Source organism: Halolamina salifodinae (assembly GCF_017874235.1).
Taxonomy (GTDB): domain Archaea; phylum Halobacteriota; class Halobacteria; order Halobacteriales; family Haloferacaceae; genus Halolamina; species Halolamina salifodinae.
Window position 1 is genome coordinate 54,638 of record NZ_JAGGLC010000001.1, and the last position, 55,357, is coordinate 109,994.

Annotated in this window: 53 protein-coding genes, 1 tRNA gene and 1 pseudogene (2 of these 55 cut by a window edge); 26 read left to right on the forward strand and 29 right to left on the reverse strand. The window is 64.4% G+C overall.

Features of this window, described 5'->3' with window-relative positions; all coding sequences use genetic code 11:
* The 5 genes in view from J2753_RS00295 to J2753_RS00315 are tightly spaced (at most 34 nt apart) and all read left to right on the forward strand, a layout consistent with a single transcriptional unit that may run on beyond the window.
* A protein-coding gene (locus tag J2753_RS00295) for a DUF7285 family protein (protein ID WP_209489322.1) crosses the window boundary here: on the forward strand, positions 1–191 show its end. 220 nt of this gene lie to the left of the window's left edge; 191 of the gene's 411 nt are visible here — the last part of the coding sequence; the start codon falls outside the window, past its left edge; it ends in the stop codon at positions 189–191.
* Positions 188–1,039 (forward strand): DUF7284 family protein, encoded by an 852-nt coding sequence (locus J2753_RS00300; RefSeq protein WP_209489323.1) that lies wholly within the window; start codon positions 188–190, stop codon positions 1,037–1,039. Before J2753_RS00295 ends, J2753_RS00300 begins: the two co-directional genes overlap by 4 nt.
* Positions 1,036–4,086 carry a DUF7286 family protein gene (locus tag J2753_RS00305; protein WP_209489325.1) on the forward strand — a complete coding sequence of 1,017 codons (3,051 nt, stop codon included), beginning with the start codon at positions 1,036–1,038 and terminating at the stop codon, positions 4,084–4,086. Before J2753_RS00300 ends, J2753_RS00305 begins: the two co-directional genes overlap by 4 nt.
* A 34-nt stretch (positions 4,087–4,120) precedes the next feature.
* Positions 4,121–4,546, forward strand: coding sequence for a DUF5791 family protein (locus tag J2753_RS00310; protein ID WP_209489327.1), 426 nt, complete (start codon positions 4,121–4,123; stop codon positions 4,544–4,546).
* A complete protein-coding gene (locus tag J2753_RS00315) occupies positions 4,546–5,424 on the forward strand; it encodes an NAD(P)H-binding protein (RefSeq protein WP_209489329.1) in 879 nt (292 codons plus the stop codon). Before J2753_RS00310 ends, J2753_RS00315 begins: the two co-directional genes overlap by 1 nt.
* 3 nt (positions 5,425–5,427) lie before the next feature.
* Here the strand turns inward: J2753_RS00315 and J2753_RS00320 are convergent, their stop codons facing one another.
* The gene (locus tag J2753_RS00320) at positions 5,428–6,423 is read right to left on the reverse strand and encodes a DUF7115 domain-containing protein (protein WP_209489331.1); all 996 of its coding nucleotides are present in this window, start codon (positions 6,421–6,423) and stop codon (positions 5,428–5,430) included.
* Between the two features lie 96 nt (positions 6,424–6,519).
* Between J2753_RS00320 and J2753_RS00325 the strand changes: the two genes are divergently transcribed.
* Positions 6,520–6,669 (forward strand) — tRNA-Met (locus J2753_RS00325).
* Positions 6,670–6,931: 262 nt separating this feature from the next.
* On the forward strand, positions 6,932–7,720 hold the full coding sequence (locus J2753_RS00330; protein ID WP_209489333.1) for an HpcH/HpaI aldolase family protein: 789 nt from the start codon (positions 6,932–6,934) through the stop codon (positions 7,718–7,720).
* 55 nt (positions 7,721–7,775) lie between these two features.
* On the opposite strand, the gene J2753_RS00335 is transcribed toward J2753_RS00330, so the two are convergent.
* Both J2753_RS00335 and sod read right to left on the reverse strand, forming a co-directional pair.
* Positions 7,776–8,114 carry a DUF5827 family protein gene (locus J2753_RS00335; protein WP_209489335.1) on the reverse strand — a complete coding sequence of 113 codons (339 nt, stop codon included), beginning with the start codon at positions 8,112–8,114 and terminating at the stop codon, positions 7,776–7,778.
* Between the two features lie 102 nt (positions 8,115–8,216).
* Positions 8,217–8,819 (reverse strand): superoxide dismutase, encoded by a 603-nt coding sequence (sod, locus tag J2753_RS00340; RefSeq protein ID WP_209490741.1) that lies wholly within the window; start codon positions 8,817–8,819, stop codon positions 8,217–8,219.
* Between the two features lie 168 nt (positions 8,820–8,987).
* Here sod and J2753_RS00345 point away from each other — a divergent pair, with 168 nt between their 5' ends.
* Positions 8,988–10,175: an MFS transporter gene (locus J2753_RS00345; protein ID WP_209489337.1), complete on the forward strand. Its 1,188-nt coding sequence runs from the start codon at positions 8,988–8,990 to the stop codon at positions 10,173–10,175.
* Positions 10,176–10,200: 25 nt separating this feature from the next.
* Here J2753_RS00345 and J2753_RS00350 read toward each other — a convergent pair whose 3' ends face one another.
* A complete protein-coding gene (locus J2753_RS00350; RefSeq protein ID WP_209489339.1) occupies positions 10,201–10,896 on the reverse strand; it encodes a DJ-1/PfpI family protein in 696 nt (231 codons plus the stop codon).
* An 89-nt stretch (positions 10,897–10,985) separates the two neighbouring features.
* Between J2753_RS00350 and J2753_RS00355 the strand changes: the two genes are divergently transcribed.
* A complete protein-coding gene (locus J2753_RS00355) occupies positions 10,986–11,129 on the forward strand; it encodes a hypothetical protein (RefSeq protein ID WP_154018489.1) in 144 nt (47 codons plus the stop codon).
* Between the two features lie 16 nt (positions 11,130–11,145).
* Here the strand turns inward: J2753_RS00355 and J2753_RS00360 are convergent, their stop codons facing one another.
* Complete coding sequence (locus tag J2753_RS00360) at positions 11,146–12,711, reverse strand: cryptochrome/photolyase family protein (RefSeq protein ID WP_209489341.1); 1,566 nt, start codon at positions 12,709–12,711, stop codon at positions 11,146–11,148.
* 227 nt (positions 12,712–12,938) lie between these two features.
* Between J2753_RS00360 and J2753_RS00365 the strand changes: the two genes are divergently transcribed.
* Both J2753_RS00365 and J2753_RS00370 read left to right on the forward strand, forming a co-directional pair.
* Positions 12,939–13,907, forward strand: coding sequence for a PGF-CTERM sorting domain-containing protein (locus J2753_RS00365; protein WP_209489343.1), 969 nt, complete (start codon positions 12,939–12,941; stop codon positions 13,905–13,907).
* 65 nt (positions 13,908–13,972) lie between these two features.
* A complete protein-coding gene (locus tag J2753_RS00370) occupies positions 13,973–15,340 on the forward strand; it encodes an MFS transporter (RefSeq protein WP_209489345.1) in 1,368 nt (455 codons plus the stop codon).
* A gap of 34 nt (positions 15,341–15,374) precedes the next feature.
* Here the strand turns inward: J2753_RS00370 and thrS are convergent, their stop codons facing one another.
* From thrS to J2753_RS00385, 3 genes are all read right to left on the reverse strand, one after another.
* Positions 15,375–17,300: a threonine--tRNA ligase gene (gene thrS, locus J2753_RS00375; RefSeq protein WP_209489347.1), complete on the reverse strand. Its 1,926-nt coding sequence runs from the start codon at positions 17,298–17,300 to the stop codon at positions 15,375–15,377.
* 89 nt (positions 17,301–17,389) lie between these two features.
* Positions 17,390–18,331: a DUF368 domain-containing protein gene (locus tag J2753_RS00380; protein WP_209489349.1), complete on the reverse strand. Its 942-nt coding sequence runs from the start codon at positions 18,329–18,331 to the stop codon at positions 17,390–17,392.
* Entirely contained in the window at positions 18,331–21,720 is a 3,390-nt protein-coding gene (locus J2753_RS00385) for an oligosaccharyl transferase, archaeosortase A system-associated (RefSeq protein ID WP_209489351.1), read from the reverse strand. Before J2753_RS00385 ends, J2753_RS00380 begins: the two co-directional genes overlap by 1 nt.
* 181 nt (positions 21,721–21,901) lie before the next feature.
* Here J2753_RS00385 and aglG point away from each other — a divergent pair, with 181 nt between their 5' ends.
* The gene (aglG, locus tag J2753_RS00390) at positions 21,902–22,840 is read left to right on the forward strand and encodes a glucosyl-dolichyl phosphate glucuronosyltransferase (protein WP_209489353.1); all 939 of its coding nucleotides are present in this window, start codon (positions 21,902–21,904) and stop codon (positions 22,838–22,840) included.
* Here aglG and J2753_RS00395 read toward each other — a convergent pair.
* The 5 genes from J2753_RS00395 to J2753_RS00415 form a co-directional block, all read right to left on the reverse strand.
* Positions 22,830–23,732, reverse strand: a complete 903-nt coding sequence (locus J2753_RS00395; RefSeq protein ID WP_209489354.1) for a glycosyltransferase — start codon at positions 23,730–23,732, stop codon at positions 22,830–22,832. The genes aglG and J2753_RS00395 overlap by 11 nt on opposite strands.
* On the reverse strand, positions 23,733–24,830 hold the full coding sequence (locus J2753_RS00400; RefSeq protein WP_209489356.1) for a glycosyltransferase family 4 protein: 1,098 nt from the start codon (positions 24,828–24,830) through the stop codon (positions 23,733–23,735).
* Positions 24,831–24,882: 52 nt separating this feature from the next.
* Positions 24,883–25,533, reverse strand: a complete 651-nt coding sequence (locus J2753_RS00405) for a hypothetical protein (RefSeq protein WP_209489359.1) — start codon at positions 25,531–25,533, stop codon at positions 24,883–24,885.
* Positions 25,534–25,664: 131 nt separating this feature from the next.
* Positions 25,665–26,663 carry a hypothetical protein gene (locus tag J2753_RS00410; protein WP_209489361.1) on the reverse strand — a complete coding sequence of 333 codons (999 nt, stop codon included), beginning with the start codon at positions 26,661–26,663 and terminating at the stop codon, positions 25,665–25,667.
* Positions 26,664–26,678: 15 nt separating this feature from the next.
* On the reverse strand, positions 26,679–27,833 hold the full coding sequence (locus tag J2753_RS00415) for a glycosyltransferase family 61 protein (protein ID WP_209489363.1): 1,155 nt from the start codon (positions 27,831–27,833) through the stop codon (positions 26,679–26,681).
* A gap of 182 nt (positions 27,834–28,015) precedes the next feature.
* On the opposite strand from J2753_RS00415, the gene J2753_RS00420 reads away from it, so the two are divergent.
* Complete coding sequence (locus J2753_RS00420) at positions 28,016–29,392, forward strand: DolP-mannose mannosyltransferase (RefSeq protein WP_209489365.1); 1,377 nt, start codon at positions 28,016–28,018, stop codon at positions 29,390–29,392.
* Positions 29,393–29,420: 28 nt separating this feature from the next.
* Here J2753_RS00420 and J2753_RS00425 read toward each other — a convergent pair whose 3' ends face one another.
* Positions 29,421–30,374: a hypothetical protein gene (locus J2753_RS00425; protein WP_245334402.1), complete on the reverse strand. Its 954-nt coding sequence runs from the start codon at positions 30,372–30,374 to the stop codon at positions 29,421–29,423.
* A gap of 116 nt (positions 30,375–30,490) precedes the next feature.
* Between J2753_RS00425 and J2753_RS00430 the strand changes: the two genes are divergently transcribed.
* Entirely contained in the window at positions 30,491–31,939 is a 1,449-nt protein-coding gene (locus tag J2753_RS00430) for a flippase (RefSeq protein ID WP_209489367.1), read from the forward strand.
* A gap of 32 nt (positions 31,940–31,971) precedes the next feature.
* On the opposite strand, the gene aglF is transcribed toward J2753_RS00430, so the two are convergent.
* Entirely contained in the window at positions 31,972–32,694 is a 723-nt protein-coding gene (gene aglF, locus J2753_RS00435; protein WP_209489369.1) for a UTP--glucose-1-phosphate uridylyltransferase AglF, read from the reverse strand.
* Positions 32,695–32,788: 94 nt separating this feature from the next.
* Between aglF and aglM the strand changes: the two genes are divergently transcribed.
* Positions 32,789–34,099: a UDP-glucose 6-dehydrogenase AglM gene (aglM, locus tag J2753_RS00440; protein WP_209489371.1), complete on the forward strand. Its 1,311-nt coding sequence runs from the start codon at positions 32,789–32,791 to the stop codon at positions 34,097–34,099.
* An 87-nt stretch (positions 34,100–34,186) separates the two neighbouring features.
* Here the strand turns inward: aglM and J2753_RS00445 are convergent, their stop codons facing one another.
* From J2753_RS00445 to J2753_RS00460, 4 genes are all read right to left on the reverse strand, one after another.
* Positions 34,187–34,612, reverse strand: coding sequence for an HVO_A0114 family putative DNA-binding protein (locus tag J2753_RS00445; RefSeq protein ID WP_209489373.1), 426 nt, complete (start codon positions 34,610–34,612; stop codon positions 34,187–34,189).
* Positions 34,609–34,890, reverse strand: a complete 282-nt coding sequence (locus tag J2753_RS00450; RefSeq protein ID WP_209489375.1) for a toxin-antitoxin system TumE family protein — start codon at positions 34,888–34,890, stop codon at positions 34,609–34,611. Before J2753_RS00450 ends, J2753_RS00445 begins: the two co-directional genes overlap by 4 nt.
* Positions 34,891–35,007: 117 nt before the next feature.
* Positions 35,008–35,421: an HVO_A0114 family putative DNA-binding protein gene (locus J2753_RS00455; protein WP_209489377.1), complete on the reverse strand. Its 414-nt coding sequence runs from the start codon at positions 35,419–35,421 to the stop codon at positions 35,008–35,010.
* A 44-nt stretch (positions 35,422–35,465) separates the two neighbouring features.
* Positions 35,466–35,759: a toxin-antitoxin system TumE family protein gene (locus J2753_RS00460; RefSeq protein WP_209489378.1), complete on the reverse strand. Its 294-nt coding sequence runs from the start codon at positions 35,757–35,759 to the stop codon at positions 35,466–35,468.
* 262 nt (positions 35,760–36,021) lie between these two features.
* Between J2753_RS00460 and aglJ the strand changes: the two genes are divergently transcribed.
* Complete coding sequence (gene aglJ / locus J2753_RS00465; protein ID WP_209489380.1) at positions 36,022–36,939, forward strand: S-layer glycoprotein N-glycosyltransferase AglJ; 918 nt, start codon at positions 36,022–36,024, stop codon at positions 36,937–36,939.
* 59 nt (positions 36,940–36,998) lie between these two features.
* Entirely contained in the window at positions 36,999–37,208 is a 210-nt protein-coding gene (locus J2753_RS00470; protein WP_209489382.1) for a ribbon-helix-helix domain-containing protein, read from the forward strand.
* Positions 37,209–37,348: 140 nt separating this feature from the next.
* Here J2753_RS00470 and J2753_RS14700 read toward each other — a convergent pair.
* Positions 37,349–37,429: pseudogene (locus J2753_RS14700) on the reverse strand (transposase); the annotation flags it as partial.
* A 318-nt stretch (positions 37,430–37,747) separates the two neighbouring features.
* Between J2753_RS14700 and J2753_RS14500 the strand changes: the two are divergent.
* Positions 37,748–37,873: a DUF7503 family protein gene (locus J2753_RS14500; RefSeq protein ID WP_281064166.1), complete on the forward strand. Its 126-nt coding sequence runs from the start codon at positions 37,748–37,750 to the stop codon at positions 37,871–37,873.
* An 18-nt stretch (positions 37,874–37,891) separates the two neighbouring features.
* Here J2753_RS14500 and J2753_RS00475 read toward each other — a convergent pair whose 3' ends face one another.
* The gene (locus tag J2753_RS00475; RefSeq protein WP_209489384.1) at positions 37,892–40,009 is read right to left on the reverse strand and encodes a hypothetical protein; all 2,118 of its coding nucleotides are present in this window, start codon (positions 40,007–40,009) and stop codon (positions 37,892–37,894) included.
* Between the two features lie 113 nt (positions 40,010–40,122).
* Positions 40,123–40,893 carry a DUF7409 domain-containing protein gene (locus J2753_RS00480; protein WP_209489386.1) on the reverse strand — a complete coding sequence of 257 codons (771 nt, stop codon included), beginning with the start codon at positions 40,891–40,893 and terminating at the stop codon, positions 40,123–40,125.
* Between the two features lie 171 nt (positions 40,894–41,064).
* On the opposite strand from J2753_RS00480, the gene J2753_RS00485 reads away from it, so the two are divergent.
* Together J2753_RS00485 and J2753_RS00490 are read left to right on the forward strand one after the other, a co-directional pair.
* Complete coding sequence (locus J2753_RS00485; protein ID WP_209489388.1) at positions 41,065–41,925, forward strand: 3-hydroxyacyl-CoA dehydrogenase family protein; 861 nt, start codon at positions 41,065–41,067, stop codon at positions 41,923–41,925.
* Positions 41,926–41,994: 69 nt separating this feature from the next.
* Positions 41,995–43,788: an acyl-CoA carboxylase subunit beta gene (locus tag J2753_RS00490; protein WP_209489390.1), complete on the forward strand. Its 1,794-nt coding sequence runs from the start codon at positions 41,995–41,997 to the stop codon at positions 43,786–43,788.
* A gap of 10 nt (positions 43,789–43,798) precedes the next feature.
* On the opposite strand, the gene J2753_RS00495 is transcribed toward J2753_RS00490, so the two are convergent.
* Positions 43,799–44,266, reverse strand: a complete 468-nt coding sequence (locus tag J2753_RS00495) for a MaoC family dehydratase (RefSeq protein ID WP_209489392.1) — start codon at positions 44,264–44,266, stop codon at positions 43,799–43,801.
* Between the two features lie 177 nt (positions 44,267–44,443).
* Here J2753_RS00495 and J2753_RS00500 point away from each other — a divergent pair, with 177 nt between their 5' ends.
* The 4 genes from J2753_RS00500 (at position 44,444) to J2753_RS00515 (ending at position 48,317) form a co-directional block, all read left to right on the forward strand.
* Entirely contained in the window at positions 44,444–45,292 is an 849-nt protein-coding gene (locus tag J2753_RS00500) for an HpcH/HpaI aldolase/citrate lyase family protein (RefSeq protein ID WP_209489393.1), read from the forward strand.
* A 68-nt stretch (positions 45,293–45,360) separates the two neighbouring features.
* Entirely contained in the window at positions 45,361–46,614 is a 1,254-nt protein-coding gene (locus J2753_RS00505; RefSeq protein WP_209489395.1) for a Glu/Leu/Phe/Val family dehydrogenase, read from the forward strand.
* Between the two features lie 138 nt (positions 46,615–46,752).
* The gene (ribH, locus tag J2753_RS00510; protein ID WP_209489397.1) at positions 46,753–47,157 is read left to right on the forward strand and encodes a 6,7-dimethyl-8-ribityllumazine synthase; all 405 of its coding nucleotides are present in this window, start codon (positions 46,753–46,755) and stop codon (positions 47,155–47,157) included.
* Positions 47,154–48,317: a pyridoxal phosphate-dependent aminotransferase gene (locus J2753_RS00515; protein ID WP_209489399.1), complete on the forward strand. Its 1,164-nt coding sequence runs from the start codon at positions 47,154–47,156 to the stop codon at positions 48,315–48,317. Before ribH ends, J2753_RS00515 begins: the two co-directional genes overlap by 4 nt.
* A gap of 41 nt (positions 48,318–48,358) precedes the next feature.
* Here J2753_RS00515 and J2753_RS00520 read toward each other — a convergent pair whose 3' ends face one another.
* The 3 genes from J2753_RS00520 to J2753_RS00530 all read right to left on the reverse strand — a co-directional run bounded on the left by J2753_RS00520 (position 48,359) and on the right by J2753_RS00530 (position 50,676).
* Positions 48,359–49,369, reverse strand: a complete 1,011-nt coding sequence (locus J2753_RS00520; RefSeq protein ID WP_245334403.1) for a cytochrome c oxidase subunit 3 — start codon at positions 49,367–49,369, stop codon at positions 48,359–48,361.
* A 69-nt stretch (positions 49,370–49,438) separates the two neighbouring features.
* Positions 49,439–50,416, reverse strand: coding sequence for an aldo/keto reductase (locus J2753_RS00525; RefSeq protein WP_209489401.1), 978 nt, complete (start codon positions 50,414–50,416; stop codon positions 49,439–49,441).
* 53 nt (positions 50,417–50,469) lie between these two features.
* A complete protein-coding gene (locus tag J2753_RS00530; protein WP_209489403.1) occupies positions 50,470–50,676 on the reverse strand; it encodes a hypothetical protein in 207 nt (68 codons plus the stop codon).
* Positions 50,677–50,804: 128 nt separating this feature from the next.
* Between J2753_RS00530 and J2753_RS00535 the strand changes: the two genes are divergently transcribed.
* Positions 50,805–52,322: a cryptochrome/photolyase family protein gene (locus J2753_RS00535; RefSeq protein WP_209489405.1), complete on the forward strand. Its 1,518-nt coding sequence runs from the start codon at positions 50,805–50,807 to the stop codon at positions 52,320–52,322.
* Positions 52,323–52,517: 195 nt separating this feature from the next.
* On the opposite strand, the gene J2753_RS00540 is transcribed toward J2753_RS00535, so the two are convergent.
* A complete protein-coding gene (locus tag J2753_RS00540) occupies positions 52,518–52,802 on the reverse strand; it encodes a DUF7545 family protein (protein ID WP_209489407.1) in 285 nt (94 codons plus the stop codon).
* A gap of 88 nt (positions 52,803–52,890) precedes the next feature.
* Entirely contained in the window at positions 52,891–53,988 is a 1,098-nt protein-coding gene (locus J2753_RS00545) for an NAD(P)/FAD-dependent oxidoreductase (RefSeq protein ID WP_209489409.1), read from the reverse strand.
* A gap of 188 nt (positions 53,989–54,176) precedes the next feature.
* On the opposite strand from J2753_RS00545, the gene J2753_RS00550 reads away from it, so the two are divergent.
* Entirely contained in the window at positions 54,177–54,476 is a 300-nt protein-coding gene (locus J2753_RS00550) for a DUF357 domain-containing protein (RefSeq protein ID WP_209489411.1), read from the forward strand.
* Here the strand turns inward: J2753_RS00550 and cysS are convergent, their stop codons facing one another.
* Positions 54,477–55,357, reverse strand: partial view of a cysteine--tRNA ligase gene (gene cysS, locus J2753_RS00555; RefSeq protein WP_209489412.1) — the 3' portion only. Its footprint extends 598 nt past the window's final position; only the last 881 of its 1,479 coding nucleotides appear in the window; its start codon lies off the right edge, out of view; it ends in the stop codon at positions 54,477–54,479.

The window sequence follows — 55,357 nt, forward strand, 5'->3', positions numbered from 1 at the left end:
AGGCCGCTGCTGAGGCAGGGCCTACGGGCTGGTCGGTCCGGGTCGAACTGCGTACCGGTCCCCGGCAGTGGACCGCAGGCACGGCACCGGCGCCCGGGGTGGACAGGCAATCCGCCGGTCGTCGCGTGCCGGTTCGAGTCAGCCCCGGGCAGGTCCAGTCAGGGTGGCTCCGAGTGGTGGTTCACCGATGACCAGCGCCGCACTGGACGCCTGTCTCTGCCTCCTGCTGGTCAGCGCGGCCGCGGTGACCGTCACCAGCGCGCCCGCACCAGACTCGGGGGTCGCTGAAACAGACAGGGCTGACGCCGTCGCCGAGACGCTGGCCGCGACGACCGCGGACGTTCCCCATCGGCTCCAGCCGGCTCCGGGCTCGAACGACGACGGGAGCCCGGAGTTCGAACGCGTGGCCCACGGGACACTCGCCTCGCTACTGGCCGATGCTGCGGTCCGAACCGTCCGCGTCGACGGGACAGCGCTAACCGGGACCAGCGACGGGTTTGCCGACGCGGTCCGCGAGACTGTCCGCGAGCGGCTCCCGCCGCGGACCCGCGTCGTCGTGTATTGGGAGCCGTACCCGAACGCGCATCTCGGCCGGCAGTTCGCTGTCGGACCGTCGCCGCCGGGCGACGCCGATGTGCACGCCGAGACGGTCCGGGCGCCGAGCGGCGTCGACTCGCCTTCGTCCGGAGCCGTCTCCTCGGCGACGAACGAGGGATTCGACGCGCTTGGTCGGGTCGTCGCCGAGTCGCTGGTACGTGGGCTCTTCCCGCCGGCGAAAGGTCGGCTGGCACTGGGCGGCGACGCACCGGTTGACGACCTCGTTCGCCACCGCTACCGACGGGCAAGCGAAGCGTACGGTGTCGATACAGCAGCGGCCATCGAACAGGTGGACACGCGTGCTGCGAACCGCCGAATCGCCACAGCGATGCAAGATCGGGTCGTCGCGGACCTTCGAACCAGTACCGAGAGCCCCAGCGAGGCGGCAGCCTCGCTCGAACTTGGAACCGTCGAGATCTCCGTCCGAACGTGGTCGCCGTGAGCCTGCACGAGGACCGGCGGGGGCGGGTGCCGTTCGCGCTCGTCGGCGTCCTGCTGCTGGTCGGCGCGTCGGTGTACGCGACCGGTCTGGCCGACAGGGCGGAGCCGTCGATCGAGCAGCCGGCCACAGCGGCGATGGACGACGTGGAGCGCGATACGCGACCCGCCCTCCGTGCAGCGGTCCGCGACGCCGCCCGCGAGTCAGCGCGCGAACCGGTCACCGAACCAGCAGACACCCCAGCGGGACAGGCACTGAACACGACATCACCGTTCGTCGACGCACTCAGACTCCGGATCGCGGCTGGTGCTCGCCAAGCGCTCTCGGAGGTCAGCCGGGAGCAGGACGGGGTCCGAGCAACCGCCTCGCTCCCCCTCGTGAACGGATCGACGGCGTCGCTCCGTCGGGCCAAACACGGGATCCAAGTCCGCCCGGTCGACGACGGGGCGTCGATGCTCGTCACCGTCAGGAACGTCACTGTTCGGGCCCGTGCGGACGGCCGCGTGCTCTCCCAGCGGCGGCTGAACGTCACGCTGACTGTCGATGCGCCCGTGCTGGCGCTCCATCAGCGAACTGAACAGTACGAGTCGCGACTGAACCGCGGCGCGCTGGCTGGGCCGGGCCTCTCGCGCGGGCTGACCGGGCGGCTGACAGCCCTGACGATGGCGCGGGGCTACGGCCGCTACGCCGGCGCGCCGATCCAGAACGTGCTCGGGAACCGCCACGTTGAGCTATCGACCAACGCCGCGCTGCTGGCCCAGCAGCGGGCGGCGTTCGGCCGCGCGGACCCCGACGGCGCCCGTGCCGTCGACGTGGCGACGGTCCGTGTCGGCGTGCTCGACGTGCTCGGCGGCCGCCACGACGGCGCCGCCGGCTGGACGAAGACGGTGCTCGACCCGAGCGCCGTCGGCGACAGGACGGAAGCGGACGGCTTCGACCCACAGCCACCCGACAGGCCGCCGATCACCGCTGCTCCCGATGCCGTGGCTGACGAAGCATACCTCGATGCCACTGAGGGCCCGGGGACAGCCGGGAGCTACCGCGTCCGGAGCCACCTCCGAGCCACGGTGGTGAGTCGGTCGAGTGGGACGCGGCCCGCACCGCGGCTGGAGAACTGGACGCTCCTGACCGAGCGCATCGATCAGCGGACGACCGTGAAGGTGATCGAACAGGACTCGAACCGCGCCGAATCAGCGGCCGTCGACGCCCGCCGAAAGGTGATCGTCCGCCACACCGTCGAGCGAACGTGGTACCGCAACGGGTCGTTCCAAACGACGACCACCGAGTGGACCGAGACGGCGCGCGTCGCCGTGCGCGTCAATGTGGCGTACGACCCGGACGACACTGCGCCGGATCGGCCGACAGAGCCGCTCTTCGAACGTGGCGGCGCACTCGACGGACCGAACCTCGCCAGCGCTCGTGAGCGGGCGGCGACCGAGTTGCTCGACGCGAACGGCGGCGTCGACGGCGTCGCCGTAGCTGCCGCGGAACGACGGGATGGAGCGCTGACCCGAGAGCGAACCAGCGTCGCGGCGCGGCCGGACGGACTCGACGCGTGGGTGCTTGCGGACCTCCGAGAACTCCGCGCGTCCGTCGCGAACGTCTCCGTCACGGTTCCGTCCCGCGAGGTCGCTGCCGGCGAGGCGAACGCGCCGGCCCTGCTCGCCGCGGCAGTTCGTGAGCGGCGCGCAGCCCTGGTCGACGCGCCGGCGACGTACGACGGCGCCGCGGACCGGGCACGTGTCGCAGCCCGCGCAGCGTACGTGGACCGCGTTATCGCGGCACTGGAGTCTCGCGCAGCCGACACTCGGGACCGGAACGGCGACTACCGAACGGAACTCAGTGGGGGAGCCACCGGTCAGCTCTCGAGGCTGATCGAACTCGGACGGGAGACTGCCGGTGCGGACGATCCCTACCAACGGGACAGGGAAAGTGGCGAAGAGCTGGTCGTGACCCCTGACGGGTCGCCGGCCTACCTCACGCTGTCGTCGGTCGGCCACCAGCGCGTGCCCACCGTGGCTCCCGGCGAGTCAGTCCACCCGCTGACCGCGCGGACGACCAACTGGGTCGCCATGCCTTACGGCGACGCCGCTGACGGTGTCGCAGACGCCCTGCTGGGCGGCGGGAAGCGGCGGGTGAGCCTCGAAACTGCCGCAGCGACGCTGATCGCCGCGAACCGGACGGCCGCGACCGCTGGAACGGCGAACGGCTCAGCGGCCGAGTTAGCGGCGAACCGTGCGGAACTGACCGCTGCAGTCCGACGGTCGGTCAGGAACGCCGAACGTGAGGTCTGTGCCGCTGTGACTGACGGGACCGGGAACGACCGACGGACCTGCCGGGACGCAGTCGTCGACGTGCGCAGCGAATGGCCGACGCTCGGTCACCGCGCACAGGCGATGGGCAACGGGAGCTACGCGGCTGCGTTCGGCGATGCGCTGGCGGCCCGGGGCGTCGGCGCCGCGGCGGCCGACGAAGCCACCGTTCGTGTGCGGGTTCGGCTCCGAGAGCTCGATGCAAAACGGGAGACAGGCGTCCCCGCCGCGATGACGAACCAAACTGCATCCGCGGTCCAGCAGGTGGCCCGGAAAGTCGTCAAGAAGCAGTCGAAGGCCGTGATCCGGAACGAGAGTGAGCGAGCGATGCGCCGGCTTACGGGTGCCTCGCGACTCCCAGCCGGGGTTCCGGTCGCGCCGCCGCCATACCCCTGGATCGCGAGCGTGAACGCCTGGAGCGTCACCGTCCGCGGGGAGTACCAGCGATTCGTTGTCCGGGCACGTGGTCCCGCGCCCGATGGTGGTGGCGGCGTCCTCCGATACGTCAGAGATGGGTCCTCCGTAGCGTTCGACGCCGACGGCGACGGCCAAGCGGAGCGACTGGGCCGAAACGACCACGTCTCGTTCGAGGCGTCGACGACCGTCGTCGCCGTCGTGCCGCCGGGACCGCCCGGGATCGGCGACGTGGACGGGAACCGGGACGAACGGTCGCCGGGATGGCCCTGCCCGGGCGACGAGGAGACTGATCGCTGCACGCGGGGTGAACAACCGGAGTAACAACGGTTTTGGCCGGGCGACGCCACCCACGGGTATGTTGCACGACGTAGCCGAAATCGGCGACGCGCCGTCGCCGTCGGCGCTCCGCGCGGCCTACTTCGAGGAGATGGCGGCAGTCGTCGCCGAGTTGGGCGTCGACACGGTCGTCGGCGGCACCGGCCTCGACCGGGCGACTGTCGCGGCCATCGAGTCGGGAGAGACGCCCGAACTCACCCTCGAGGAGGCCGCCGAAGTGCTGGCGCTCGGCGACGCCGCGCCCGACACCGAGGCCATCGCGTGGGAGGCCCGCGACCACGTGCTGATGGGGATGACCGCGGCGGTCGTCGACGTCGACACCGTGGCACGGGAGACCGATCTCGACCTCGATGCCAAGGAGGTCCAGCAGGCAATCGAGGGGCGACTCCCGACCACGCTCGCACAGTTCGCGGCGATCCAGGCGTTCATCGACGGCCGGCGCTGATGGGCGTCCTCGTTCTCGGCTGTGGCTACATCGGCCGCGAGTTCGGGAAACGGCTCGTCGACGCGGGCCACGACGTGACCGGCGTCGTTCGATCCGCATCGAGCGCGGATGCGGTGGCGGCCGACGGGATCGATCCGGTCCAAGCGGATCTGACCGACTCCGGCGTCGTCGCCGACCTCCCGGATGCCGACGTGCTGGTGTTCTCGGCCTCGGCGGGTCGCGGGAGCGTCGAAGAAGCCCGGGCGCTCTACATCGACGGACTCGGCGGGGTGATTTCAGAGTTCGAGGAGCGGGCTTCTCCCCCCAGCCGACTGCTGTTCACCTCGACGACCGGCGTCTACGGCGACCACGGCGGCGACTGGGTCGACGAATCGACGCCCATCGGTCCCGAGCGACCCAAGGCCGAGGTGATCGCGGAGGCCGAAGACATCGTCCGCAAGAGCGCGTTCGACGCCACGATTGCCCGTTTCGCCGGGCTCTACGGACCCGGGCGCTACCGGCTGTCGTCGTACCTCGATTCCGTGACGGCGGGCTGGCGGAACGCCGTCCATCGCGACGACGCCGCGGGCGCGCTGGCGTGGTTCGTGACCGAGGACGTGGCTCGCGAGGAGACGGTGTTGGTGAGCGACGGCAGCCCCGTGGATCGCTGGGAGTTCGGTGACTGGCTGGCCGACCAGTGCGGGGAGCCAACCCCGGAGAAACTCACCGTCGAGGAACGGCTCGACGGACTGCCGGAGTCGGCGAGCCTGCGAGTCGCGAGTCAGAAGCGCTGTCGGAACGACCGGCTGGAGGCGCTTGGGTACGATCTGACCTACCCGTCAGTGTACGAGGGGTACGAAGCCGCCATCGACGCCTATCGGCGCGGCGAGGACGTATAAGCGCTACCGGCCCTGTCGGAGCTCTTCGATCAGCTGTTCGATCAGGTCGTTCTGGCGTTCGAGTTCCGTCTGCTGGGTTTCGATGGCCGTCCGGAGGTCGTCGATCTCCGCGGCGAGATCAGCAACGTCGGGGTCTTCGGATTCGGCCTCGGTCTCAGCAGTCGTCGACTCCCCGGTACTCCGGGTGGTTTCCTCAGTCACCTGCTCGATGATCCGGTCGGTGGCGGTGGATTCGGACTCCTCAGTGGTGGAGTCCGCTTCCTCGCCGGTGGTGTCGACCTCGTCCTCGCCGAACAGTTCCGGGCCCTCGCCGAACGGCGAGTCCGTGTCCGCCGCGGCGTCGCCCTCGGTAGCGTCCTCGTCGGCGTGTGCCGCGCGGAGTTCCTCGACGCTCTGGACGTCGTGGTAGGAGAGCAGCGCGTCGGTGATGGCCGCCTCGACCGCCCGGGCCTCGTCGTTGGGCGTCTTGAAGCGCTCCTGCCGGCCGCCGTGGGTCAGGACGACGCTGGTCGCGACGTTCCCCGGCTCGAAGTCGAGGTCCGTGACGTTCTCGAAGGCGTACTCCTCGAACTCCTCGTCCCAGACGGCCTGCCCGATGTGTTTGACGACGCGCCGGTCGGTGATCACGAGGGTGAGCTCCGAGAAGCGGAACGTCCGCTTGACGGTCTCGCCGGCGTCGGTGATCCCGTGGGCGTCGAGCACGCCAGCGAGCAGCGGGTGGAGCACGTCGTCGAGGTTCCCTTTCGGGATCGAGAGCGTCTCCTCGCCGTCGAGGCCGTAGTCGAGCGTGAGTTTGGCTTTGCGTCGGCTCGTCGTCAGTGTGATGCGCTCGGCGTCGTGGGGGAATGCCTCGACGGTCTCGTCGGAGAGCAGCCCCTCGGCGCGGTAGACGAGCGTCCGGATCGGGGTGACCACGAGGCGGTCCTCGCCGCCAAGCGTGACCTCCGCGACCGGTTCCTCGCCGTCGAGATGCTCGGTGAGGGTCTCCGGCAGGCTCATACTCGGGGGTTCGCGCGCCGGGGCATAAATCCGCGTGGCTCGACGGCCGTCGGAGATGGGAGGGTTTAAGTCCGAGATGCGATTACGCAGGAGTGCGGCCGGGTGGCTTAGCTGGACATAGCGCCGCACTCATAGGGTATCGAGATTCGGTGCGGTACGCCTAGGAACCATCCGCAGCCCTCGGGGCCCGCCGAGCCTCGAACCTGGGTCATGCGGAGATCGCGGGTTCGGAGCCCGCCCCGGCCATTCTCACGGTTCGCAACGACGACGAGCGAACGCTGTGAGCGAGGAGTCCGAGAACCGTGTATCGGACCGTCGCGGGCGGAGAGCCCGGAACGGTCGCCGTGAACGGAGCGTCGCGGCGTGAACGGCGATACGGGAGAGCTTTGCTCTCCCGGAAGTTCGAGCCCGCCCCGGCCATTCTCACGGTTCGCAACGACGACGAGCGAACGCTGTGAGCCACGCCCCCTCCGGCCAACTTTTAGCCGTCGCCTGCGAGAGGGCAGGTATGACCGACCGCCCACGGACCGAGGGGATGGAGCTCCGGGAGAAACTCGCCGCCGACGAGGCGCCAATCGGCAGCTGGGTGTCGCTCGGATCGACGGCTGCCGCCGAAGTCGCCGGGGGCCTCGGCTTCGACTTCGTCGTCGCCGACACCGAACACACCCCCCTATCAGTCGAGAGTGCGGGCGAACTCGTCCGCGCCGTCGACGCCGCCGGCGACACCGACACGGTCGTCCGGGTGCCCGAGAACGACACCACCGAGGTCAAGCGCGCGCTCGATCTCGGCGCCGCGGGCGTGATGGCGCCCAATATCGAGAGCGCCGGCGCGGCCGAGGCACTGGTCTCGGCCACGCGCTACCCGCCGGAGGGTGTCCGTGGCGTCGCCGGCAGCCGAGCCAACGACTACGGCACGCACACGAAAGCGTACTTCGAGAACGCCAACGAGTCCATCGCGGTGATCCCGCAGATCGAGTCCGCCGCCGGCGTCGAGCACGCCGACGAGATCGCGGCCGTCGACGGCGTCGACACGCTGTTCGTCGGGCCCGCCGACCTCTCGGCGAGCCTCGGCTGCTTCGGCGAGTACGACGACCCGACCTTCCTCGACGCGCTTGACCGCGTGTTCGCGGCGGCTGAAGAGGCCGGCGTTCCGGTCGGCACGCTCGCGACCGGACCCACGGAGATCGACTCGTGGCACGAACGCGGCTTCGACTATCTGATCGTCGGCACGGACATCGGCTACCTCCGGCAGGGCGCGAAGGCCGCAAAAGAACACTACGAGTCGCTGTCTCGGTAGGCGGATCCACGGGCCCTCGCCGGCCCAGGCGAACACAGCGTCCGGTGGGGGTTCTCTACTCGCTCGGTTCTGCGTCGGTATCGGATTCGGCGGCGCTCTCGGCGTCGGACTCACTCGGGACGTCCGTCCCGCGACGCAGGCCGTAGTAGCCCGGCGCGCCCTCCTCGGGTGGGTCGGCGACGACGAGTTCCTCGGCGTTGTTCATCACCCACGGGACCGCCCAGTCCAGCAGCACCGACTCGGTCTCCTCGTCGATGTCGGCGTCGGGGTCGAGCCCCTGAAGCAGGCGGGCGATCTCGTAGATGGTGTACATCTCCTCCGCGGCCAGTAGCTCCTCGGGCGTGTAGAAGTCACACGGGAACAGCTGGTCGAAACTCTCCTTGGTACGTGGCATACGCCGTCGTTCGGCCGGAGCCGCGTAAACGCTACCGGTCCGGAACCGGCGTCGAAAGAAAATCGGGACGGTGACGCGTTCGTCGCTGCGTGCTCAGCTTGCTTATTCAAATAGCGCGACGGCCTGCTCGTAGCGGGCCGACGGCTCTTCCCAATCGACTACCTCGAAGAACGCGTCGATGAAGTCGCCGCGTGCCGGGCCGTAGTCGTAGTAGTAGGAGTGCTCCCAGACGTCGAGGGCCAGAATCGGGTGCGAGCCCCAGAGTGCGCCCTTGTCGTGCTTGTCGACGACGACGTTGCGAAGCTGGTTGCTGTAGGAGTCGTACACCAGCAGCGCCCAGCCGCCGGCGGACGACGCCGAAGCCTCGAACTCGCCCTTCCAGGCGTCGTAGGAGCCGAAGTCCTCCTCGATCCGGTCACGGAGCGCGCCGGTCGGCTCGTCGCCGCCCTCGGGCCCCATGGACTTCCAGAACAGGTCGTGGAGGATGTGCCCCGACCCGTTGTGGGTCACGTTCCCGATAGCGCCCGGCGAGGAGCCGAACTCCCCGTTCTCGCGGTTCTCCGCGAGGGTTTCCTCGGCGCTGTTCCAGCCGTTGACGTAGCCCTGGTGGTGCGTATCGTGATGCCACGTCAGGACCTGCTCGGAGATGGAGGGTTCAAGCGCGTCGTACTCGTACGGTAGCGGCGGTAGTTCGTACTCAGTCATCGGTGAATCACCCATCAGTGTGTTGGGTTACGGTTCGTGTTAAACATTGGTGAAAACGAACGTTACCGACTCACACACCCACTTTCGGCCCGCGGTGGATTTCCACGGTCGCCAGCAGAGCGTTCCGGAACGGGCACGCACTTACGTCGGTGGGTTAGAGTGGTGGGTATGTCTTGGCGCGGCGTCTCGCTCGTCTCCGGCTGGCAGTTCACCGCCAGTCTCTGTTTCTACACCGTGTTCGCGGCGACCGCGTTCGTGCGCGAAGGGTTCAACGTCTCGCTCGGCGTGACCGGGCTGACGGTGACGGCGATGATGCTGGGCTACACCGCGCTGCTGTTCGTCACCGGCGCGGCGACCGACGCGTTCGGTGAGCGGCCGCTGCTGGTGTACGGCCTGCTCGCACTCGCGGCCGGCATGGCGTTCGTCGCGCTGTCGCCGTCGTTCCCCGTGCTGCTGGCCGCGCTGCTGTTCGTCGGCTTCGCGTACGCGACGGCGATGCCCGCGACCAACCGCGCGTCGGTCCACGTCGCGCCACCGGGCCGGGAGGCGCTGGCGATGAACGTCAAACAGGTCGGCGTCACCGGCGGCAGCGCCGCCGCGGCGATCCTGATCACGCGGATGGCGACGACCGACGCCGCCGACGTGCTGGGGTTCATCCGCTTCGACTGGCAGGCCGCGTTCCTCGCGGCCGCGGTGCTCGCCGTCATCGTCGCCACGATCACCGCCTGGCGCTACGAGGGGAAGCCCGCGAGCGGCCAGCTTTCGACGCCGGACGTGCGCGCGCTGCTCGACGACCCCTCCTACCGCGGCCTGCTGCTCTCGGGGCTGCTTGTCGGTTCGGCGGTGTTCACCACCACCAGCTACGTGGTCCCACACGTCACCGACTCCGTCATGGCCGCGGCGGGTGTCGGCGGGTCGATCCTCGCGACGACGCAGTTGACGGGGAGCGCGGGCCGACTCCTCGGCGGCGAGATCGCCGACCGGATTCCGGGCACCGACGTGCGCGGGCCCGCGCTGGTGCTCGCCGGCCAGTCCGCGCTCGCGGCCGTCGGCTTCATCGGCGTCGTACTCTCGAGCGGCGAGGCGGCGACGTGGGTCGCCTTCGGCTTCGTCGGCATCTTCGTGCTGGGGTTCCCGGGCGTCTACTACGCGACGATGACTGCGATGGTCGACGACGACGAGGTGGGCGCGGCCACGGCGGGCGGCCAGACCGCGCTCAACACGGGCGGCCTGATCGCGCCGCCGCTGTTCGGCAGCGTCGCGGAGACGGTGGGCTACGACGCCGGCTGGACCGGGCTAGCGGTCCTGAGCGGGTTCGCAGCCGTCGCAGTATGGTTCTCTATCGCGCGGGATTAGGGGATTAGCAAGCGATTTGCGGCGATTACCGCGCCACGAGCACGTCGCCCGTGCGCTCGTACTCCAGCGTCGTCGCCACGCTCTCGGCGATGTCGGCGCCGAACGCCCGCTCCGTGAGGTAGAGCGCGAGGTCGATCCCGCTGGTGACGCCGCCGGCGGTCACGATCTCCCCGGTATCGACTACACGGGCGTCCGGCACCTCCACGCCCGCGTTCCGGAGATCCTCGACGGCCGACTGGTGAGTGATCGCCGGGCCATCGCCCAGCAGACCGGCCTGTTCGAGCAGCATCGCGCCGGTACAGACCGAGGCGATGGTCGCGCCGGCCTCGTAGTGGGCGGCGATGACCGGCGGGAGGTCGCCGGCCTCGTACTCCCGACGCACGCCGCCCTCGACGCCTGTCCGTGCCGGCGAGTCTTCTCCCTCCCCCGCGGACCAGCCACCGCCCGGGACGACGAGGAGGTCCGGCGCGTCGGCATCTTCGGGGTCGGCGAGCGTGCCGTCGACGTCGTTGAGCGAAGCTCCACGGGCAACCGGACTCCGTCCGGTGACGCCCACATCGAGACCGTGGCTCGCGACCACCCGCTCTTGCGGGGTGGCTGTGACCAGCGAGACCTCGCAGTCCGCGCCGGCCGCGGCGGCGTTCTGGAACACTTCGAACGGGCCGACGGCGTCGAGTTCGTCGAAGCCGTCGTACAGCAGCACGTCGATGCGGGTCGTCATGCCCGGGGGTGGGTGCCGGTCGAGCAAAAGGGCTCGGTCGGTAGTTCCGCGAAGGAAACGGTTAATCCCGGCCGGCCGGGAGGCGTACTATGACCAACTGCCCGTCCTGCGAACGAGAGGTACGAAAGCTCGAACGCGCGTTCATCGACGCCGACTGGGGCGAGCCAGTCGTCTGGCAGTGTCCCCACTGTGAGACGATTCTCGGGACGACGGATACGGCGACGCACGGATAACCGCTCTCCCCCGAGTTCAGTTTTCCTCCGGATCCTCCCCTCTCGCGCGCTTGTACATCGCGAGCGCCTGCTCCCGGCGCGCGCCGTGGGCGACGATGGGATGGGGGTACTCCGGGGCGGCCTCGGCACGCTCCTCGTCGCTCAGTTCCGGCCAGTCGTGGATGGTCTCGGCGTCGACGCCGCGGAGTTCCGGGACGTACTCCCGGATGTACTCGGCGTCAGGGTCGTAGCGTTCCCCCTGTGTCGTGGGGTTGAAGATCCGGAAGTACGGCTGGGCGTCGGTACCCGTCGAGGCCGCCCACTGCCAGCCGCCGTTGTCGTTGGCGGTGTCGTGGTCCGCGAGGAACTCTCGGAAATGCTCGTAGCCCGCGCGCCAGTCCCACAGCAGGTCCTTCGTGAGAAAGGAGGCGACGATCATCCGCAGGCGGTTGTGCATCCACGCCTCCGCGCGGAGTTGGCGCATCCCGGCGTCGACGATGGGGTAGCCCGTCTCGCCGGCTTTCCACGCCGCGAGTTCGTCGGCGTCGTCGCGCCAGTCGATCGGCTGCTCGTACTCCTTGTAGTTCTCCGTCACCACGTCGGGGTTGAAGTAGAGCACCTGGGTGTAGAACTCCCGCCAGGCCAACTGGGACTGGAACGTTTCGACGTTGTCCTGTGCCTCGGACCCCTCGCTGCCCTCGTCGCGGGAGCGAGCCTCCCGCATCGCGGACTCCGTCGCGGCGTACACCTCCCGCAGGCCGATAGTGCCGAACTTGAGGTGGCCCGAGAGCCGCGAACTCCCCTCTTTCGCGGGGTAGTCCCGGTCCTCGTCGTAGTGGAAGATCGGTTCCTCGCAGAAGCTGTCGAGGCGCTCGCGGGCGGCCGCGGTGCCCGCCGGCTCCACGTCTGCCTCCGGTTCCTCGAACCCCAAGTCGTCGATGGTCGGGAGGTCGGCCAGCAGCGCGTCGTCAAGAACGTGTGCCGCCTCTGCCTCGCCATCGCTGTCAGCAGCATCGGCGGCGTCGACGAGCGCCGTCGGGGTGAGGTCCTCTCGGTCCGCGAGCCCCGCGTCCGGCGTCGGGAACGGATCGGGCTTCTCGCGGTCGCGCCACTTCTTCCAGAAGTAGGTGTACACCGAGTAGGGGTCGCCCTGATTGGTTCGGATCGTCCCCGGTTCGTGGAGTTGGCTGTCGTGGTGGCTCTCCCGGGCGACGCCCGCGCGCTCCAGGGCGAGGCGGACCCGCGCGTCGCGCTCGCGAGAGAGTTTGGTGTAGTCCCTGTTCCAGTGGGCGCGGTCGGCGTCGTCAGACGAAGTCTGACTGCCCGAGGGGGTTCCCTCCTCGACGTCGACGGCCGTCGCAAGCGCGGGGATCACGGCTGCCGGGTCGCCGCGGGCGAGGACGAGGTCGCTCCCGCGCTCGCGGTAGGTCTCGCGGAGTTCCGCCAGCGAATCGAGCAGGAACCGGACCCGGGCATCGTTCCCGTGTTCGAGCACCTCGTCGTCGAACACGAACACGGGGACGGCGTCACCCTCGTCGGCGGCGGCCGCCAGCCCGCGGTTGTCGCTCGCGCGCACGTCCCGGCGGTGCCAGAACAGTGTCATGGGCGTGGGTGGGTCGGCGGGGGCCTGAATCTACTGCTCCAAGTGAGAGAACCTCTGTCAGTCTACGCATCGAAAACAAACGTTTTGTCCGAGCCGGGAGAGGAACAGCCAGCGGCCGAAATACCGGCCCGGCCCGCTCGCCAGCCCTCCCAAGGCGCCGCTCCCGAGTGCCGACCGACGCCGCCGAGCGGCCGCCACCCGAGAGCGGCGAGTGGCCACTATCCACCATGAACACACGATACACCGCGCTCTCGATCGCACTCGTACTGCTCGTCGCCGCCGTCGCGCCCGCGACGGTCGCGGCCGCCCCCGTCTCCGGGGAGGCCGTCGGCGACGTAACCGTGACCGCCGCGCCCGCGTCGACCGCCGCCAGCGCGGCCGCGGAGGCCGCCACTACCACCGACCCCTCCGACAGCATCATCGCCTCCAGCGACGTGGCTGTCGTCCGTCTCAACGCCTCCGGCGTCCCGGCCGAGGCCGACGACGACGGCACACTACTGGGCGACGAGGTGACTGTCTCGCTCCAGCAGACGTCCTCGAGCGTCGGCGAGAACGAGTCGGCCAAGACCCTCGACGCCTCAGCCGACAGCGAGGGCATCGCGGTCAACGCGACGGCCGACGCGGTCTACGTCGCCATCGACCTCTCGACGGCGACGTTCCAGCAGGACAACGGCACCGCGACCGCAGCCGCCGGTGACAGCTTCACCACGACCGCGACAGTGACCGACGAAGCCACCGACGGCGAGAACTACACGCGTCAGACGACGTTCGGCGTCGTCGAGCCCTCGGTCAACTTCATCGACGACGTGAGCGAGTCGCCCGCCGGCGAGGTCGTCAACTACAAAGCCGCGACGACGCTCGCGCCTGGCACGACGCTGACGTTCTCGCTGGTCTCGGGCCACGACGCCGAGGAGGGCAACGCCAACACCATCGAGGCCACCGTCGACCAGAACAGCCGTGTGACGGTCCAGTTCTCCTTCTTCACCCACGAGGCCGACGAGGAGTACTCGATCAGCGTCTCCGCCGAGGGCGTCGAACTCGGCAACACGTGGACCGGCACCACCGTCGCGCCGGAAACCGCAACTGCCGAGTCGACGCCGACCCCGACTGAGACGAGCACCAGCGCTCCCGGCTTCGGCGTCGTCGCCGCGCTGCTCGCCATCATCGGCGCCGGCGCACTCGTCCGCCGCGAGTAGGCAGGTCGCGCCCATCCGGGGCATCGAAACGTAACCCCTTTTCGGAGGTCCCTCGGACTCGCCGTGTGAACGAGGATCGCCTGCAGTTCTGGTCGCTCTATCTGGCGCGGTTCGCGACGGGGTTTGGCTACTCGACGCTCGCGCTACTGATCCCGTTCTACATCACCGCGCTGAACGCCTCGAACTTCATGGGTGGACTGTTCATCACCGGGTTCACGCTGGCACAGACCATCGTGGTGATCCCACTCGCGTGGGCGGGCGACCGGTACGACAAGAAGCGCGTCCTCCTCGGGGTGCTGAGCGTGAGCGTCCTCGCCTACGTCGCGTTCGCGAACGTGGAAGCCATCGGCGGCGCAGTCGCCGTCGCCGCCGCGTCGCTGTTCGGGATGGAGCTTTCGACGAGTTTCGCCGACAGCACGGCGTTCATCGGCGTCCGCGCGCTGCAGGGCGTCGTCGTCACCGGATCGGGGCTGATGACGCTCTCGCTGGTCGGTGAACTCGCCGACCACGGCGAGCGCGCAAACAGCATCGGGAAGGCCAACTCCGTGCGCTTTCTGGCGTCGATTCTCGGGATGGTCATCGCGGGCGGCCTCTACCAGTTCATCGGCTTTACCCCGATATACACGGTGATCGTCGCGTCGTTCGCGCTCAGCGTCGCGGGCATCTGGCTGTATCTCCCGGCCGACGAGACACGCTCGTACGGCAACCCCTTCGCGGGACTGGCGCTCAACAAGCGCATCATCACGCTGACCTCCTTCCGCGCGCAGTACGCCGTCGCCGTGACAGTCGTCCGGTCGTGGGTGGCTATCTTCGCCGGCGTCTCGGCGGCCCGCGGTGGGTTGGCCTACGCCGGCCTCGCGGTCGCGTTCGTCCTCGTGGCAGAGAAGCTGACGAACATGCTCTGCCAACCGTTCACCGGGCGGCTCTCCGACGACTACGGGCGCTCGCTGTTTGTGTTCGCCGGCGGCGGCGCCTACGGTCTGGTCGCGGTCGCGGTCCCGTTCACGCCGGCGATCGGGGCGGCAATCGGCCTCCCGGAAACGTACGAACTGATCGTGCCGTCGATACTCTCGGGCCTCGCCGAGGTCGGCGAGGGCTACTCGCTGCTCGGAAAACTTGGTCCAGCATTTATCCCGCTCCTGATTCTCAACGGCCTGCTCGGCGTCGTCGACGCCTTCCGCGAGCCAGCAAGCATGGCGCTGTTCGCCGACGAGGGCGCTGACGAGGGCGGCATCGCCGCCTCCTTCGGCATCCGTGAACTCGTCTGGCGGCCCGGCAGCGTGCTGGGGCCGGTGCTGGCGGGGTGGATCTGGAGCCAGTACGGCATCGCGACGGTGTTCTACGTCGGCGGCGCGTTCGCGGTCACGGGCGCGCTCACGTTCGCGGTCGTGCTCACGCGGTTCCACGGCCGCGGCGCGCTGACCGAGTGGTAGCGGGCGGGGAAAAACGCCGCAAAAACGGGGTCGCTTACTCCTTGAGGAAGTCCGGTTCGATGCGCTTCTCGTCGCGTTCGGCCTCGAGATGCTCGCGGAAGGCGTCGCGGCCGACGCCCTCGGCCTCGCGCTCGAAGCGGTCACGCACCGAGACGGTGCCGCTCTCCTCCTCGTCGCTGCCGACGATGAGCATGTAGGGGACGCGGTCGTCGTGGGCCTGCCGGATCTTCCGGCCGACCGTCCAGTCGCGGTCCTCGACCTCGACGCGGAACTCAGAGAGTTCGTTCTTCACGCGGTGGGCGTAGCCCAGCGCGTCGTCCGAGACCGGCAGGATGCGCACCTGCTCGGGCGCCAGCCAGAGCGGGAACTGGCCGTCGAAATGCTCGATGAGCACCATGAAGATGCGCTCGTAGGAGCCATAGAGCGCGCGGTGGATCATCACCGGGCGGTGGTCCTCGTTGTCCTCGCCCGTGTAGGTCAGGTCGAACCGCTCGGGCATGTTGAAGTCGAGTTGGACCGTCGGGCCGTCCCACGAGCGCCCGAGCGCGTCGCGGAACGAGAAGTCGATCTTCGGGCCGTAGAACGCGCCGTCGCCCGCCTCGATCCCGTAGTCGTAGCCGCCGGACTCGAGTACCGTACGGAGCTGTTCCTCCGCGGACTCCCAGATCTCGTCGCCGCCGACGGACTTCTCGGGCCGGGTCGCGAGGTCGACCTCGACCTCGAGGTCGAAGTGGCTGATCAGTTCGAAGATCAGCCCCATGATCTCCCGAACCTCGCGTTCGATGTCCTCGGGCTTGACGAACAGGTGACCGTCGTCGATGGTGAACGCCCACGTCCGGGAGAGCCCGGAGAGTTCGCCGCGCTGCTCCTTGCGGTACACTTTGCCGTTCTCGAAGTAGCGCTTGGGCAGGTCGCGGTAGGACCACGACGCCTGATCGAAGATGGTCGCGTGGCCCGGGCAGTTCATCGGCTTCAGGCCGTACTCCTCGTCGTTGACCTCGAGGAGGAACATGTCGTCGCGGTAGTTGTCGTAGTGGCCCGACTGCTTCCACAGCTCCGTCCGGAACAGATGGGGCGTCTCGACCTGCTCGTAGCCCGCCTCGCGGTTGAGTTCGTTGACGTAGTTCTCGAGTTCCTGCAGGATCGTCTTCCCGGCGGGGTGGTAGAGCGGCAGGCCCGGCCCCGTCACGTCCGGCACGGAGAACAGCTCCATCTCCTGGCCGATGCGGCGGTGGTCGCGCTCCTTGGCCTCCTCGCGCATGAGGAGGAACTCCTCGAGGTCGCCTTCGGACTCGAACGCCGTCCCGTAGACCCGGGTGAGTGCCTCGTTCTCCTCGTCGCCACGCCAGTATGCAGAGGAGATGGTGAGTAGTTCGACGGCGCCGATCTCCCCCGTGGAGTCGACGTGGGGGCCCTGACAGAGGTCCTCCCAGTCGTCCTGTCGGTAGAAGCTGACCGTCTCCTCGCCGGCGGCTTCTTCCTCGAGAATCTCTCGCTTGAAGCGGTTGTCCGCGTACTTCTCGAAGGCCGCCTCGCGCGGGCGCTCGAGGCGTTCGATGTCGTAGTCGGCCTCGATGATCGCCTCCATCTCCGTCTCGATGGCCTCGAGGTCGGACTCCTCGAGGTCGACGTTGGCGACGTCGTAGTAGAAGCCGTCCTCCGTGGGCGGGCCGATGGTCAGCGTCGCCTCGGGGTTGAGGCGCTGGAGCGCCTGCGCGAACACGTGGGCCGCGGAGTGGCGCAGCACGTCCAGATACTCGTCGGACTGGTCGGTGACGATTACTAGCTGTGCGCCGTCGTGCAGTTCGTCCTCTTTCGCGACGAGTTCGCCGTCGACGACGCCCGCGACGGTGTCCTCACCCAGTCCCGGGCCGATCTCGTAGGCGGCGTCCTCGACCGTGGCGTCCTCGGGCACGGAGAGCTCCGAGCCGTCCGGCAGAACAACCGTGATCTCGCTCATACGCCACGCAACTGGCCGCGGGGATTAAGTGTTGTTGAGATGCGCTGGCGCACGGGCCGAAGGATTTTCCGTGAGTAGTCGCCCCGGAATCACTCGACTTCGATGGCGTCGCCGCCCGCAGCCCGCTCGACTGCGAGGACGACTGCGGCGCCGACGACGGCGGCGCCCGCGAACGTCGCCAGCGCGGCGCCGGTCCAGCCAGCCTCGAGTCGGTCGGCGGTCTGGATCACGGGCGCCCGGAGCGCGCCGACGACCAGCGCGACGAGGAACGTCATCGTCGCGTCCTTCCAGTTGTCGAGCGCCCAGCGAACGCCGTGGGCGACCGTGAACAGTCCCACGAGCGCGCCCGCGACGAACGTGACGATGGTCGCGCTCCCCGGGGGCACCGCGAGCGTCTCGCCGCTCGCGAAAGCGATCAGGTCGTCGACGAACGCGCTCAGTTCGCCGATCATATACTCGTACTGCCCGATCAGCAGGAGCAGTAGCGATCCGGAGACCCCCGGCAGGATCATCGCGCTCACGGCGATGCTGCCCGCGAGGAACGTCACGGGGAGGCTGTGGCCGAGCGCTCCCTCGGCCTGCCCGGAGAGCAGGAACGCGACGAGGAAGCCCGACGCCGCGGCCGCCCGCCGGCCACGGGTGTCGAAGCGCATCTGGCGGCGCAGCAGCCACGCGGAGGCGCCGATGAGGCCGAAGAAGCCGCCGAACGTCGCCGCCGGGTACACTTCCATCGCGTGTTCGAGCACGCGCGAGACGGTGACGATGGCGCTCACGATGCCCAACCCCAGCGCCGCGAGGAACAGGCCGTCCATCTCTCGAAACGCGTCGACGGCGTCGGTACGGCGGGCCCGGATCGGGAGCCCGAGCACTCGGAAGATCCGGTCGGGTTCGACCGCCGTGACCGCGGCGATCAGTCGGGGGTAGATCCCGGTTAGCAGCGCAATCGTCCCCCCAGAGACGCCCGGCACCGCGTCGGCGGCGCCCATCGCGACCCCGCGAAGGTAGACGCCGAGCGTCTCACGACCGGCCATCAGTCGAGCGCCGGTGTGGTCACACGGGGCGCGGTGCCAGCGGCGTCGGTGTCGAAGCTGCTGGTCGTGCCGTCGACATCACCCTCGTCCGTGCCAGGAGTGGGGAGGTCCTCGAGGCCCGTGATGCTGGAGCTGTTGTCGGAAGTGTTGTCCGACGTGTTGTTGGTGGTGTTGTCCGAGCCGTTCTGGGCACCCTCGGGCGGCTGTGTCCGCTTTTCGAGCGTGATCTGCTTGGGGCCCTCGTCGACGCCGAGCACCTTGCCCTCGGAGACGTTGAACTGCTGGCCGTACTGGATCGAGTAGCCGCTCTCGTTGGTCGTCGACGGCGACGTGATCGTGTAGCTGGAGTTGGCACGCACGCTCACGTTGGTGTAGCCGTTCTCCGGGCCGAACTCGTCGTAGCCCGTCGTCGAGTACGGCAGCGTCATCGTGAACTCACCGTCCTCGTTGGTCTGGGCGTGCTGCGTGTAGACGAACGTCTCGTTGGACGAGGGCATCCGCATCTCGACGGACGCGGTCACCTCGGTGTTTGCGGGCGCGTTCGATCCCTCGATGGTCGCGCCGGGCACCTTCTCGAACGTCTTCACCCAGGAGGGGGTCCCCCGGGACTGCTGGTAGATCAGGCCGTACAGCTGGTCGCCGCTCATCCGGGCCTGCGCGTTGTCGTTCGCGAAGAAGTTGCCGTTCTGGTAGGCACTGGCCTTGGCCAGGCGGTAGTGCTGGAGCGCGGGCACGTCCTCGCTCGGGAACTTGCTCACGCCACCGACCTGGGCGGTCGAGTCGTTCTCGACTGCCGCCCGCGCGGCGCTCATGTTGGGGTAGCGCTGGACCATCCCCTCGTCAGCCATCACGGAGGGGACGTTCTGTGCGCTCCCGATGTCACGCTCCTGCCAGTCGACCACGATTGGCTGGGCGTTCTGTGCGGAGCCGTGGTAGCGGTAGAGCCGCACCATGAGGCTCTCGTAGTACCGCTGGGTGTACACCTGCGAGGCGCTCTCGGCGTAGGTCTGGCCCTGCGACGTCTCGTTGAGGCCGTACACGCGCTGGGCGAAGTCGCTGTAGGTGACGTTCTGGTCGTCGTAGAACGTCACCGGCGCGCTGAACTTGTCGGTCACCGACGCCATCTGGTAGTCGACCATCACGTAGCGGGTCTCCTCACCCTCGCCGGCCCGTCGGTCGAGCACGGTCTGGGCCTGCGTCTCGTTGGGTGCGAGCAGGTAGTTCGCCGCGTTGGTGGCGCCCTGCTGGAACGGGTTCGCGTTCGGGATGCGTTCGCTCTGGGTGGTGATCCAGTGACCGTAGTCCCACCACGACATCACGCCGTAGGCGCCCTCAGGGTAGCTGTGGTCGTCGACGCGCTCGTACTGTCCGTAGTAGTTCATCTGGTCGGCGTTACCGGCGCCGCCGAGGTTCCCCTCCTCGGGGGTGTTGTTCTGCATCCAGTCGAACGTCGGCTCCCAGGCCAGGATCGCACCCGGCCCGGTGCTGTTGCCGGTCTGGACGGCCGTTGCCGTGTTCGATCCGGGGGAGGTCTGCGTGCCGCCGACCGTGATCGGCACCGCCAGTACGGGCGCGGCGACCAACAGGAGTACCGCGGCCACCGTCAGCACCTGATGGCCCTCGAGTTCCTCGACGTACATCGCGGCGGCGACGAGGAGCGCGACGGCGAGGATGATCGCCGCGACGGTCTGGCCGAGCAGCAGCAGGCCGAACACGACCGGAACCGCTGCCAGCCCGACCGTTCGGGCTTCGAGGTCCGCAGCGCGCACGGCGGTGTCGAAGTCGAGGTAGCCGAGGATGCGTGCGAACAGGTACGCGTTGGCGACGACGACGACGATAGCGAGGTAGTAGTTGAACCGGACCTGGGTGAACGCCATCGAGGTGATGAACGCGGCCCAGACCACGAACAGCAGGTCGGTCGCCTCGTACTCGACGACCAGCGTCGCGCCGGCGATCAGCGTGGCGACGATCAGGAGACCGATCAGCTGACCACTGAATCCGACGGTGTCACCGATGATGCTCGGCAGCGGCGTGAGGAAGATCAGCGCGATGGTGACGGCGCTGGCGCCGAGGTAGCGGTAGGCCCGCTGGCTCCCCTCGCGCAGCAGCGGGCGGATGTGGAGGAGAATGACGCCCAGGAGGCCGCTGAAGAACGTGAGCCCGTACTCGACGACGATCCGCTCGGAGGCGGAGTTGAGGCCGTACTGTCGGATCGAGTTGGGGCTGATGAACGGCTGGGCCTCGCTGATGGTTCGTGTGCCCGCGCTCGCGCTGAAGCCGACGATGCCGAGGAGGTTCCCGGTGATACTACTGAACAGTCCGGAGGCGACCACCGAGACGACGAGGGTTGCGACGGCCGCGATTCCCAGCACTGCTGCGGGGTAGTACGTCGCCTCGATACCCTCCTGCTCCCAGTAGCGGGCGAGCCAACAGAGGAACACGGCGCCCGCGGCGACCGAGAGGGCGGCGAGGGGCTGGAGCAGGGAATGAGCAGTGATGTTGAACCCGATGGTGTCGACGATGAGGATACTGAACAGCGCCGCGACCAGCATCGACACCGCGCCTGCGAACGCGACGGGCTCGGGAGTGTCGCCGTGGAACACGTCGCTGGTGATCGAGACGACCAGGAACAGGCCGATGACGCCGACGAGGAATACCGCGGGCGGCCACACCCAGAGGAACAGGCCGACGAGGACACCAGCAAGGACCGACCAGATAGCCGGTTCGCGGATGGTGCCGAGTTCACGATTCTCGACGATTTCCTCGTAGACGACCTCCCAGACAGGCATCGTTCGGTTCGCGGCGGCGACGGCACCGAACAGGCCGACCATCGCCAGTGCCATGAAGAACGGCTCTGCAGCGTTGTGGTCGGCGGTGCCGACGAGCGTCCGCTGGAGGAACGAGCCCGGGAGAAGCGCGAGCAGGCCGACGCCGAACAGGCCGGCGATCCGGTTCCCGAAGCGCTTGCCGATCAGGTAGACCGGGACCACCGCGAGCGCGCCGAAGACTGGCGGCGCGACCAAGAGGCCTTTACCGATCAGCTGATCGCTCGGGGAGCCAAGGCCAACGATCAGGACGACCAGCGCGATCAGTTGGTCGTAGAGGGTCCCGAACTGGCCTGCGAACCGTCCGACGGGGAACCCGGTCCAGATGTCGAACGGCATCACGGACGGGAAGTTCCGGACAGAGTACGTCGTCTGGCGAAGGTGGTACCAGGCGTCGTTGCCCGAGAAGAACACCTCCCCGTTCTGGATGAAGTTTGAGTAGCTCTGCATTCGGACCCAGAACATCCACGCCGCCGCGAGGAGGAGCGCGGGGACGTGGTACCAGTCCTCCGCAGCCTGGAGGAGTGACTGGCGTAAGTCGTCGCTTTCGCTGCGCGAACTCATTGGCGTGAATCGTGGCAAAAGGGGCATAAGGTTTGTGTATCGCCATCCGTCGACCGTCGAATTGGACGAATGAAGCGTCGCGAAGGAGCAGATGGATATCCTAGAAATCGGGGTGTCGGCGTATGTTGCACCTTGTTCGGAGCCGAACCCTTTTTGCGCGCGTCCTGACTACCGGCGACCAATGGAGGTCTCCGTGGTCATCTGCACCTACTCGATGGACCGCTACGAGGTGTTCTGTGATGCGGTCGATAGCGTGCTGGCTCAGGAGTACGAACCGCTCGATATCGTCCTCGTCGTCGACGGCAACGAGACGGTGTACGAGCGTGTGCGCGAGGAGTACGGCGACATCGAGTCAGTCCGGATCCACAACAACGACGAGAACCGCGGGATCTCCTACAGCCGAACGAAGGGGGCAGAGCTCGCATCCGGGGAGATCGTTGCGTTCATCGACGACGACGCGACTGCCGAACCGGACTGGGTAGAGAACCTGGTCGAAGTGTACGAAGAGACCGATGCCATCGCCGTCGGCGGCGACGTGAAGCCCGACTGGCAGACCGAGAAACCCGACTTCTTCCCGGAGGAGTTCTACTGGCTGGTCGGCGTCGTCGAACCCGGGTTCGCGGAGGACGGTGAAGAGGTGCGGAACACGTACGGCTCAAACATCTCCTACCGGCGCGAGAAGTTCTTGGAAGTGGGTGGGTACGACCCGAATACGGGGCGAAAGGGTGATAAGCATCTCCAGGCTCACGAAGCGCCGGTCGGAATCCGGCTACTGGAGGAGTACGGGCAGGGGATGGTGTTCACGGAGGATGCGGTGGTCCACCACAAACTGTTCGACTACCGGGGGGAGTTCGACTGGCTGGTGTCTCGGTCGTTCTGGCAGGGGTACTCGAAGCGCGTGATGGACCTGCTGTATCCTGACGCGCCGGACGACAAGAGCGCGTACCTGAAGCAGTTGTTGGCTCGGTTCATTCCGAAGCGGCTGAAAGGATTGGTACGGTCCCCTTCCGTTGCAGAGGTGAAGCAGTTGCTGTCGATTTTCGTGTTTACTGGGGCAGTGGGACTGGGGTATCTGTACGCGATTCTGACGCCGAACGTGGTGGAGAAGGCTAACGCGTAGGCGCCGGAACGTCGTCACGCTTCTCACCAAAGGCATACTCGTAGTAGTAGCCAAAGCCGCGGCAGGCGAGCATGGCGATCGAGAGAAGCGCGAATGCGGCGCGCGTGAGCCCGGAATCGGGCTCGTCCTCATCGTCGTCGCCGTCGCCGCTGGGGGTCGGCGGGATTCCCGGTTTTCCGAACCGCTCGGGGTAGTAGCGCTGCTTCTGACAGAAGCCTCGGCCGACGCGGAAGTTCTTGCTCGCCAGTGCATTGAGCGAGGTGCGTGCGGGGTGGTAGACGGTGGCGTCCTCGGCGTACCCCTGCTCGTAGCCGGCCTCGTAAACACGCTCGCCGAACTCGCGGTCACCGCCGGAGATGAGTCGGCTGTCGAAGGTACCCACGTCTTCGAACACTTCCCGGCGGACGAGCAGCGCGCACGTGGGCGCGTAGTGTTCGTTTTCGAGGTACTGCTTCACGGGGAATCCCGTCCGAGCGTTGTACCTGCCCACGAGGGTGTCCTCCGGAAGCGTGAGTTCGACGTTGCAGCCGAGGTAGTCGACGTTCTGTTCGTTCATTGCCTGGAGGGCGGTTTCGAGCCAGTCGTCGTCGACGGTCTCGTCGGCGTCGATGAAGGCGAGTACGTCACCCTCTGCGTGTTGGGCTCCCTTGTTGCGGGCGGCGTAGGAGCCCTGGATCTCGTCCTCACCGAGGAGGTGGACGTTTGGGTGTTCGTTGGCGTAGTTGCGGATTACGTCGCGGGTGTCGTCGGTGGAGCCGTTGTCGACGACGAGGATTTCGGGGGGAGATTGAAAGGAACCGAGGAGGGAATTGATAGTCTTTGAGATTCCAGTCGGATCGTTATAGACAGGGATGACTATCGATCGGCCAAAGAAGTCGTTACATTCAGTCATTTATTCAGCATTAAGTTCTCCGTGGTATGCCTCAATTAAATCATCAGCGATGGAGTCCCAGTCGTATTTGGTTTCGGCAGCTGTACGGTTCTCTTTTCCTATCGATTCCAGAGTCTGATCGTCGACAGAGACTGCCTCCGATAGGGCATTTCGAAGTCCCTGTTTGTTTGGCTCATAGAGTAAGTTCCCGCCCGGATCAACGCCGGGAATTGATCCCATTTGGGGTGCGATAAACGGCCTACTGAACGTCATCGCTAGGAGAACGGATCCTGAGTTGAAGATCTTCTCGTAAGGAAAAACACAGATATCGCACGCAGCAAAGTACGTCGGAACTTCCTCGTCCGGGATATATCGAAGGTCCAGCGAGATATTATCAGTATTCTCGACCATACTCCGAATCTCGTCGGTCAGATCTGGGTCTTTTGAGTTCCCTGCGATTACGAGCCGCGAATCCTCCGTTTCGATGTCTTTCCAAGCACTAATCAAATCTGAGACCTGCTTATAAGGACGTATTCGGCCGAAATAGAGGATCATTCGCTCTTCGTGTGGGTGGGATAGCTGATCCCTCGCCTCAGGTTTGCTCTGCTCTGTTTCCGAATAGACAGGGTCGTAATTCCCGTGTGGGATGGTTACGGCGTCGTTGATTTCGACATCCAAAAAGTCCTCTAGTTCATGCTTAGTTTGGTCGTCCCAAATCTGGATAGTGTCAACAATAGATACCAATTGGTGGCTCACCCATAAGTCAATATTCTCATATACACATTCATGGTTCACCCGATTATGCACTGTCCAAACGATCTTGGAGCATATTAAGGAGCATAGGAACACGTGGATCACAAATATTCCTGCCGAAATCGCTGACAGAAGCCCTTTTATAGGGCTATTTTTAAATCTACTGTGATCTCCGAAAATAAAATATGGGTGTGTCCAATGTAGATGAAGAACGTCAATATCGTTTTTCACTACCTGTAAAAAGATAGGCCAGAGTGGATATGCACGATTTTCTCGTATAACCTCAATATCTCTCTCTTCAAGTTCTGATTGTAGAATTTCCAAATAATTATTCCCCTCAAAATATGGAGCAATAAGGGCCTTCATGGAGTGGACCTTCTTAGCCTAAGAATTGGTGAGTCCGCCATTTTCGCAGAATTCAGTCCTCGTGGTGACCGACTAAAACGCGCTTGTTCCCCTGGTGATCTGGCTCGTACTCGTATTTCTCCACCTTCTGATAGTGCTTCTGTAATCTCTTCATTGATTCTCCAGTTGGCGAGTCAAAGCCTGGATGGGTCTCTACGATCACTTTCTCGGGCCAAGTTTCTAGACCATCAAATATGGACAATTCTGCCCCTTCACAGTCTAATACCAAGACATCTCCAGACAACCCGGCAGGAGGAACTACAGTACCAATATTTTGTCCGTAAACATCCTTCGAATCCCCCACCACGGAATGATGGGTCACAATTCGATCAGTATCGTCATGGCTGCAAGCCATAAAGGTTTCTTGAGCCCCATCTACCATCTCACCGGCAGCCTCATATGCATCTACTCGTTCTGCTCCCGCACGAACGCAATGAACTGCAGCAACCCCCCAACCAAGACCAACCATGTCAACATGATCGGACCCTACATGGTCATAGATGCTTTCAATAAGACCACGCTTATAATCTGGCTGTGAATATGTGACATCCAATAACCTTGCCTTCGGGACGGGGATTCCTGCCACCGCGACAACAGACTTCGGCAAATATTCTCGAATACTGTTGTCGTATACTGACTGAACGACCGAACGGAAGACATTCATGGATATCACTTCTCGGACTGATAGATAATAAATGGATTGGACTATGAATTGAAGACGACAGAGTATATAGGTGATTAGAATGGGATCTGTCAGAATTTGTAGCCGAGAAGGTAACCACTATTCGGTGTTATTTATAAATAGCCTAGATCCTCAAGCCGGGCTTCTACACTTATTGACTCCGTCCCCGATTCGGGGTTCGGTGCCACCGATGCACACGTCTTTTGATCTTCTGCATCAGTGATAACCCATGGGACTTCTCGAATGCATGGAAGCGGACAACCGATGACATGTCGATAGAACCCGAATTCACCGAACGCTTCGCCGTGGTCTGCCGTGATCACCACTTTCTCGGCATCAAGGTTATCAAGCAATCGCTCAACCTCGTCTAAAACAAGTCGGAGATGATCTAGGTATTCGCTGTACGCTTCTTCTCTGGAGATATCGCCAGATCGTAGCGAATCAAATGGCCGGAATAGCTCAGCTCTGTCGGCCAACGGGAACGGGTCATGCGGATACATATAGTGGACCACAAGTTGTTCCGTGGGTTGCTCACGGCCGGCCTTAATCGCTCTATCTGTTGTGTACTCGGGGTTAATTCGCGAACCAACATCACCGTCTATCATCCACTCGGAAGTTTCATCGAAGTCAGCGCGCCAAAGTTCCTCGAGGTGGCCGAAGTCTTCGGGAGTTACGACCTCGTACTCGGATGGCCCGAAGGGCATAGCTGCATGTCCCGTTTCTCCCCCGTGTTCTAGAACTGGTTCAGTGTAACCATTCCCCGTGATATAGGAGGTCTCCTTAATCTCCTCACGGTGTCTAACATCGAAGGTATTGTTCATCCATTCAAATGATGTGCTTCCCACCGACGTGATCGTGTCCTCAACCGTGAGGAAATCATACTCGTCCGAAACATCACGCAATGCGTCCACGCGACATGCATCAAGGATGATTAGAGCGTCCCAATCACGTTCGAAGATGCTTGTCCCCCACGTCCGATGTTTTGTGATACTCAGTAATCCTGCAACATAAATATAGTACAGCGGACGGAACAAGCGGGCTTGCAGAGATTTATCGTCGTTCCGCAGATTCGAAACGGTTTGTGATACCCACTTCTTCAAGCTAACAGTCATCGTTGTGGAACATGTTTATTCATTGGTTGCAGATTTACAGGACTGTACAGCCGTCTTGAGCTTATCAATATCGACGACAAGGTCCGCGGATTCAGGTTCACAGTGAATACACTCATAGTCAATATCCAATTCTTCCGACAGCCTTCGATAGTGCCACTTCACTTTGGATCCAAATAACTCTATGACCTTACAGTCGTCAGCAAAAACTAGATCAGTAAGCCCCGCACCATGAGCACCTACGACAATATCTGCATTGTTGAACAACGCGATGTTTTCCGAAACCGAATTGTGTTCCAGATTCTGTTTCGAGAATCTTTCCTCCTCCAAGCACTTAACTACCGAATCTTCATTTACGATTCGTCGCTCAATCGCATTCGAACGAGAAATGAAGATGTTCGGCCCCGAATCCTGATCAAGATCATCCGCATGAGGTAGTAGCTGCTCTCGAAGCCATCGCAACTCCTGTTCGTGAACTGGCGGATATGATGGGATGACTAGTTTAGACGCGTGGTAGACGGAATGGGTGCCTCGCTCTATCTTTCGTTCAGGCCACCCAATCATCTCAATCGTTTCCTCCATCCAGGGTGGATTTTCCGGTGGCAATATGATTGTTACCTCCTCATCCGTCTGTCTCTCGTAGTCCCTCAGGTATCTCAAGCGGGGAAGGGTCTGGACCATCCAGTGATAATAATTGTAGTACCGCGGAGATAGTGGAGCAATCGTTCCTGCGTCTTTGATGTGTTTAGACGGGATATGCGACAGGCCAACTAATTCAGTAGATATATTAACATCTGAAAGTCGATCGTGTCGGACAATTGCTTCTCGAACAAATAGATTAGAGAGATCTGGGTTAGATACGCTCTCGGAGATTATTTCCCAGTCCTCGGTAAAGGAGAGCCCAGTGGTCGGAAGCAAATATCCGCCCTCAAGACTAGCAGCAAAACGATTTTGTCCCCCCCCAGCAGAATTGAATGACTGTGATACATTGCTCGCCCGGCCTATCAGGTCATCTCTGCTGACTAGAGTCAATATACCAACACTAGTCAAGATATTGAACGCAGGCTTTGATGCATATTTTCTGGCTATTAGTTCGATAGCATCAATAATTGCAGGTTTAACACCGTCTGCATCCACTTTCCTACTGAATTTCCTTGCTGAAAGGTCTGACATAGCTATAGAAGGGTTAGTCTGGTCACGGTTATCATATTGTCAGAGGTCGCAAAGTAGCTACGGGATGCATCAGTGAGCCTCCGTTCTGCGTGATATAGAGGACACTTCGTCAAGTAGTTCAGAGCGTCGGTAAGCAAATAACATTTATTATACTGGATCGGATCTATGGCCGTAAGATACCTATGACGACCGAAGATATTCGTAGTTTCGAGTTTAGTGATCTCGTCGAGCGGTGGAGATTGATTACGCTTTCAGCTGCTGTAGTGGCCTTTTCGCTTTCGGTCATTCGTGAGTTCAGTGGAGGGCCTACACCGGGAGCGGACCCTGCTTTTCTCCAACATGCTGGTTGGTATTTTACACAGGGTGCAAAGCCGTACATCCATTTCTGGGACGTTAAGCCCCCAATGACTCACCTGACCACTGCAGTATTGGCTTACTTTTCATTTGGAAATATGTTTGTACTCCATATCTACAGTGTTACCTTGATCACAATCTCGGGGATAGTGTCTGTATATCTAGTAGCTAAGGCCACTCATCATATAACTAGAGATAACCTAGCTAGCTTGACAGCGGGGATTTGTATGTTAACTATTGCAGGATACCACTATCACGCCGCTCAAGGGTTCTACCCAAAATTCTTAGCGATTACACTCGGACTAGCAGGTATTATATTTCAACTACGACAACAACCTATATATAGTGGAATTGTCGTAGCGCTTAGTGCTGGATATATCCAGCACGGCGCCGTATTCTCGCTTCTTGCCCTTGGATTGGCAGCACAATACAATGGCCGTAGGGGGGTACGGATTACACTAGTGGCAATAGCTACCACAACAGCACTTGTACTGGCCCCTATCTTCATAATAGGAAGTGGCGAAGCGATGATCGTAGAGACAATTATCGTTTTTGTCAGTGCTTCAGAGCCATCGGGAAACATAGCTATCCTACGACGTCTCGGGAAGGGGTTTGTGTACACTGGCTATGCCTCGATTCCGGTATTACTCGGGGTATATGGGCTAATCCGGATTGCGCCCAAAAATCTAAGTAAAACATGGTGGGTGCTTTCGGGAGCGACCCTATATGCAGTACAGATATTTTTCGTCGACTTTGATAGTTATCCAGATCTGTTCTTTGGGCTGATATTCGTGTCGATAGGGACGGGGTTATTGGTAGCTTCGTTGAAGGATAGAAGACGACAAGCCGTTACTGGCGTGATTATAGCCGTAGCAGTGGTTAGCGTTACTGTGTTGGGTGGGTTCGGGGTAGTCACGAATAAAACAGTATACACTGATTCCCTCGACGACTCATTAGATAAAAGTGATACGCTAATTCATACGTCGGTGAAGGCAATCGAGGGACACTTCAACGCGGAGTCAATGCGGAGAGACAGCATTAAACAGGATATAGAGAGGTTAAACACGCAACCTAGCCTTGATCAATATTTCTGGCAGAAAATTATTCCAGAGACTTGTCACTATCGCCTAAGTACGACGGAAATAAAATGGTTAAAGCAAACTAATCGGCCAATTATGGCAGATACCTGTGGGGCATGGCCGTGAGACATCAATAAGCAACTCTAGTAATGATTTATTTGTATCCGAGTGCCTCTAGTCGTTGGTCGACAATTTCGTTAGAAGAAGTTTGGGCCTTTTGCGGCGGTGAAGAACTGACTTCCCGATCATTCTCACCGGGAATACGAAACCACGGGACCTTCACCAAGGCAGGATGATATACTCCTAGAGGGTGGCCAAACTTCCTCTCCGTAGGAATCGGCCCCAAACGTTCTCCAACGAGATTGCCATGGTCTGCAGTAATAACGGTATCACCATCAAGATCGGGGAGTAGTTCTTCAACGTGTTTGAGCGCTATCCCCAAATTTTCTTCATAAGCTTCCCAGACACGGGTGATTTCCTTATCCCGAGTAATGTCTTGGAGTCTGAGCCGCTGCCAAATTGTGTCGCCAGTGAGTGACGAGTCCCCTAAGTCAGGTCCCCATCCCTTAGTCTGAATATCTTGGCCCAACTCCCCAATGAAAGGTACGTGAGGTTGCATGAAATGGATGATTAGTCTCTTATTCGGATACTCACGATGAGCCTCACGCGCTGCATCAACCACAGTCTGAGGATGTACAGTCTGAAGTTCATCATCCCATTCCTGAAGTAGATTAATAACCGCGTGAAACCTCCCCTGATCCAAGTCGAGATAAGGAATATACGGATTCGCGTTTACGTAAACAGTATCATAGTACTCCTCACCCGTAAAATTCCGTTCAAGAAATTCCTCACTTGTCGACCCAAGTGAAGTTCTGTGTTCTAAATCACCATCCAGATAGTTTATCTCCTCAAATAGGTCATAGCGGCATGCGTCAAGAATGATGAGTGTATCCCAGTTTTCCTCCATCACCTTTGTCGGCGAATCTTGGCGGAGACGATAGAATATGTTGTCCACCTCTATCGGGAGATAACGAAGGGCTTTGCTCACGACGACAGACGCTCCCTGCTCGCGGTATATGTCAACTGCCCGTCTAAGCTTGTAAATCATACCTCAATTTTCGACCTCCAAAGGGCATTAGTACTGTGATTCACCCGTTTGTCAGAGAATAGACGACCAAACTTATGCCCAGCCAAACTCCACAAAGAATCACGCGAACCCCCCCAATGAGACTCGGACAAACATCAGTAATCCATTTCGGATCCAAAATTTTCTCGTCAGCGCTCGGGTTCGTCGCCACCATCTACATTGCTCGATTACTCGGGGCAGACGCTCTCGGCACCTATTCTCTGGGACTTACGGTCGTCTCTTGGCTGGGTATTGTTGGGAATATGGGGATTTCTGCCGCAATTCGAAAACGGGTGAGTGAAGATGAGGAACCGGGCGCATACGCACTTGCAGGCGTGATCGTGATGAGCGCCCTGTTTGTTGTCCTCGGCGTTTCACTAGTCACATTTCGACAGGAAGTGAATGAGTACGTTGGATTCCCGGCAACTGGATTCCTTGTGCTCATGGTCGGAGCTTCGCTTGGTGTTAACGTCGTCATGTCGCTACTCGACGGACGTCATCTAGTCCATATCTCTGGTCTCCTTTCACCGGTCAAAACAGGAGGGAGAGCGATTCTCCAAATCGGTGCACTCTCACTCAGCCTGGGTATCGCTGGATTATTCGGCGGATATATTCTTGGATACCTCGTTGTTGCTCTGCTCGGTGTGGTCGTCGTTGCACGAAATCTCGAAACCGTACCCAGACCAACGAGGCAACACTTCAAGGACCTGCTCTCATACGCGAAATACGCTTGGCTCGGGGCGCTACGATCAAGGGCGTTCAACTGGGTCGACATCGCCGTCCTCGGCTTTTTCGTTCCCCAATCATTCATCGGATTCTACTCGGCATCATGGAACATTGCGCAGTTTCTCATCCTGTTCGGAGGCTCACTTAGCCGAACGCTCTTCCCCGAGATGAGCAAACTCTCTGAAGACAAGAACTCCGAAGCAGTAGCCAACCTCGTAGATTCAGCGCTTTCCTACGCCGGATTGATCCTCATCCCCGGACTGATCGGTGGAACCATCCTCGGAAACCGAATCCTCCGCATTTACGGACCCGATTTCGAACAGGCAACAGCGGTCCTCTCAATACTCATCAGCGCTTGCCTGCTCCAGGCGTATCAAGCCCAACTAACGAATACACTCAACGCGATCAACCGTCCTGAGCTATCTTTCCGCATCAATGCGGTATTCATCGTTGCGAACGTCATTCTCAACGTCGTTCTGATCTACTTCCACGGATGGGTAGGTGCCGCTGTCGCCACTGCCCTCTCAGTCGCGATCAGCCTGATAGTCGGGTACGTGACGCTGTCCTCGATTGTCCAGTTTAGTGTTCCATTCGGAGAAATTGGTCGCCAGTGGCTCGCTTCCGGGCTCATGGGTATCGTCGTCTACACCGGACTCAGAATCGAATCGACGTATCTACACATCGGTCACAACCTCGCAATCGTCCTTGCGCTGGTCATCCTCGGTGCAGGAGTCTACTTCTTCGCCTTACTCACGATCTCCACTCGCTTCAGAGCGACCGTCGTCGACAACCTCCCAGCACGCTTCACACCGTCGCTATAAAGGACGTATCAGCTGAAGATCGTTCCCGGGAATTACGCTTCTGCTTCAGCCTGCAACCGCTCCTCCGCCTCGTCCCGGTCCTCGGGATACCCAACGTCGATACGCCATCCCTCCATCGGGATCGCATCAATCGTCCGCCCGCTCTTGATCAACAGATCGATCGCGTCTGAGAGCTCGTATTCGCCACGATCTGACGGCTGCACCAGTTTACACGCGTGGAAGATCGCCGGCGAGAACGTGTAGAACCCCGTCATCACCAGATTGCTCGGCGGATCGTCGGGCTTCTCGACCACTTCCTCAATCTCCCCGTAGTCGTTCGTGTCGCACACCCCGAACCGACTCGCTTCCTCCCAGTCCACTTCCTCGACCAAGAACGCGGCGTCAGCGCGATCCTCTTGCTGCCGACTCACAACGTCCTCCAGATTCGCCTGGAAGATGTTGTCGCCGAGCATCAGCATGAAGTCCTGATCGACGTGCTCCTCCGCCTTGAGCAGCGCGTGGGCCAGCCCCTTTTGCTCGCGCTGGTGGGCGTACGTGATCGGGACGCCCTCGAACTCATCGCCGAAGTGGCTGATGATGTTCTGCTTCCTGTAGCCGACGATGACCACGAGCTTCTCAGCGCCCAACTCCACTAACTGTTCGAAGCAGTGCGTGAGAATCGGCTTGCCGGCCACCTCAACCATCCCTTTGGGTTTATCCTCGGTTAGCGGGCGAAGACGCGTACCCTCACCAGCCGCGAGAACTACTGCCTGCATGGCACTGACTTGCCGGGGCGTACTCAAATACTTTAGCAAACCCCGGAGAACAGAGACGGAACCCATTATCAACCCAGCCCATCACCAAACCACCATGTACGTCTCCATCGTCGGTAGCGGTTACGTCGGCACCACGGTCGCCGCCTGTTTCGCTGATCTCGGCCACCAAGTAACGAACGTCGACATCGACCAATCAATCGTCGACACGATCAACACCGGCGAGGCCCCAATCCACGAGGAGGGCCTTCCGGAACTCATCGACGCCCACGCCGCCGCTGACGGCACCAGCCGCCTGCGTGCGACCACCGACTACGACGCCGTCCTCGACACCGACGTCACGTTCCTCTGTCTCCCGACCCCACAGGCCGACGACGGGAGCATCGACCTCTCGATCATGAAGGCCGGCGCCGAACAGCTGGGCGAGACCCTCCGGAAGAAGCAGGACCGCCACACTGTCGTCGTCAAGAGCACCGTCGTTCCCAGAACGACCGAGGAGCACATCGCTCCGCTGCTCAACAACCCAAGCGACGAAGCAGAGACCGCCCCCGTCGGCGTCGGAATGAACCCAGAGTTTCTCCGGGAAGGGACGGCGATTCACGACTTCCTCCACCCGGACAAGGTCGTCCTCGGCGCCGACGACGAGCGCACGCGCGAGGACATGCACGCGGTGTTCGCCGCCCTCCTCGACCAGCACGACGCTCCAGTCGTCGAGACGGACCTCCGCACCGCGGAGATGACCAAGTACGCGAACAACGCCTTCCTGGCCTCGAAGGTCTCCCTGATCAACGACATCGGGAACATCTGCAAGCAGTTCGATATCGACGCCTACGAGGTCGCCGACGCGATCGGCCTCGACGACCGCATCGGCGAGCAGTTCCTCCGGAGCGGCCTCGGCTGGGGCGGGAGCTGTTTCCCGAAGGACACCCGCGCGATCATCCACGCGGCAGAGGAGACCGGTTACGAACCCGCGATGCTCAACGCCGCCGTCGAGGTCAACGACGGCCAGCCCGAACGACTGCTCGAACTCCTCGACGAGCGACTCGACGTCGACGGCGAGCGCGTCGCTGTGCTCGGTCTCGCGTTCAAGCCCGGCACCGACGACATCCGGAATGCCCGATCGATCCCCGTGATCGAGGGACTCCAGAAGCGGAACGCGTCCGTCGTTGCCTACGACCCCGTCGCCGCCGACGAGATGCGCGAGCGGTTCCCCGACATCGAGTACGCTGATTCGGCCGCCGACGCGCTCACAGACGCCAGCGCCGCACTGATCGTCACCGAGTGGGACGAGTTCGGAGCGCTCGACGAGGCGTTCGAGACGATGGCCCGAAAGCTGGTCGTCGACGGACGTCGTGTTGACCTCCCCATCGAGGAGCGAGGGCTGGAGTACGAAGGGCTCTGCTGGTAGTCGCGAGAACGCAGGCGTTCATCGGGACTCTTCGAAAGTAGTTCGTGAATTAGGTCCCGGATCGCGAACTGGAGCGCAGCAATGTCCCTACGCCGACGCTCCAGTCCGGTCCCCGCCCACGTCTCCGGGGAACTGCAACGAGAAGTCGATGGTCTTCGCTCCCCCACGGAGGACCGGCTTCTTGCTCGCGCCGTCCTGTTCGAACTCGACGACGCCGAGATCTTCCAACTCCGTCAGGTTCCGGTGAACCTCCTTGTAGTCCCGACTGACTGCTCGTGCGGCCTCGCTGATGCTCGCCGGTTCCCCCTCGACGATAGCCTCCAGTAGCTCGAGGTTCGCGGTCCGCATCAGCTGAGCGACGTCGGCGTAGCTCTCGAAGTCCAGAACGAACCGGTCGTCCTGCTCGACTGCGTCGCCGGTCTCGCCATCGAGCGCGCGCTGGAGCCGCTCACGGCCCGCCTCGCGGAGTTCATCGCGCTGTCCGTACGTGATTTTTAGCGTGTCGGTGGTCATGGCAAATCCTCGATTTTGTTCAGGAATCGCTCCCGGAGCTCCATCACTCCGGGGAACTCGATACGGGCGACGCCCTCAGTATCGTGGCGCTCGTGGCGCCCGACAGTTTCGTTCTCGTTGTCGTAGCGCAATATGGTGCCGCGGCCGTCGACGTAGCCGTAGTGCAGCGAGTACCGAAATCCGCTCGGGTACTGAGGGTCATCCGTCCGAATGATGCGCCGCCGCACCACTCGAGTTCCCTCTCGTACTTCGACATCCTCGATGACCGCATGCACCATCGACAACCTATGGTACAAACCCCAGAGGTAAAAAGATATGGTCAGGAGCCCATATCCACGGTTGGTTGTCAGTCAGCGGAATCCAGAAGAGCGTCCCATCGCCGCGATGGCACCTCGCTACGTCGGTGCCTTCGACCGATTACCGGACTCCGCATCGTCTCGCAGCGACAGGTGGACCTCGATGTCGTCGAACGGAACCACCGGCCGCTTCGAGCGGCCCTCCTGCTCGAACTCGACGACGCCGAACTCCGCCAGCTGATTCAGGTTCCGGGAAACGTCCTTGATGTCTCGGTCCACGAGCCGCGCCGCCTCACGCATACTGGCGGGCTCCTCCTGGGCAATTACGCGAAGGAGCTCGATAGCGCGCGGACTGAACACACGCAGGAGCTCATCCGGATCCTCGAACGTGACCCGACTCGGCGGCGCTTCTTCCGGGAGGTCACCTTCGAGGGCAGCCTCCATCGCATCCTCCGTTCGATCCATCATCTCCTCCAGTGTTCCGACTGTCACGACGAGTGTTTTCTGGGACATTGGCTTGCTCCGTAGTGGCACCCACCGACAGAACGCCCGAGACCCTATGGCCCGAGCACATCGACTTCCCAGCGAAAGCGGGCTTGCACCTCGCTGTACCCCGGGAATTCGTAGTCATCGTCCAGTCCGTCTGGGGTATGCCGCTCATGGACGCCGTGGGAGTTATCGTATCTGACGATTGTGTCGCCGCCGACCGTGCCATAGTGGAGTCGGTATTTCACGCCTTCAGGGAACTTCTCCGAGTCCGGAACCGCGAGGATACGGATGCGAACGATGGTGTTCCCCTCCGGCTTGAAACTCTCGTCGACGAGCTCCATCACGTCGTCGGCGGGTGCCATCTACAACTGTTGGTCCCTACCCCATCACAATAAGTGTTGGGCCGAATCACAACGAAAGTCGGCGCGATTTCGGATGCTGGCCGGTGTTGCGCAATCGCTTCCGCACTCAGGACGGCACGCTCGCGTCGCTGTTGACAGGCACTGCCGTCGGTGACCCGGTTGTGTGGCTAGGAGGAAGGCCCGACGAGTGCGACGACGTCCGAACACCGCCCGCCCCAAGTAGAAGCCTTTTCACTCCACCCACTACCACACCCAAAACGAGATGCCCGACCGCGAGCACGTCACCGTCCTCTTGCCCACCTACGACGAGGCCGCCACCATCGGCGACTGCGTCGACGGCTTCCAGGCCGAAGGGTTCGACGACGTGCTCGTGATGGACGGCGACTCCGACGACGACACGCGCGAGATCGCCCGCGAGCACGGCGCGCGCGTCGAGGTTCAGTCCGGCACCGGGAAGGGCCAGGCCATCCGTGAGGCCGTCAGCGACCACATCGACCGGGAGTACGTCCTGATGGCCGACGGCGACGGCACGTACAAGGCCGAAGACGCCGACCAGATGCTCCCCCCTCTCGCCGAGGGGTCCGAGCACGTGATCGGCGACCGGTTCGCCGACATGGAGGCGGGCGCGATGACTAAGCTGAACCAGGTGGGCAACAAACTCACGAACCGCCTGTTCGCGACGATCCACGGCGAGTCGTTCGCGGACATCCTCAGCGGCTACCGCGCGTTCACCCGGGCGTCCTTCGAGCGTATGCAGCTGTCGGCCGACGGCTTCGGGATCGAGACCGAGATGGCCGTCGAATGCGCGAAGCGGGACATCCCCACCACCGTCGTCCCCATCACCTACCGCAAGCGCCCCGCCGGATCGAGTACGAACCTCCACCCCATCCGGGACGGGAGCATCATCTTCCTCGAACTGTTCCGGCGCGCGAAGACGAGCAACCCCCTCTTTTACTTCGGGAGCGTCGGCGTCGTCTCGGGCGTCGCCGGCCTGCTGCTCGCGGCGTACGTCGGCTTCGAGTGGTTCGTCTACGGGATTCCCCACAACGTGCTCGCGCTGGCGGGCGCCGCGGGGATCATCCTCGGCGTCCAACTGGTGATGTTCGGCGTGCTCTCGGACCTGATCCTCACCCTCCATCGCGAGCAGCTCGACCGGATCAAGTCCCTCGACGAGGACTGATCGGCGGCGACGCCGACCGTGGCCGGCGCGTTTTTCCGCCCGCGTACCCCACCACGGGTATGACCGACTACACCACCGTCTCCATCCCGACCGAACTCGCCGACCGCGTCGACGAGACCATCGAGGGCACGAGCTTCTCGAGTACGAGCGACCTCGTGCGATTCCTGCTGCGCAGCATCGTGATCAAACATCAACAGCGCGGCGAACTCACGGAGGCGGAGTTCGAGGAGATCGCCGAGCAACTCGAGGATCTGGGGTATCTGGAGTAAACTACACCACCCTATTCCCTCGGCGCATACGCGCTTCGGTTTTTGGGGTGAAGCTTTGATGTGGACTCCGGGCATCAGTCTCCGGCAATAGGCCGGTGACTCTCGCCGTTCAACATCCCACCATTCACACGCACGTCTACTTGTCGAGCGGATTCGTGGAGATCCTCGCGTCGCTCGTCTGGAATAACGAGCTTAACGGGGACGGTACGCCGGATCTCCATGTTTCAGTCGTGTGCGGAATAGTTCTTAAACATCGGGAGGCGATTGGGTGCCCCGTATCATATCGGGTCTCTTTCCCGATCGATCAACTCACTCCGCCATGGTTTGAGACGGCTTCACCGCCTCGTCATCACGAAAGATGAAAACAGCTTTCGAACGACTCCTTGAAATTAACCGTTCAGTCTGGACAATGCTTTAGTCCGAACGGCCATCAGTTCACAATACTGCAGTCGATTCAGTCGTTGAAGGCTTATTAACTCCTAATATCAAACGGAGGAATATCTATCCACAAGTATAGAGATCGGTTCTCATGGAGTGTAATGTCCGAACTTCAGTCCTACCTTGCGGAGCACCCGAAGATGATGGGCGTCCTGTTCACGATGATGCTGTTCCTCTCCCAGGCCGGGAGTGTGGCAGCGAACTCTTACGACGTCGCCGGCCCGTAAAGCAGACTTACTCGAAAATCACCGTAGATCGACGTCGTTGGGCCAGAGAATTTCTCCGTCGTAGCGAACGAGTCCACCGCCCTTTTGAAGCAGATCCTCCAGTCGCTCCGCACTCGTGTAATGGATGTCGTCGACGCTTCCCGGAGTGAGATAGTGGCGCGACTCGTCGAATATCGTGTTCGAGAAGGAGCCGACAGATAGGTCAGCAGTAGGATATACTCTCAGAGAGACTGTATATCCGTTTTCCGAATCCTCAATTGTTGTCAACGGCGCTCCTAGACTACTCCGCTGTGCGATGTCCAAGTCCCCGTCCCCGACCACGGAGTACTGCCCGCCGACGAACGACTGTTCGCCGGCGACCGAGAGCGCCGCGTTGAGCGGGAACCCGTGGTTGAGTAGCTTCACCATCGCCTTCCCGACCCGGGTCGCCCCGCTGTTGACCACTTCCGTCACCGTGACGACGCCCCCAGCGGCGCCGTTCTCCAGCAGCGCCATCCCCTGGTCGTAGGAGGCACAGCCGTTGAGGAAGAACGCGTCGACGCCGACGAAGTCGAGTTCGCGTGCGTCCAGCCGACTGTCTGTACACTCGAACCCGTCGGCCTCGACGTGGCCGATGTAGTGGAGGAACTCCCGCTCGGTCTCCAGAACGGCCTTGAGTTGGTCCGTCGTGAGATTGCGGTACACCCGGAGGTCGAACGGGAACTCCGCGTCGTCGCCGTACACCTCCTCGGCGATGTCGCCCTCCTCGGTCATCCCCTCGTCGTTGACGACGACGGTGACGCCGATCTCCTCGGAGGGCATGTGTTCGAGGCCGTTGCGGTAGCCGTCGACCGACGCCTTCGTCGCGCCGACGGGGACGCCCTCGTCGGCCCAGACCGTCTCGAACGCCTCCGTCGGTTCGGGGTCGACCAGGTCCGGCAGCGGCCCCTCAGGGGTGCGCGCGCGCTCGGTCGGCGTGTCCGCGGCCCGAGTCGACGATCCGGCGGCGCGCGTGGCCCCAGCCAGCGCTTGCTTGTCGACAGCGCCGCCGGCGCGCGCGAAGTCGAACAGGGAATCGGCCTGGACCTGCTCGGCCGTGGTCGACTCGCCGGCGGGGGTCCGGATCGCCGCCAGATCGTCGAGCAGGTACGGTAGGAGTTCGGCGTTCTCCGGGTCCGGCGCCATGTAGCCCGCCGTCTTCCACTCGGGGACGCAGTCCGCGATGCGGTCGTAGGACACCGAGAGATAGGCGTCCAACTGCTCGGAGAGCGAGCGGTCGTAGAGGTCGCCCCAGTCGAGGTCGATGCGGGCGTCGACGTCCGCGCGCTCCGCGAGGTCGACCTCGTAGAACCCCTCCGTCCGGGCGACGCAGTCGAACAGCAGCGTCTGTTTGAGCGTCTCGGCGACCGTGTTCTCGAAGCCGCTGGGGCCGTCGAGGCGGTAGCTGAACCCGTCCTCGCCCACCAGCCGCGGCACTGCCCCCGGGACGACTTCGGCACCGAGGTAGAACGCCAGCGGGGCGACGGGGTAGACAAAGCGCAGATGCTGGGGCACCTCGATCCGGACGCCGCCGTCGGCGGCGCGCATCCCCGCCGGGATCGAGAGTTCGTCGCCGACCGCCACCTCGGGCGGGTGGCCCCGCAGCGTCGGGTAGGAGCGCTCGACGGAGGTCGTCTTCAGCGAGGAGGAGAGTGCCGAGACGGCCCGCATCATGTCCCGGGGCTCGCTGGTCGTCGTGATGGTTCCCGCTGGGTGGTTATGTCGGGAGCGCCCGGCGATGAACAGGTCCCCATGCGTGCCGACGGTGGTCGTCACGCCGTTGGTCTCGACGGAGAGCGAGCCCTCGACCTGCACGTAGAGCTTCACCGGCTGTTCGAGTTCGATCAGGTACTCGCCGGCCGGGAGGCTGATCTCGTCGACGCGGTCCAGCTGGGCTACGACGTCGCCCGCGCCGTTCCGGACGAACGTCGCGACGTAGCTCCCCAGCGTCACGCTCTCGGTGTCGATCCGGGCGGCGGCGTCGACGGGGAAGTAGAACCGGTCGCCGGCGACCGATGTCGTGGACGCGGGTTCGGGTATCCGCAGCACGCACTGGCGCTGCTCGATACTGTCGGTGACGTGAAGCGAGGTCCCGCGGGTCGCGATGTCGATACTCATCGGCGTCGTCCCTCCGGACCGGCGCTCGACCCGACCGTCTCCCCGGAGTGATACATCTAACTACTGATGCTGATTCTGCGAGTATAAAGCCTTCGTCGGTCGGGGACCCCGACTCAGTCGGCCAGTTCGCTGGCCGCGCGGTGCCAGCGCCGGAGACGCTCCTCGTCGATACCTGTCACGTCGGAAAGCAGTTCGGGGCTGGCAGTCGCGAGCGACCGGATCGAGGTGACCCCCGCCTCCGCGAGTCGGTCGGCGTAGCTGTCGCCGACCCCCGAAATCTCGGTCAGCGGCGTCGGCTTCGAGCGCTCGCGCCACGCCGCCTCGGCCGCCAACGGGTCGCCGCTCCCGTCGGCAGTGGCCGACTCGCCGGCGTCGCCGTCGGTGGCACCGGCCACCCAGGCCGCTTCGTCGTCGGCCGTCCCGCCAGCGTCCTCGACCCCGTCGACGGCGTCCTCGCCGTCCGCGGAGTCGGCGACCCACGCTGCCTCCTCGTCTGCCTCGTCGTCGGTCGGTTGGGGCTGTGTCTCAGTGGCTTCCTCGTCGGCCGCCTCCTCGCCGACGCCGCTGTCGGCGATCCATGCCGCCTCCTCGTCCTGCAGGCCGCGGACCTGCGCTGAGCGGCGGTCCAGATCGCCGTCGTTGTCGAACGACCACGCCAGCGAGTGATGGCGGCGGATCTTCGCTGCGACGCCGGGGTTGACCCCGGCGTCGAGCAGCATGCGGTAGGAAACCTCCTTGTCAGCGACCGCCTGGGCGGAGAATCCGGCCGCCTCGATCGCGCCCGCGGTGACCGGACCGACGTACTTCAGGTCGGTTGGATCGTCGACGGATCGACGCTCGGTCTCGCCGGCGTCGACCATGAGATGCTCTAGCAGGCGGGTCACGGAACTACCTCACTCTCGTTCCCAAAGGTACTTGAAAGTTTGTGTGAACCTGTTGCCCCACACCGCCGCGAGAGCGCCCCAACGGTGTGAATTCGGCATTACTCGTGGAGAGGCGGGCGCAGTCGAGCGGTTGTCGCTACCCTTACGGTCCTGCCGGGCCGAGCGCCGCTCATGTACGAACTGCAAGACGTGGAGACGGTGGGCGTCGTCGGCGCAGGGACCATGGGCGCCGGCATCGCGCAGGTCGCCGCAACGGCCGGCTACGACGTGGTGATGCGGGATATCGAGCAGTCGTTCGTGGACCGCGGCTTCGAGACCATCGAGGACTCGCTCTCCCCCCTCGTGGACCGCGACGCGCTCTCGGAGTCCGAGGCCGACGCCGCACTGGACCGGATCACGGGCACGACTGAACTCGACGACCTCGCGGACGCGGAGGTCGTCGTCGAAGCCGCCCCCGAGGAGATGGACCTCAAGCAGTCGATCTTCGGTGATCTGAACGAGATCGCCGACGAAGAGGCGCTGCTGGCGACCAACACGTCGACGCTCTCGATCACGACCATCGCGAGTGCGACTGAACGCGCCGCCTCCGTCGTCGGGCTCCACTTCATGAACCCCGTCCCGATCATGGACGGCGTCGAGGTGGTCACGGGCGAGCGCACGAGCAAGACCGCGACCGACCTCGCGCACGCGCTCGCGGAGGACCTCGAGAAGGAGACCTGGGAGTCCGACGACAAGCCCGGCTTCGTCACGAACCGCATCCTGATGCCGTGGATCAACGAGGGGATCCGCGCGTTCGACGAGGGCGTCGCCGAGAAGGAGGACATCGACCGCGGGATGACGTTGGGGACGAACGTCCCGATGGGCCCGCTCGAACTCGCAGACCACATCGGCCTCGACGTCTGTCTCCACGCCAGCGAGACGCTCCACGAGGAACTCGGCGACCGCTACACGCCGGCGTACCTGCTGAAGCGCAAGGTCGAGGCGGGCGACCTCGGCAAGAAAACCGGGCGCGGCTTCTACGAGTACGAGTAGGTTCTCGCGGCGATTCGCTCCGGTCGCGCTTTCGGACCCTTTTTGCCCCGTTCGGTCGACGGCTCCCGCATGCACGTCCGCATCGGCGAGGGCGCCACCGACGAGGAAGCGTCGGCGGTCGCCGCCGCGCTGGCAGAGCATCTCGGCGCCGACATCGAACTGCTGGTCGGCGACGCCGACGAGCCAGCCGCGACGGCCGCGGCCCCCGAGACGGAGTATCCACTGGACGACGACCTCGGGCCGACCGAGCGCGAGGAACAGCTCCGCGAGGAGATCGAGGAGATCCTCGGCGGCGGCCCCGAGAAGTATAAGGAACGCCTGCCCGAACAGGGCAAACTGTTCGTCCGGGACCGGCTGGACCTCTGGTTCGGCGAAGGGGGCGACGGCGGCCCGGGCGACGCCGACCGCGAGGACGCCGCCGACGGCATCCAGTTCGAGGACGGGAAGTTTGCCGCCTTCGACGAGTGGCACCCCGACTCCCCAGAGGTCGAGGAGTACGACGAGGGCACCCGCCTGCCGGGCGACGGCCTACTCACCGGCGCGGCGACGTTCGAGGACCGCGACGTCCACTGGATGGCCAACGACTTCACCGTCAAGGCGGGGTCGATGGCGGGCCGCGGCGTCGAGAAGTTCCTCCGGATGCAGCAGCGCGCGCTCAAGTCCGGGAACCCGGTCCTCTACCTGATGGACTCCTCGGGGGGCCGGATCGACGAGCAGTCGGGCTTCTTCGCCAACCGGGAGGGGATCGGGAAGTACTACTACAACCACTCGATGCTCTCGGGCTACGTCCCGCAGATCTGCGTCCTCTACGGCCCCTGCATCGCCGGCGCCGCCTACACCCCGGTGTTCGCCGACTTCACCATCATGGTCGAGGAGATGTCCGCGATGGCCATCGCCTCCCCGCGGATGGTGAAGATGGTTACCGGCGAGGAGATCGAGATGGCGGATCTGGGCGGCCCCGCGGTCCACGCCAAACACTCCGGGAGCGCCGACCTCGTCGCGAAAGACGAGCGCGAAGCCCGCGCGATGGCCGCGAAACTGATGCAGTATCTCCCGGACAAGGCGGGCGAGAAGCCGCCGCGCTCGGAGCCCGAGAACCCCACGTTCTCGCCCGAGGGGATCGACGAGGTGATCCCGGACGCGCCGAACAGGGCCTACGACGTTCACGACCTGCTGGACCGCATCTGCGACGCCGAGTCGGTCATGGAGATGAAGCCGGAGTACGGCCAGGAGATCGTCACCGCGTTCGCGAAGATCGACGGCCGCCCGGTCGGCGTCGTCGCCAATCAGCCGAACCACCGCTCGGGCGCCATCTTCCCCGACGCCGCCGAGAAGGCCGCCGAGTTCATCTGGACCTGCGACGCCTACGAGATCCCGCTGCTCTACCTCTGTGACACGCCGGGGTTCATGGCTGGCTCGGACGTGGAGAAGGACGCCATCCTCGAGAAGGGCAAGAAGATGATCTACGCCACCTCCTCGGCGACCGTACCCAAGCAGACCGTCGTCGTGCGGAAGGCCTACGGCGCCGGCATCTACGCGATGGGCGGCCCGGCGTACGACCCCGAGAGCGTCATCGGGCTCCCCTCCGGCGAGATCGCGATCATGGGCCCCGAGGCGGCGATCAACGCCGTCTATGCCCGGAAGCTCGACGCCATCGACGACCCCGAGGAGCGCAAACAGCGCGAGCAGGAACTCCGCGAGGAGTACCGGCAGGACATCGACGTTCATCGGATGGCCAGCGAAGTCGTCATCGACGACGTGGTGCCGCCGTCGTCGCTCCGGCAGGAACTGGTCAACCGCTTTGCGTTCTACGAGGACGTCCAGAAAGACCTGCCCGACAAGAAACACGGCACGGTGCTGTAGGCGGGGCGCGCTACTCGGCGTACTCGCGTTTCAGGCTCAGCGCCGTCCGGTCGAACTCACAGACGAGCGTGTCTTCTCCCTCCGACTCGACTTTGTAGGTCTCCACATGCATCTCCACGATGCCGCGCTCGCCGTCGCTGGTCTCGCGCTTGTCCGTCACCGTCGTCCGTGCGTAGATGGTGTCGCCGTGGAACACGGGGTTGGGGTGCTCCACGTTGTCGTAGGAGAGGTTGGCGACGATGGTGCCGTCGGTGGTGTCGGGGATGGAGAGCCCCACCGCCAGCGACATGGTGTAGAGGCCGTTGACCAGTCGGCCGCCGAACTGCGTCTCCTCGGCGAACTCGGCGTCGAGGTGGAGTGGCTGCTGGTTCATCGTCATGTCGCAGAACGTCTGGTTGTCCGACTCCGAGACGGTGCGGCGCTTCGCGTGCTCGATTGTCTCGCCGACCTCGAACTCCTCGTAGTAGCGTCCGGGCATACCCCCGGGTCGGCCGGTCGGCCGAAAACGCTGCCGGCTCGTCGCGCTCCCAGGCTTCGATGGCCCCCGGCTGGGCCGCGGGTCGTCGAGGCCAGTCGCGGTAACGGCCGCAGGCGCCAGCCGCGTCGGAATCTCCCGATCCCGGCCAGTTAACTCGGTGCCGGCCGAGGCGTGAATATGGCACGCAGAAGCATCCTGTTCTCGCCCGCTGACCGCCCGGAACTGATGCGCAAGGCCCCGAAATCGGGCGCCGACACGGTCTGTTTCGACCTGGAGGACGCCGTCGCCCCGAGCAAGCAGGCCGAGGCCCGGACGGCGGTCCACGACGTGCTCGCCGCCCCCGAGTTCGACCCGGACTGTGAGGTGACCGTCCGGGTGAGCGTCGACGCCGCCGCCGACCTGGACGCGGTACTCGGCGACGACCCCGAATCAGTTCGCCTCGACGGTGTGATGGTGCCGAAAGTCGTCGAGGCAAAGGACGTAAGTTGGATCGACGACCTGCTCGACGAGCACGACTCCGACGCCGCCGTGATCGCGCTGGTGGAGACCGCCCGCGGCGTGCTGAACGTCGAGGCCATCGCCGACGAGCGCGCGACCGACGCCGTCGCGTTCGGCGGCGAGGACCTCGCGGCGGATCTGGGCGCGACCCGGACCGGCGAGGGGACGGAAATCCTCCACGCGCGCCAGCGCGTGCTGCTCGCGGCCAGCGCGGCGGGCGTCGACGCCATCGACACGGTCTACACCGACTACGAGGACACGGAGGGGCTGCGCGAGGAGACCGAGTTCACACTGGAACTCGGCTACGACGGCAAGCTGGCGATCCACCCCGCGCAGGTGAGCGTGATCAACGACGCGTTCACGCCGCCGGCCGAGCGCGTGGAGTGGGCCGAACGCGTGATCGACGCACGCGACGAGGCCGCCGCCGAGGGCCGGGCAGTGTTCAGCGTCGACGGCGAGATGATCGACGCGCCGCTGATCGCACAGGCTGAGCGCGTGCTGGAGCGGGCCGCCGCGGCCCACCAGTAGACCGTCATCATCTTTCCTACCACGACTTCGGCAGGCTTATTCGGAGCAGTGCCGATACTCTCTCCGGAATGTCAGACGAGGCAAACCCGTTCGAGAGTCTGCAGGAGCAGATCGACGACGCCGCCGCCTATCTGGACGTCGACGACGACGTCATTCAGCGGCTCAAGTACCCAGAGCGCGTCCTCGAGACCAACCTCACTGTGGACATGGAGGACGGGTCGATCGAGCGCTTCAAGGCGTTCCGATCGGAGTTCAACGGTGACCGAGGCCCCTACAAAGGGGGGATTCGCTACCACCCGGGCGTCGACCGCGACGAGGTCAAGGCGCTCTCGGGCTGGATGGTGTACAAGTGCGCGGTCGCGGGCGTCCCCTACGGCGGCGGGAAAGGGGGGATCGTCATCGACCCCGCAGAGTACTCCGCGGCCGAACTGGAGCGTATCACGCGGAGCTTCGCGAAGGAACTCCGGCCGTTCATCGGCGAGGACAAGGACATCCCCGCACCCGACGTGAACACCGGCCAGCGGGAGATGAACTGGATCAAGGACACCTACGAGAGCCTCGAGAACACCACGGAGCCCGGCGTCGTCACCGGGAAATCCATCGAGGCCGGCGGCAGCGAGGGCCGCGTCGAGGCGACCGGTCGCTCCACGATGCTGACCGCCCGCGAGGCGTTCGGCTATCTCGGCCGGGACATCGAGGGCGCCAGCGTCGCCGTCCAAGGGTTCGGGAACGCGGGCTGGATCGCCGCAAACCTCATCGACGAACTCGGCGCGAACATCGTCGCCGTCTCCGACTCCTCTGGCGCCATCTACGACCCCAACGGGTTCGACCCCGTCGACGTCAAGGAGCACAAGCGCGCGACTGGCTCCGTGACCGGCTACGAGGCCGTCGAGGAGTTCACCAACGAGGACCTGCTGACGATGGACGTGGACCTGCTGATCCCCGCCGCGTTGGAGAACGCCATCGACGGTGACCTGGCAGAGGCCGTCGAGGCCGACGTGATCGTCGAGGCCGCGAACGGCCCGCTCACGCCCGACGCCGACGACGTGCTGACCGCGAAGGACGTTCACGTGTTCCCGGACATCCTCGCCAACGCCGGCGGCGTGACCGTCTCCTACTTCGAGTGGGTGCAGAACCGCCAGCGCTTCTACTGGGACGAGGAGCGTGTCAACGAGGAACTGGAGTCGGTCATCACGGACGCGTTCGACGACCTCACGACCGCCTACGAGGCGTTCGACGTGCCGAACTTCCGGACCGCCGCCTACGTGGTCGCGATCCAGCGCGTCGTCGACGCCTTTACCGACAACGGCAACTGGCCTTGAGCCACGCCTGACACCCACGCCGCCCGCTGTGCGTTTCTGTCCGTGTTCCACCCCGTAGCGGCACCGATATCGGCCGCCCCCGCCGTCTGGTGTTCCCCGGTTCGGTAGTTCTTTCATTGCTCATCCCAAGGATCGCGTATGGTGAATCTCGGACTCGTAGTGGCGCAGTTCAACGCCTCCGTCACGGAACCGATGGCGGAGTCGGCAACCGACGCCGCGGCGGACCATGGCGTCGACATCGCCGAAACCGTGCAGGTCCCGGGCGTGTACGACAGCCCCATCGCGGCGGATCGGCTCGCCCGACAGGATGACATTGACGCCGTCGCCGTCGTCGGCGCGGTCGTCACCGGCGACACCGACCACGATCAGGTAATCAGTGACGCGACCGCCCAGTCGCTTCAGACCGTCGGGCTGGACCGGGACACGCCGGTCACGTACGGTATCACCGGCCCGGGCCAGAGCGGCGCCGAGGCACGCGAGCGCGTCGAGAAGGGTGCGGCGGCCGTCGACGCCGCGGTCGACCTCGTGGAGGCCCTCCCATGAGTCGCGAGTGGGAGTTCTCCGAGCGAGTCGGTCGCGTCGAACCCTCGGCGACAATCGCTATCGGCAACAAAGCTAGCGCGCTGGAGGAGGAGGGCGTCGACGTCGTCGACCTCTCCGTCGGCGAACCGGACTTCCCGACGCCCGAGCGCGTCCGTGAGGTCGGCCAGGAAGCTATCGCGGCGGGCCACACGGGCTACACGTCCTCGAACGGCATCCCGGAGCTTCGAAAGGCCATCTCGAAGGACCTCAAGGGGAAGGGCGTTCCCGCCGACCCCGAGAACGTCGTCGTCACGCCCGGCGCGAAGCAGGCGCTGTTCGAGACGGTGCAGGCGCTGATCGAAGAGGGAGACGAAGTGGTGCTGCTGGACCCGGCGTGGGTCTCCTACGAGGCCATCGCGAAGCTGGCGGGCGCGGACCTCACCCGCGTGGATCTGGGCCAGCACGACTTCGATCTCGAGCCGGCACTGGACGATCTGGCGGCGGCAATCTCCGACGAGACGTCGATGCTGATCGTGAACTCGCCGTCGAACCCGACGGGCGCCGTCTTCTCCGATGCCGCGCTGGCGGGCGTCCGGGATCTGGCTGTCGAACACGACGTGACCGTCGTCGCCGACGAGATTTACGACCAGATCACGTTCGACGCCGACCCGACCTCGCTGGCCTCCTTCGACGGGATGGCCGAGCGGACGGTGACCGTCAACGGCTTCTCGAAGGCCTACTCGATGACTGGCTGGCGACTCGGCTACCTCGCGGCGCCGGAACCGCTCGTGGATCAGGTGTCGAAGATCCACAGTCACTCGGTGACCTGCGCGCCGAACTTCGTCCAGCGCGCCGGCGTCGAGGCGCTGCGCAGCGTCGAGACCGAGGTGGCGACGATGGTCGAGGCGTTCGAGAAGCGCCGTGACCTCGTGGTCGACCTGCTGGCCGACCGCGGGAAGATGATCCCGCGACCGCAGGGTGCGTTCTACGCCATGATCCCCACCGACGAGGGGCCGACCGACGACGTCGAGTGGTGTGACGCCGCCATCGAGGACGCCCACGTGGCGACCGTTCCGGGCAGCGCGTTCAACGCCCCGGGCTACGCCCGGATTTCCTACGCTGCCAGCGAGGAGCGCCTGAAGGAGGGGTTCTCGCGGCTGGCCGAGGAAGGCCTGATCTAGGTCGTCGTCGCCGCGAAACGACGCTCCCGTTTTCCGAATTTTCAGTAGATCGACGCCCCGGCGTAGAGTGCCGCCACGAGGAAGATCCAGACGGCGTCGACGAAGTGCCAGTACAGCGAGACCAGCGCGACCGAGAGGTCACGCTCGCCGTCGAACTGGCCCTGCCGCCCGCGAACGTAGGTGATCCCAAGCAGCAGCGTCCCGAACGCGACGTGCAGGCCGTGGAGCCCCGTCAGGCCGAAGAACGCCGAGCCGAACAGGCCACTGGTCCAGTCGAACCCCTCCTGATTGATGAACTCGTGGTACTCCACGAGTTGGCCCGCGAGGAACAGGCCGCCGAGGCCGATGGTGATCGCCAGCAGGCGCTGGAACCGGTCGCGATTGCCCGACGCGAGCGCGTGATGGGCGAAGTGGACCGTGACCGAGGAGAGCACCAGCACCGCGGTGTTGGTCACGACCAATATGTTCAGCAGGTCGATGACCGGGAGCGTGGAGTTCGCCGGCGGCCACGTTCCTGCACGGATGTAGAAGTAGTAGGCGAACAGCGCGCCGAACGTCGCGATTTCGGAGGCGATGAACGCCAGCATCGCCCAGCGGAACGACCGGGCACTCCGGCGATCCGTGCCGCGCGTCCAGAAGTGCGCGAGGAAGCCGTGGTAGAGCCAGCCGTAGACGCCGAACAGCGTGAGTGCGACGGCGCCGACGAACGCTGCCGGGCCTGCCCCGGGGCCGACGACGGAGTTGCGTCCCCGGCCGAGGAGGAACAGCGCCGCGCTCACGTAGATGGCGGCGGCGCCGAGGGCGGTGACGACCGGCCACCACGACGCCTCGCCGACGCCGCGGGGCCAGTCCTCGACGACTGGGTGGTGTCCGTGGTCGCTGTGGCCCTCGGGTCCGTGGTCTCCGGATTCTCCCTCGGAATCCTGCCCTTCGTCCTCACTCTCGACGCCGTCGCCGAACTCGAACGCACTCGATTCGGCGGCGTCGCTGGTCGCGTCGGGGTCGGCGTCTTCGAGGAAGCGGAACTCACTGTCGTCGCCGTCGCGACCCATCTACACGAGAGGCACAAGCCGCACCAAAAAAGGCATCCACGGGCGAGGCCGTCGACCCCGAACCGGGCCTCAGCGGTGGCCCGAGACCTCGACCGGCTGGTACGGCTCCTCGAGGTACTCGATCTCGGAGGAGCTCAGCGACACGTCCAGTGCTTCGACGGCGTCCTCGAGATGTTCGACGCTGGTGGTGCCGACGATGGGGGCGTCGACGGCGTCCTTGTGCAGCAGCCACGAGAGCGCGATCTGGGCCATCTTCAGGTCCTTCTCGTTGGCCAGCTCCTCGACGCGCTCGTTCACCTCGCGGCCGCCGTTCTCGAGGTACGGGTGGCGGTCGGCCTCAGTCTCGGTCTGGCCGCGGGTGGTCGTCTCGATCTCCTCGTGGGGGCGCGCGAGGAAGCCACGGGCCAGCGGCGACCACGGGATGACGCCGACGTTCTCGCGCTGGGTCATCGGCAGCATCTCGCGTTCCTCCTCGCGGTAGAGGAGGTTGTAGTGGTTCTGCATGGTCGCGTAGCGTTCGAGGTTCTCGCGCTCGCTGGTGGCCAGCGCGTCGGCGAACTGGTGGGCCCACATCGACGACGCGCCGACGTGGCGGGCCTTCCCGCGGCGGACCGCGTCGTCGAGCGCGCGCATCGTCGTCTCGATGGGCGTGTCGTAGTCCCAGCGGTGGGTCTGATAGAGGTCGACGGTGTCCATCCCGAGGCGGTCGAGCGAGGCGTCGAGTTCCTGCTCCAGTGCCTTCCGGGAGAGGCCGCCGGAGTTGGGGTCATCCTCCCGCATCTGGAAGAAGCCCTTGGTGGCGACGACCATCTCGTCGCGGTCGTACTCCGCGAGCGCGTCGCCGAGGATGCGCTCGGACTCGCCGCGGGAGTACATATTGGCGGTGTCGAAGAAGTTGATCCCGAATTCGACCGCGCAGTCGATCAGCTCCCGGCTCTCCTCCTCGTCCAGCACCCAGTCGCGCCACGAGGGGTCGCCGAAGCTCATGCAGCCGAGCGCGATGCGCGAGACCTGCATTCCCGTGTCGCCGAGCGTGGTGTACTCCATAGGCCCGCCGTTGGGCCGCGACGGCAAAAAGTCACGCACGCCGCCGGAACCGGCTAGTCCCGGAAGCTGGCGGTGTAGACGAGGAACGCGCCGGTGAGCATCACGAACGCGAGGAACGTCACGACTGCGAGGACGATCACGATCGGTCCCAACACGTCGAGGTAGGCGTCGCCGCCGGATGTCGCCGACAGCGCGACGGCGGCCAGCAGCGCGGCGATCAACCCCAACAGCCAGTCTCGAAGCAGGTTCTCGTACTCCATAGATGGAGAACCTCCCGCCGGCGGGTAAACTCCACCGGCCCGCGGCTGGCCGGTCGAACTTTACGCCGACCGGCCGATACGGCCCGCATGGAACCGTCTCGCGTCCCAGCCTGCCAGCCTACCCCACGATGACGCTGTGGCTGCTCGGCACCCACCTCGACCGAACTGCGGACTACCTCGACGACCACGACCGGGTGCTGCTGATCGAGTCGACGGCGTTCGCGCGGCGCCGGCCGTATCACCCCCACAAGCTGACGCTCGTGTTCGCGGCGATGCGTCGGTTCCGCGACGATCTCCGGGATCGAGGCTTCACGGTCGACTACCGACAGGCCGAGACGTTCGGCGAGGCCCTGGACGCCCACTTCGACGCCTATCCCGGCGACGACCTGACGATGCCCAGACCAGCCGCGTACGGCGCCGAAGACCGGCTTCGCGGGCTCGTCGAGGATCACGGCGGGCACCTCTCGTTCGTCCCGAACCCGACGTTCCTCCTCACCCCCGAGGAGTTCGACGAGTGGGCCGACAGCCGGAACACGAACGACTCAGACACCTACCGGCTGGAGGGGTTCTACCGCCATATGCGCCGCGATACCGGCGTGCTGATGGACGGCGACGACCCCGCGGGCGGCGAGTGGAACTACGACGAACAGAACCGCGAGACACCGCCCGACGACTGGGAGCCGCCGGAGCCGCCGCGGTTCGAGCCTGACGAGATCACCCGAGAGGTTTCGTCGTGGGTCGATGCAGAGTTCGAGACGTTCGTCGATTCCGGGGAAGCAGCACCGTTCCGGTGGCCGGTCACCAGAGAGCAGTCGCTGGACGCGCTGGCGGCGTTCGTCGACGCCCGGTTCGCCGAGTTCGGGCCGTATCAGGACGCCATGGTCGAGGGCGAATGGACGATGACCCACTCGCTGCTCTCGGCGTCGATCAACCTCGGCCTCCTCCTGCCGATGGAGGTGATCGAACGGGCCGAGCGCGTGTACGAGGTCGGGAACGCGCCGATCAACAGCGTCGAGGGGTTCGTCCGGCAGGTGCTGGGGTGGCGGGAGTTCATGCGCCACGTCTACCGGCGCTCGATGCCCGAGATGGCCGACGCGAACCAGTTGGGCCAGACCGCGGATCTGCCGCCGGCCTACTGGACCGGCGAGACCGACATGACCTGTCTGTCGGAGGCCGTCGGGCACGTCCGGGAGCACGGCTACGCCCACCACATCGAGCGCCTGATGGTGCTCTCGAACTTCGCGCTCGTCTACGGCGCCGACCCCGGGGAACTCAACGAGTGGTTCCACCAGGGGTTCGTCGACGCGTTCCACTGGGTCACGACGCCCAACGTCGTCGGGATGGGCTCGTTCGCGACGGACGTGCTCTCCTCGAAACCCTACGCCTCGTCGGGGAGCTACATCAACCGGATGAGCGACTACTGCGCGTCCTGTCCCTACGCCGTCTCGCGGGACACCGGCGAGGGGGCATGCCCGTTCAACAGCCTCTACTGGACGTTCCTCCGGGAGCACGAGGAACGGCTCCGCGGGACGGGCCGGATGGGGCTGATGTACAGCCACGTCGACGACAAGGACGCGGCCGAGTGGGAGGCCCTGGAGGCCCGCGCCGAGCAGGTCCGGGAGATGGCCCGGCAGGGGACGCTCTAACCCGGCGCCGCAGGTGGCGAACAGGCGACCCGACAGCTTCGCGGGCCGGTGGGTCGCACTTTTGCTCGGGCCGGCCCGCGGCGATTGTCACTGCACAGGCAGGCTGGTCGCGTTATTGGTGATAAACTCTCGGCAGCGCCGTCGATAGCGCTGTCGCTAGCGGATGTGGAAAATCGGGTGAGAAGTGGTGCCGCGTTAGTGCTGGTGACCCATCGCGTCGGCCAGCGAGAGGCCGAAGCGCTCCTCGAACAGGTCCTCGAGCGTGTCGTTTGCGGCCTCGACCTCCTCGGCGACGCCGTTCTCGGCGTGGTGGACGCGGGCGTGGGCCTGCTGGGCGAACGCCTGCAGCACGATGTCCGCGATGATCTGCGCGTCGGACTCGTCGGCGTCACGCATCAGCTCGAGCATGACGGGCGGGAGCTCAACCGTGTCAGTTTCGCCGTCGGGGCCTTCGATGGTGAACGTCTCCGTATCAGCCATACAGCCAGAATGAGCGGTCGGACGTAAGGCTCTGTGGGTCTCGGCTCGAAGAAAACGAGATCGGCCCAGTCGTCGCCGGCTGCTCGCGTCAGTCGTCGCCGGTCGCGGCCTCGGGCGCCGACTCGACGCCGAGTTCGCCCGCGCGCTCGCGATCCTCGAGCCACGTGTCGGCGTCGAGCGCCGCCTCGCTGCCCATGCCGGCGGCGGTGACCGCCTGCTGGTAGTGGTGGTCGACCACGTCGCCGGCGCCGAAGATACCCGGCACGTCCGTCGCGGTCTGACCGCCGTCGCGGCCGCCCTGGGTGATGATGTAGCCCTCATCGTCGAGTTCGACGCCAGTGCCTTCGAGGTAGCCCGCGTTCGGCGTGTGGCCGATAGCGTAGAACACCGCGCCCACGTCCATCTCGAACGTCTCGACGTCTTCCTCGCCGGCCTCGAACTTCTCCTTGGGGTGGCCCTCGGGGTGGCGCACGAGCGAGGCGTAGTCGATGCCCTCGTCGGGGGTGCCGTGGATCTCGGTGAGTTCGGTGTTCCAGAGGATCTCCACGTCGCCGTCCTCGACCTTGTCCATGATGCGGTCGATCCAGTAGTCCTCCGCGCGGAACTCGTCGCGGCGGTGGGCGATGTAGACGGTGTCCGCGAACTTGGTGAGGAAGTTGGCCTCCTCCATCGCGGCGTCGCCGCCGCCGACGACGAGCATGTCCTCGCCGCGGAAGAACGCGCCGTCACAGGTGGCACACGTCGAGAGCCCGTAGCCCATCAGTTCGTCCTCGCCCGGCACGCCGAGCGTGCGCGCCGAGGCACCGGAGGCGGCGATGAACGCGTCGCAGGTGTACACGTCGCCGTCGCGCATCTCGACGCGGAACGGCGGCGCGTCGATGCCGTCCTCGCTCTCGCCGAGGCCGGTCACGTCGACGACGATGCCGTGCTCGGTTTCGGCGCCGAAGCGCTTGGCCTGCTCCTTCATGTTGTTCACCAGTTCCGGCCCGGAGATGCCCTCGGGGAAGCCGGGGTAGTTGTCGACTTCCGTGGTGAGCGTGAGCTGTCCGCCCGGCTCGTCGCCCTCGAAGACGAGCGGCTCGTTGTTCGACCGCCCGGCGTAGATGGCCGCGGTGAGCCCGGCGATGCCCGTTCCGGCGACGATCAGGCGACGGTGGTCGACCGCCTCCTCGACGTGCTCGGTCATGAACGAAGCTAGGCGGGTGGCGGGTATGTACGTTATGCTGTTCACCAGTCGCGGCGCACGACCTGACGCGGCCACGGCCGCGTCGTCGGAGCCAACGCCGCGACTGTGTCGGTGTACCGACCGCGCACGAACGCTGTAGCGCCAGCCCGCTCCGACAGCCTTACCGCCCGAGCGGCGAACGCCCGAGCATGCCCGCCGATCTGGAGGAGAAGACCGACCGCTACGGCGAGATGCTGGCCGACGCGCTGGAGGCTGCCGAACCCGCGGCGCCGCCGGGGACACCGCTGGGCGAGGCTGCCGCAGAGACGTACGAGATGGCCGACTCCTACCTCGACGACGGCCGGCACTTCCGCGAGGCCGACGACCCCGTGAACGCGCTGGCGTCGTTCTCCTATGGGTACGGCTGGCTCGACGCCGGCGTGCGGTTCGGCCTGTTCGAGATCCCCGAAGAAACAGAACTGTTCACGACCGAAGCGGGCGGCGAGTAGCTACTCGAAGCGGTACGTCGGCCCGTCCTCGCTGTCCTCGACTTCGACACCGAGCGCCGCCAGTCGATCCCGGAGTTCGTCAGCACGCTCGTAGTTCCCGGCCTCGCGTTCCCCCTCGCGCAGGTCCAGTACCAGTTCCACGAGATCCTCCGCGATCTCGGCCTCGCCCTCGGTCGTCTCGCCGAACTGGAGGCCGAACACGCCCGCGCCGTACTCCTCGAAGAACTCGATGGCCTCCCGGAGCGCGCGGTAGTCGTAGGGCGCCTCGCCCTCGACGTGGCGGTTGATCGCGCTGGCGACTTCCAGCAGTTCCGCCATCGCCTCGCGAGCGTTCAGGTCGTCGTTCATCGCCGACTGGAACTGCGTCCGGGCGGCCGCGAGCGCGTCGCGGAACTCGCTGTCCTCGGCCTTCGCCAGCGCGTCGGCGCTGTCGGCGTGCTCGACGGCGGTCTCGTAGGCCCGCTCCAGTCGCTCCCAGCGCCGGCGAGCCTCCTCGATGGTCTCCTCGGTGTAGGCCTGCTGGGAGCGGTACTCCGCGGAGGCGTAGAAGGTGCGCAGGACGTTCACGCCGAACTCCCGAACGGCGTCGCCGACGGTGAAGTAGTTGCCCAGCGAGGAGGACATCTTCTCGCTGCCGGCCTGCATGAAGCCGACGTGGAGCCAGTAGTTCGCGAACGCCTGGCCCGTCGCGGCCTCGCTCTGGGCGATCTCGTTCTCGTGGTGCGGGAAGACGAGGTCCTGGCCGCCCATGTGGATGTCCAGCGTGTCGCCGAGATGCGTCATCGACATCGCGGAGCACTCGACGTGCCAGCCGGGTCGGCCCTCGCCCCACGGCGACTCCCACGTCTGGCCCTCGGGGAGCGGCCCGTCGTGTTCGTGCT

Bases quoted from the DNA above. Each gene is read 5' to 3' on its own strand.
- J2753_RS00410 (WP_209489361.1), bottom strand. From the start codon at position 26,663: ATGACTGTTAGCTTGAAGAAGTGGGTATCACAAACCGTTTCGAATCTG.
- J2753_RS00365 (WP_209489343.1), top strand. From the start codon at position 12,939: ATGAACACACGATACACCGCGCTCTCGATCGCACTCGTACTGCTCGTC.
- J2753_RS00505 (WP_209489395.1), top strand. From the start codon at position 45,361: ATGTCAGACGAGGCAAACCCGTTCGAGAGTCTGCAGGAGCAGATCGAC.
- aglG (WP_209489353.1), top strand. From the start codon at position 21,902: ATGGAGGTCTCCGTGGTCATCTGCACCTACTCGATGGACCGCTACGAG.
- J2753_RS00450 (WP_209489375.1), bottom strand. From the start codon at position 34,890: ATGGTGCATGCGGTCATCGAGGATGTCGAAGTACGAGAGGGAACTCGA.
- J2753_RS00530 (WP_209489403.1), bottom strand. From the start codon at position 50,676: ATGGAGTACGAGAACCTGCTTCGAGACTGGCTGTTGGGGTTGATCGCC.
- J2753_RS14500 (WP_281064166.1), top strand. From the start codon at position 37,748: ATGTCCGAACTTCAGTCCTACCTTGCGGAGCACCCGAAGATGATGGGC.
- J2753_RS00445 (WP_209489373.1), bottom strand. From the start codon at position 34,612: ATGACCACCGACACGCTAAAAATCACGTACGGACAGCGCGATGAACTC.
- J2753_RS00345 (WP_209489337.1), top strand. From the start codon at position 8,988: ATGTCTTGGCGCGGCGTCTCGCTCGTCTCCGGCTGGCAGTTCACCGCC.
- J2753_RS00490 (WP_209489390.1), top strand. From the start codon at position 41,995: ATGCACGTCCGCATCGGCGAGGGCGCCACCGACGAGGAAGCGTCGGCG.
- J2753_RS00535 (WP_209489405.1), top strand. From the start codon at position 50,805: ATGACGCTGTGGCTGCTCGGCACCCACCTCGACCGAACTGCGGACTAC.
- J2753_RS00460 (WP_209489378.1), bottom strand. From the start codon at position 35,759: ATGGCACCCGCCGACGACGTGATGGAGCTCGTCGACGAGAGTTTCAAG.
- aglF (WP_209489369.1), bottom strand. From the start codon at position 32,694: ATGCAGGCAGTAGTTCTCGCGGCTGGTGAGGGTACGCGTCTTCGCCCG.
- J2753_RS00550 (WP_209489411.1), top strand. From the start codon at position 54,177: ATGCCCGCCGATCTGGAGGAGAAGACCGACCGCTACGGCGAGATGCTG.
- J2753_RS00420 (WP_209489365.1), top strand. From the start codon at position 28,016: ATGACGACCGAAGATATTCGTAGTTTCGAGTTTAGTGATCTCGTCGAG.
- J2753_RS00485 (WP_209489388.1), top strand. From the start codon at position 41,065: ATGTACGAACTGCAAGACGTGGAGACGGTGGGCGTCGTCGGCGCAGGG.
- J2753_RS00310 (WP_209489327.1), top strand. From the start codon at position 4,121: ATGTTGCACGACGTAGCCGAAATCGGCGACGCGCCGTCGCCGTCGGCG.
- J2753_RS00335 (WP_209489335.1), bottom strand. From the start codon at position 8,114: ATGCCACGTACCAAGGAGAGTTTCGACCAGCTGTTCCCGTGTGACTTC.
- J2753_RS00395 (WP_209489354.1), bottom strand. From the start codon at position 23,732: ATGACTGAATGTAACGACTTCTTTGGCCGATCGATAGTCATCCCTGTC.
- J2753_RS00360 (WP_209489341.1), bottom strand. From the start codon at position 12,711: ATGACACTGTTCTGGCACCGCCGGGACGTGCGCGCGAGCGACAACCGC.
- J2753_RS00455 (WP_209489377.1), bottom strand. From the start codon at position 35,421: ATGTCCCAGAAAACACTCGTCGTGACAGTCGGAACACTGGAGGAGATG.
- J2753_RS00320 (WP_209489331.1), bottom strand. From the start codon at position 6,423: ATGAGCCTGCCGGAGACCCTCACCGAGCATCTCGACGGCGAGGAACCG.
- J2753_RS00470 (WP_209489382.1), top strand. From the start codon at position 36,999: ATGACCGACTACACCACCGTCTCCATCCCGACCGAACTCGCCGACCGC.
- J2753_RS00500 (WP_209489393.1), top strand. From the start codon at position 44,444: ATGGCACGCAGAAGCATCCTGTTCTCGCCCGCTGACCGCCCGGAACTG.
- J2753_RS00385 (WP_209489351.1), bottom strand. From the start codon at position 21,720: ATGAGTTCGCGCAGCGAAAGCGACGACTTACGCCAGTCACTCCTCCAG.
- ribH (WP_209489397.1), top strand. From the start codon at position 46,753: ATGGTGAATCTCGGACTCGTAGTGGCGCAGTTCAACGCCTCCGTCACG.
- J2753_RS00495 (WP_209489392.1), bottom strand. From the start codon at position 44,266: ATGCCCGGACGCTACTACGAGGAGTTCGAGGTCGGCGAGACAATCGAG.
- J2753_RS00300 (WP_209489323.1), top strand. From the start codon at position 188: ATGACCAGCGCCGCACTGGACGCCTGTCTCTGCCTCCTGCTGGTCAGC.
- aglM (WP_209489371.1), top strand. From the start codon at position 32,789: ATGTACGTCTCCATCGTCGGTAGCGGTTACGTCGGCACCACGGTCGCC.
- J2753_RS00315 (WP_209489329.1), top strand. From the start codon at position 4,546: ATGGGCGTCCTCGTTCTCGGCTGTGGCTACATCGGCCGCGAGTTCGGG.
- J2753_RS00405 (WP_209489359.1), bottom strand. From the start codon at position 25,533: ATGAATGTCTTCCGTTCGGTCGTTCAGTCAGTATACGACAACAGTATT.
- J2753_RS00415 (WP_209489363.1), bottom strand. From the start codon at position 27,833: ATGTCAGACCTTTCAGCAAGGAAATTCAGTAGGAAAGTGGATGCAGAC.
- thrS (WP_209489347.1), bottom strand. From the start codon at position 17,300: ATGAGCGAGATCACGGTTGTTCTGCCGGACGGCTCGGAGCTCTCCGTG.
- J2753_RS00355 (WP_154018489.1), top strand. From the start codon at position 10,986: ATGACCAACTGCCCGTCCTGCGAACGAGAGGTACGAAAGCTCGAACGC.
- J2753_RS00515 (WP_209489399.1), top strand. From the start codon at position 47,154: ATGAGTCGCGAGTGGGAGTTCTCCGAGCGAGTCGGTCGCGTCGAACCC.
- J2753_RS00430 (WP_209489367.1), top strand. From the start codon at position 30,491: ATGAGACTCGGACAAACATCAGTAATCCATTTCGGATCCAAAATTTTC.
- J2753_RS00520 (WP_245334403.1), bottom strand. From the start codon at position 49,369: ATGGGTCGCGACGGCGACGACAGTGAGTTCCGCTTCCTCGAAGACGCC.
- sod (WP_209490741.1), bottom strand. From the start codon at position 8,819: ATGACTGAGTACGAACTACCGCCGCTACCGTACGAGTACGACGCGCTT.
- J2753_RS00475 (WP_209489384.1), bottom strand. From the start codon at position 40,009: ATGAGTATCGACATCGCGACCCGCGGGACCTCGCTTCACGTCACCGAC.
- J2753_RS00525 (WP_209489401.1), bottom strand. From the start codon at position 50,416: ATGGAGTACACCACGCTCGGCGACACGGGAATGCAGGTCTCGCGCATC.
- J2753_RS00545 (WP_209489409.1), bottom strand. From the start codon at position 53,988: ATGACCGAGCACGTCGAGGAGGCGGTCGACCACCGTCGCCTGATCGTC.
- J2753_RS00425 (WP_245334402.1), bottom strand. From the start codon at position 30,374: ATGATTTACAAGCTTAGACGGGCAGTTGACATATACCGCGAGCAGGGA.
- aglJ (WP_209489380.1), top strand. From the start codon at position 36,022: ATGCCCGACCGCGAGCACGTCACCGTCCTCTTGCCCACCTACGACGAG.
- J2753_RS00540 (WP_209489407.1), bottom strand. From the start codon at position 52,802: ATGGCTGATACGGAGACGTTCACCATCGAAGGCCCCGACGGCGAAACT.
- J2753_RS00350 (WP_209489339.1), bottom strand. From the start codon at position 10,896: ATGACGACCCGCATCGACGTGCTGCTGTACGACGGCTTCGACGAACTC.
- J2753_RS00330 (WP_209489333.1), top strand. From the start codon at position 6,932: ATGACCGACCGCCCACGGACCGAGGGGATGGAGCTCCGGGAGAAACTC.
- J2753_RS00400 (WP_209489356.1), bottom strand. From the start codon at position 24,830: ATGAAGGCCCTTATTGCTCCATATTTTGAGGGGAATAATTATTTGGAA.
- J2753_RS00380 (WP_209489349.1), bottom strand. From the start codon at position 18,331: ATGGCCGGTCGTGAGACGCTCGGCGTCTACCTTCGCGGGGTCGCGATG.